Below are 57,671 nucleotides of genomic sequence, written 5' to 3' on the forward strand. Positions count from 1 at the left end.
GATAAACCTCCCCACTGATTTAAGTTTCACTTTATCCCGCATTAAGGGGCAGTATTAAGTATAAATAATTAACTGCCCCTAAATGCCCGGTTTCTAACCTACCGTATTCCCTCTTTCTTGTGGTATGACAAAGGATTTTCCTTCCCCTTTATTAAAATAATTTGAAAGAGCTAATGCAACGACAAATAAGATTGCAACGATAGGTAATATTTTTCTGAACAAAATATACACTTCCTCATTTTCGATTTGAATTATTTTAATAACACTGGATCGAATAACCAATCCTTCGGTCCAAAGTTTTTATCCTTCTCTCCTCTTACCTCACGGGATATATTATTTTTAATAATTAGTTCTCTAAACTTTCTACTGAACAAAGTTTTTCGGTATAAATATCTTCCATCATGGCTCCATTCTGCCGAGAGGAATATATCATTTTTTATATTGGTTAAATCTTCGCGATGATAAATATCAGGACCATTGATTACCCCACTTAATCCACAACGACATGGAGGCTGCTCTGTCGCAAAATACAATTTAACTCTTTCAGTGCTAGATTCAGGCAATACTTGTGTCGGTATAATTTGAAAAGCTTTTCGCTTCCCTTCTTCCGGTCCTTGATGAATAACCTCTAAAAGTTCAAAACCTTTAATATCTTCTTGCTTCATTAATGTCGCTAATTCCTGTGAAGCTACCCAATACCCGCTCACATGAACTAGATGACGATCTTTCATTTCCGTTGTATCTATCACTAATGGTGAAAGTTGTTCTTTTTCCATAAGTCCACAATGCTGGCAATGGGTGCTTATAGAAAATAAAGTTCCTTTATCATCTATAAACATATCTGGGGAGTTACCTGCGGAATTTAAGGTAAACAATGAAGCTTGCTCATATTCGCTATCTGAAAAGTCAAAGTAAAAGCGTTCCCCAATAGAAACAATTCCTAATTCATGTTCCAATGATTTATATAGTGCCGCGACATGTTCGTATGTTACATCATCATTTAATGTAAAAATAGGATTAAATGATGCCTTTAAATTTCTCTTCCTTATTTCAGGCGTACCGACGAAAATACCATAGCGATTATAAACTTTAATGACTTGATCTTGACTAGATTCATCTATAGAAAATAAATTTTCAAGTTCTACTTTCAAAATACACGCCTACCTTTATATAAAGTTTTATGGTGAAGTATGTTGACTGGCTAGTAACTTTAAAAAAATCTACAATCTCTACTTTATTCTTAGATAACTAGGCTTTTATCGAAATCTTATATTATCGTATTACTTACTATAACAAATCTACTTAACCACGATTAACTTAAGCGTACCAGTACTTAGACCGATATTTCAATGTTGGGTTTACGCCAATTTTTTGGCGGTCTTTGTCCCGATTTTTGGCGTGATTTGGCGGACATACAAAAAATACCGCCAAAAATTGGCGGTATCATACAAAAACATTAGATATTTAGACTTATAATTTAGGTATAATTAACCATGTTAAAATATGGTATTTTAAAACCACCTAAACTCTCCCTTTTTATAGAAAAATCTACCAGAGAGGATGATTATAACATACAGACAATCTATAGTAAATTCATTCTTTCTGCAAGATTCACAGCGTCTGTCCGTGAATCTACATTTAATAAAGAAAATAGCTGCGTTAAATATCTTTCAGTTGTTCGCTGAGGGATATTTAATTCTATAGCAATCGCTTTATTCGTATGTCCTTCTGCAATCAATCTTAAAATTTTCTTTTCTTTTTCATTTAAGTGTATATCAAGTTTTGCATCCTGCAATTTAAATTTATTATCGAGAAAATCCAAGAAATTTTGAGGTAACACAATCTCACCATTTGCAATGGCTCGAACAGTTCGTAAAATTTGCTCCTTAGACGCTGTTTTAGCTAAAATCCCTTCTATTTTTCGCTCTAAAATAAGTGGATAATAATCAGTAATATCATCACCAGTATAAAGGATAATTGAAGCATTTGACTGGATAGCTTTAATGTTGCGTGCTAAATGTATGCCATTCTCTAATGGCATATTTATATCAATTAAGTAGATATCATACGGTTTGTTTTTAATTCTCTGTATGACATGAGTCGCATCACTTTCTGTATCAACTATAATATCTTCATTTTCTTGAAATAAATTTTTCGTTCCCTCTAACACAATAGGGTGATCATCCACTATAAGCATCGTAATCAAGTGTATCACTTCCTTCTTTTACTGTAATTCTAATAAACATCCCTTCATTAACCTGTGAATCGATGTAAAACTGCCCGTTAAAAGCCTTTACACGCTCTTGCATACCTTGAATTCCCATTGACTCTCCGACAATAATATCATCAACACTACAGCCTACCCCATCATCCTTATAGATGATTTCAAAACCATCGTCCATTTCCTGTAAACGCATTTCAACTGTCGTTGCATAGGAATGTTTTAAAGCATTGTTGAGTAATTCTTGAAATAGTCGATAAATCATTAAATTCATACGCTCATCCTCTAAATAAAGGCGATCTATCGTATAAATTAATTCAAAACTAGCTCTTTCTATTACTTTACGAATTAACTTTTCTAACGCAGCGTTTAGCCCTAATGTATCTAATAATGGAGGCTTTAAATTTTCGCAATAAGCTCTTAAGTCATGTAAAGACGTAATCATCTGCTGATGAATTTTATCAAGTTTTTGCTGGATATCAGTTGTATCTTTCGCATTGACTAGGACATCTACCTCTCGAGCAATATGGAGCTGCTCTTGCAAATTGGTATCATGTAATTCTTGAGCTAATTGATATTTTTCCTCTTCAAATCTTAACCATAATAATTTGCTTAACCAAGGTAATTGACTATCATCTGCTTGCCTCATATGCCTTAGTTCCTCTAACAGCTCTTCTACCATCTTTGTATTTTCAATAAAATTGTTTACATATAATAAAAGCAATTCAAGCCATAGCAGCTCTTCATCTTTTAAATGAATCGAATTTTTATGTTCCAATACTAAGGCTCTTTTATAATGAGCATCTTGATGGAGGAAGGCTAAGTAGACTTTGTCGATTCTCCGTATTTCTCCTAATTTTATATCCTCTATTTGCGCTGGATTAATTGAAAGCATACCCTCAACCGTTGAAGTAAATTGATTTGTGTCATAGTTATAAGTTAATACAAATACATTCTCTAGCTCAAGATGTAATGAAACCTCTTGTGCAAACTTCTCTAGAAGCTCATCTATTTTAATCGTTTTACCAATCCTATCGACAGCCGTGTACAGCTGGTGTATATAATCCCCTTTTGTCGAAAATAAAATTTTCCTCTTTCGATAATCTACCTTCTCTTTTATGTAAAAAAGGACAACTAACGATGTAAAAGTAAAGAGAGAAACACCTGATATTACGGGTATAGTTAAATATTTTCCTGCAATGCAATACAAACCAACTATAAACCATACAGTATATATTAATGAAAAGATTCCATAATAACGAAGTCTTGTAATATGGTATTCAATATCAAATAATCGTTCTGCTACCTGTGTAAAGATAAAGCTAAATGGAATAAGCAATAAAAATAAAGAGCTGACTTCACCTGAAAGAATATACGTATCAAAAAAAATGTTAGGGAGTGCATATAAAAAAAGAAATGGCAAAAACGGTATCATTATACTACTTAACAATACTTTCAACTGAGGTGATTTGTATTTGAAATAGCTTAGCAATAAGATACTAAGTATAGTAATAAGGAGAATGAAGAAAATGACTAATACTATATCAGCCAAAAAATAATACGAAGCAGGATAGAAAAAACTAATACAGCCCAATAAAAAAGAAATTACAGGTAATATATAAAAGAAATTGATATTGTTTGTAAACACCCAATTTGTTTTTATAAATGAATGATAATCTCTTAGAAAATGTAATAATATGACTAAAACTAATACCATACTACTGCGATTTACTATTATCCCAATTCCATTTAATCTAGCAGATACTCCACTGCTTACATAAGCTAATGAAACGGTTAACATGAAAAGAATAAGTAAGTTTGTAAGCTTTGTATTTTTTTGATTAAAATGTAGATAAATAGTAATGAATAGAGTTAATAAATAATAACAAGCTGGTAATAGTAATATAAAGTAAAGTTGGTTCGGGATATCCAAATGATTAATATGTATGTCTTTTATTTCACCATTAGGCTTCATTATCGTTATTTTATTAGCAGCTACTATTTTAGATTTATATTTCACCTGATTTAGATGATCCATTGGCACATCATCTACTCTTAAAATAACATCAGATGATGAAATGTTCTTCCATCCTGTCCATTCTTTATAATAAGGTTGCGTTACTCCCCACTTGCCATCCTCTTTTTCTACTCCAATTTCTAATAACGGCCCACTATAATTCATATAATTCAGATAAATACCAAACACTAAATAGAGCATTATAGCGGGCCAAAACATCTTACTCCTCAACAATTTTACACCCAAGCTTCACTTTTCCACTCTATATCACAACTAAACGCATCTAAAATTGCTTTTTGTTCTACAGACGAAATTCCAACCAATGATGCTTTTTGTGCTTTTAATAGAGAAACTAGTTCTGGGTTATTTTCTAGATATTGAATTACATATATCATGCATATAACTCCTCATTTCAATAGTTTTTTTAAGTAGTCTTTACCTAAATCGTTTATTGCCATATTTTCAAGATTATCTAATGCTTTAAGCTTGTAAACATTTTTTACAGTAATTGTATAACGTATCGCACCACCATTTGTCAACTCGTTTTCTGTAGCATTATTATCTAAAAATGCATCTATATTGTCATTATAATAGCTTATCACAGACTTTGAAACATCATTTCTCTGTGATAAAAGATAAATAATAGGTAATGAGTATCTTTTATTTAGCAAATCATTTTTAGATCCCCAAGTTTTTAAACTTTGAATATCATTTTTAATTTGTTGGATAATACCTATGTATTTCCCATACTCGTTAACATCAGAAGATGTCTCACCTTTTGCAAGTACTTCACCAATTAAGCAACTCATTGCTGTTAAAGAACCTGACTTTTGTTCAATCATTTGTAAATATGATTGCTCATCCCTACAACTATTAAGTAAATCTAGTTGCTGACCATTTATACTTCGTAATGCATAATCATCAAGTATTTGAATAGCTGCACTTTTGTGTTCAAAGGAAGTCTCACGTATAGTTCTAGAAGCCATCACTAGCATAGCTAACGCAACATTTAATGATAATTCAGGTGTTTTAGTCCAACTATAGTCTGAATCCTTGTCCTGCAAGTCATCGATGATATCAAATGATAAAATTAAAAGTTCGATAGCTGCGGCAACTTTATAGATGTCCTCGTTCAAACATTCTACAAATGCTTCGTAATGCAAATAGCATAGCTTACCAAATGAATAGCCAACTGCTTTTTTTTCTTCCTTAAAAATCTTTAGCATCGACCGTAATTCATGACCTATCATTAACTCGTTTTCAATTAGAATATCCAATGCTTCATTAATTTTTCCGTCAAGCTCCTGCAATAGTCCTCTCCTCCCACAAGTATGTTATTAAATAGTATACAGATTAATGGGAAATAATACTAGGCGTTTAAATTACGAGGGAATATTTTACATAAATTTTGACGGAAATACCGCCAAAAAGTGGCGGTATTATATTCTTGACCGCCATTTTTTGGCGTAAACCCACCATTGAAATGGCGTCCTTATCGATGATACGCTTAAATAGGGTAAGATCATTTCATTCTGTTCGTACAAAATTTTTTGATTTAATAAGTTAAAAGTTTCATCGCTAAATATTAGAAAGAGAATTGAGACCATTTGCCATGTACTGAAGAGAAGGCTAGGCAACTTCATCACGATAGACTGCTAGGAATCCTTTAAATCTATTAACAGGGAAATACTCGAAACACAGGGAGTGATTGAAATGAAAAATGACGTAAATGAAAATGTTTTAATACTTACAGCTAATTTCTCCTGTACAATTTCTGTTTCTGAAGAGGAAATCACGATAAAAAAACCTTCGAAAGAACAGCAATGTATAGAGCAAATAATTGTTGAAGCCGAGCAACAGGCTTATAAAGAAACATTGGCAGAGTATAAAAGCAAATCTACATTTTCAAATTTTATTTGCAATATTCCTGGATTTGAGGATACTTTTCAGCAAAAGCTAGACGCTTTTATTGAACAATATGGAATTAAAAGAGTATCAGAAGAAAATCAGTCTATACCGCCTTTAGTAAGTCCATTTACCTCTGGATTAAACATACATACACCTATAATCTATGCGTTTTCAAGCTTTTGTATTATAAATGCTAGAGGCAATTGCTCTAGCACTTCTATTAGAAATGCTGCTGTCGGCTTACCTGTTTATCCCTATAATTCAGAAATAGAAATGTCCTCTTTAGAGAAATATAATACTGCTATAAAGGAAGCTAATTGTGCACCCAAACATTTTACCGAGGTCTCCATTAGTGATAATGGTATTTCTTTTAATATTACGACAACATTTAATGCATGGAATAAAGCATCCATTAAGCATTAAGAATTAAAACTACATTGGGTATGGCACGGTTATAAATTTGTGCCTCCCTTCTTCCTTAATAACGTTTTATGTGTCATTTCAATGCTTCTATTCATCGCTTAATTTTTCTATCCACCACCCCGACCTCCGACTTCTTTCAGTCTCATTAGCCATTCTTTCCTTCGCTCTCTGTCACTTTGCCTATCTATTGTTTTTTCTACGATACATTACGTATTCGTATAAAAAAAGGTGCCTCAAATGACTATGAGACACCTCTAAAATATTAACCTTTTACATAATAAACTTCTTGTCCGCTTTCGATGATGTGATCAGGCTTCGGTTTACCAGCATTTGCTTTATGACCAGCAATATGCTCCGGGCTCTTCTCCCAATTTTTCCATGCTTCTTCTGATTCCCAACGAACCACAATTAACACTTCTTCATCACCACGTCGTACTTTTTTCAAAAGTACTTGCTTATCAATAAAGCCTGGCTGTTGTTCAAGTAATGTTGGACCATCTTTTTTAGCACCGAAACGTTCAACTACTTTATCGGAATTCCCTTCCGTAACGACAATACGTTTAATTTGTACAAACATATTATTTAAACGCCTTTAAAATGTCATCAGCTTTTTGAGTTTCAGAAGTTAAACCGCCACCAGATAAATACCAAACTTGTGGATCTAAATAAACGATTTTACCGTTTTTCGCAGCGTTAGTAGCACCAACGATTTCGTTTTCAATTGCAGCTTTTGTACCAGACGCACCTTCTGGAGTTACAGCAGCATCACGGTCAACTACGAATAAAACATCTGGGTTTGTATCACGTACATATTCAAATGATGCGTTTGAACCGTGTGTAGAAGCTTCAATTTTTTCATCAGCAGCTTTTACACCATAAACATCATGAATTACACCGAAACGTGAACCAGGACCATATGCAGATAATGCACCTTCAGAACCTAGTACGATTAAAGCTTTTTCTTTAGCTGAAGCTGTTTTCGCTTTAACTTCCTCTACTTTTGCTTCGTAAGCAGCAAATGCATCAGCAGCTTCTTTCTCTTTACCAAAGATCTTACCAGCTAATTCAACATTAGCTTTGAATGATGGCATGAAATCTTTTGCATCCACTCCTACGAATACTGTTGGTGCAATTTTAGATAACTCATCGTAAGCTGCTGCTTGACGACCAGAGATGAAAATAATATCTGGGTTCATTTCAGAGATTGCTTCAAAATCTGGTTCTTTTAAAGCACCAATATTTACGTAAGATTTATCAGCATATTTGCTTAAATACTTTGGAACTGATTTTTGTGGAACTCCTGCAACTTTAACATCTAAAGCATCTAAAGTATCAAGGAAACCATAGTCAAATACAACAACTTTTTCTGGCATTTTATCAAGAGTTACTTCTTTAAATGTATTTTCATCTTGTGTGCTACCTGGAATTGTAATTGGATAAGCTGTAGCTTCTTCCTTTTGCGTCTCAGAAGGTTTGTTATCAGTAGAAGAATCTTTCTCTTCTTTTTTTGCTTCGTCCTTAGTACCGCAAGCAGCTAATACTAATAGCATCATAGCCATTAATACAGTTAGTAATTTCCAATTTTTCATTGTAAAATTGCTCCTTTAAATTTAATTTATAGTTAATAGATGGTTATCCTATCTTTACTATTTCTAAGAGTTGAAATACACACAAATGCGACATCCATTCTGTTCTTGAACAGGAATATCCATATCGTAGATTTCTTTAAGTGCTTCAGGGTTGATAATGTCATTTGTTGGACCATCTTTGACAACACGACCATTTTTTAATGCAACAATATGATCAGAGTAGACGGAAGCAAAGTTAATATCGTGTAATACGATGACAACCGTTTTCCCTAACTCATCCACGAGCTTACGCAAAATTTTCATGATTTGCACAGAATGCTTCATGTCTAAATTGTTGAGCGGCTCATCAAGCAAAATATAGTCTGTATCCTGTGCAATAACCATTGCGATAAATGCACGTTGACGTTGACCACCGGATAATTCATCCAAATAATTGTGTTGAATATCCTCTAAATTCATATATTGAATTGCTTCATCTACTTTTAGTTCATCATCAGGCTTTAAATTACCTTTTGAATAAGGGAATCGCCCGAATGAAACAAGCTCACGAATTGTTAAGCGTACATTCATATAGTTTGACTGCTTTAAAATAGATACTCGCTTTGCAAAATCATCTGATTTCCAACGACGTACATCAGACTTGTCGAGTAATACTTCTCCAGTATCTGCATTAAGTAAACGGCTTACCATTGAAAGCAATGTTGATTTACCTGCACCATTTGGTCCAATAAAAGATGTTATTTTCCCTGGCACAACGTCGACACTGACATCTTGAATGACCGGTTTTTTCCCAAAGTACTTGGATAGTTCTTTTACTTGGATCATCCTGCTGACCTACTTTCCTTCAATAATAAGTAGATGAAGTATACGCCACCTACGAAGTTTATAATAACGCTCAGGGTTGTATCGAAGTTAAATATACGTTCGACCATCCACTGTCCACCGACTAAAGCTACAATACTCATTACACAAGAACCTATGATGATTACAGAGTGCTTGTACGTCTTAAAATATTGATACGATAAATTTGCTACGATTAAGCCAAAGAACGTAATAGGCCCAACTAGAGCTGTAGACACGGCTATTAACACCGAAGATAATATAAGCATACGCTGTACAAGCTTATCATATGGTACCCCTAGGTTAATGGCTGTATCCCGACCAAGAGACATTACATCTAGTTGGTTCATATGACGCCAGCCATAAATAAAGGTGATGATAATGACAACAGCTGCAAGCCATACTAAATCCGAATTGACATTGTTGAAGCTTGCAAACATTTTACTTTGTAAGCTTAAAAACTCATTCGGATCTATTAAAACTTGGAAGAACGTAGTTACGCTTCCTAAAAACGTTCCGACAATCATACCGACAAGCAGTAAGAAATAAATCGGACGCTTTCCTTCCTTGAACAATACACGATAAAAAATTAATGCAAAGATAACCATAGCTAAAACAGCTAGTAAGAAATTATATTTAGCATTAATGACGAATATCGACATAGAGCCAAAGAAGTAAAAAATGAACGTTTGAACCAGCATATATAATGCATCAAGTCCCATTACACTTGGCGTTAAAATACGGTTATGCGTAATCGTTTGGAAGACTACTGTTGAATAAGCAATCGCAATTCCCGTTAACGACATCGCAAACACTTTAACGAGACGGCGTGGGAGCGCATAATGAAAATTACCATTAAGTCCGTAAAATACATATAGTAAAATAGATGCTACGGCCAAACCTAATAAGATCAACATTTTTGTACGGTTACGCATATGCTTTCCCCCTAAATAACATAATTAGGAAGATTGCACTTCCGATGACACCGACAGTCATACTAATCGGAATTTCATAAGGGAAAATCAGTACACGCCCTATAATGTCGCAGAATAACAAGAACGACATTCCTAGTAGTGCTGTATGAGGCAATGTCTTAGCGAGATTATCCCCTTTGAACAGCGAAATTATATTTGGAATGATTAAACCGAGAAACGGTATCACACCAACTGTCAGTACTACTGTTGTCGAAATAAGTGCTACTAACACTAAACCTAGATTCACAATGAATTTATAAGAAAGACCAAGATTTTTTGCAAAATCCTCACCCATTCCTGCCACTGTAAAGCGGTTCGCATAAATGTAAGCTAATATAAGCACGGGTACACTTATGTATAAAAGCTCATAACGACCTTTCATCATTAATGAGAAATCTCCTTGTAACCACGCAGAAATGTTTTGGATAATATCCGCCTTATACGCAAAGAAAGTTGTAATTGAAGAAAGGATATTCCCAAACATTAAGCCAATAAGCGGTATAAAGATCGCATCTTTAAACTTGATTCGATTTAATATTTGCATAAACAATAATGTGCCGGCTAAAGCAAATAGGAAAGCGAAGGAAATTTTTTGAAAATACGTGACGTTTGTGAAAAACATCATCGAAATTAGAACTCCCAACTTCGTAGCATCTAATGTACCTGCTGTCGTTGGTGACACGAACTTATTCCTACTTAAGCTTTGCATAATTAAACCAGCAATACTCATACCTGCACCTGCTAACAAAATTGCTACAAGTCTCGGTATACGACTAATAATAAATAGCCTAGTTTCTTCTGATTCGAAGTCTAATAGATCACTCGGTTTAATATCAACTACTCCGATAAATAGTGAAACTATAGACAACACAACAGTTGCTGTTAAAAGATATCTTTTTTTCATTGTAATCCCCGGTAGATTCATTTTTGCTCGTAATATTCATTGAAAATGATTATCATTACTCACGATTCCCATTATAAGCTCGTTTCCATTCTCAGTCAACCTTCCATTGAGAATTATTCTCGTTTTATTTGAGAATCTTTAATAACATGAGCATTCTTAACGGAATTCCTATTTATTTGGTTCCCCAAACTTAAATATCTCTACTTTTTCGTCACAATAAAAAGGTAATTGAGAATAAAATACTAATTTATTCTCAATTACCTTTTAAATCAATTGATAATTACGTCCGGAGGCTTCGGGCCAACAATGTCTTTTGTGCGAAAGACGTTATGCTATTCGTCGAACACCTTTGAGCCACGCAAAAACAATTAAAATGATTAATATAAAACCGACATACCCCATCACTGCATAAAGTTTGGCAACAAGCGTCGTAAAGCCAGCTAGGCTTGCTAAAAAGCCCAATCCGCCAATAAAAAAGGCAGTAACCTTAAAGCTAGCCTTATTAGGTTTGAAAAACCTTACCATAAATGAATAGAACATCCCTACCGCTGTATTATAAATCATCCCTAATAAGGAAAAGGACATCAACAAACCGACTAAAGGATGAATTTCATTTGCTAAAGCTAGCATCGGTATATCTATACCAACGATTACATTCATTTTGGCAAGAAGGGATAGATTAATAAGAAGAATTAAAGCTCCAAGCAAAACCCCACCAATAATGCCTCCCATCCCCGCCACCTTCTCATTGCGAATAGATCCACACATAACAGTTAAAAGAGAAAAACACACACCAATATTAAAAGACGTATACAGTAAAGCTGTAGTCCACCAGCTTTTAGTACTCACTTGTGCTTGTTGTGCGATAACAGCTTGTTCGACAAAGGTCAAATCCATCGTAGCTATTGAATAGACAGCTATGATCGAGACAATGGCTAGCAGATAGGGTGTAGCAATAGCAATAATGTTTATAATACTCTTCACATTCATCATAACCGTCGCTATAGTCAGTACAATCATACAAATGCTCCCTAGCCAAACCGGCAATCCAAACATTTGATGAAACGTGGCACCTGCTCCTGCAAACATGATTACTGCTACACCAAATAAGAAAAGGGACAGTAAATAATCCATTACAAAGCCTACAGTATTACCTGATATTTGATAAATTAAATCCTTGTGCGATGTCGTACGTAATCTTGAGCTAATTTGTGCAATGCACATTCCTACTAAAGCAAATCCAAATGTTGCAATAAGTGCACCATATATCCCACGAAAGCCATAGCTCGTAAAATAAAGTACAATTTCCTGTCCTGATGCAAATCCCGCACCGACGATAATTCCTACATAGGCACCACCGATTTGCAAACTTTTTTTCAATTAGTTCTCTCCCTGTTTATCCTATTATCGGAATCATCACCAAAGCGTGTGGTGATAAACCTATTATTGATAGACCTTTCTGCTGATTGTTAGCTTATCGATTACCTTCATATTAGGTGTATATCCAATACCAATTGTTTGTGGCACACGAATATAACCATCCTCTACAATTACTTCAGGTGTAATGATATCCTCATACCAATAATGACTAGAGCCCGCAGTATCCCCTGGTAGCACAAAATTAGTGAGCGATGTTAATGCAATATTATGCGCTCGTCCGATCCCTGCCTCTAACATGCCACCACACCAAACAGGAAATTTATTTTCCTTACATAAATCATGAATTCTTCTTGCTTCTGTTAAACCGCCTACACGGCCTATTTTAATATTGATAACACCACAACTACCTAGCTCTATCGCTTTTCGAGCATCTTCATAGGAAGTGATGCTTTCATCTAAACAAATAGGCGTTTTTATCTTTCGCTGTAATTTAGCATGATCGACAATATCATCTACAGCTAAAGGTTGCTCAATCATTAATAAATTAAATGCATCGAGTTGCTGCAATACATCCATATCGTTCAATGTATAGGCTGAATTAGCATCTACCATTAATGGAAGATCCGGCATTTCAGCTCGTATAGCACGAATAACTTCTACATCGTGACCAGGCTTAATTTTCACTTTCACTCGTTTATAACCTTTATTTACATGGCTTTTCAATATATTTATTAATACTTCGGTGGAAGGTTGAATACCTACGCTAACACCTACCTCTATTTGTTCCTTATGTCCACCTAACGCTTTTGCAAGTGATTGTTTCGTTTGTTGAGCATAAATGTCCCATATAGCCCCTTCAATAGAGGACTTCGCCATGCAGTTACGACGAATAGAGGAAAACAAAGCATTAACTTCATCTGGATGCCCAACCTCTTTATGTAACAAGATAGGTATCAAGAAGTCTTCAAGCATATGCCATGTTGTTTTTAATGTCTCCTCTGTATACCAAGGCGCTACAAAGGCAACAGCTTCTCCCCATCCTACAGTTCCTGATTGATCTATCGCTTCTATAAGTAAGAATTCCTTTTCATCAATTGTGCCAAAACTCGTTGTAAACGGTGATTTCATTGGCATTTTTATATGTCTAACTGTAATCTGTTCTAGTTTCACAAGATTTCACTCCTTATCCTTATTATAAAGCTAATAAGGAGCGTCTGACTAATAGATAGCTATGGACATATTCCTTGTGCTTTTTCATTCGAACGATTGCATAATTTTGTTCAAATAATGTCGTTAAAATAGTACGAACTTTATAACGCCAGTCTTCTGCAAGCTTAGGACTTTCCACTTTCATCTTTTGTAAATATTGAGGTATGGACAATAAATAAGCGTCTTTATAAAATAGTTGCTCTCGCTGAAATTCCCCTTCAATATCAAGCACCGGTAAGCCATCTACCGTTAAAGACCACGGTACAATTTCTTCGGCTCCCTCTTCCAGTTCATCCAAGGAATCATCCACTCGATCGTGTTCAATCCACCATTCTACGACAATTCGATCTGAAGGTAACCCATCGTTAAAATCATCCTTGAGCGGACCATAATAATCATTTTCATACTGAAGACTAAAGGAATTGAGCTTCAAAAACGATAAATTAGCCATACATGCTTCTAGCGGATCAAATAGCCAAATCACAAGTTGAAACCCATGTTCTTTAGCATACTCCTGTTGGGCATGCTTTAATAATTCACCTACACCTTGTTCACGATATGTTTTCTCCACACCAATCATGTGTGAGTGTAAATACATTTTTCCATGTCCATAACCAACAAAGCAGTAGTTAAAGCCGATCAGCTTTTCATCTAAATACGCCCCAAGTACTAATCCACCATTTTGAACAGCCGCTAACAATTGATGAGAGGGAATAGCCTGACTCCCCCAAATACTTTCGTTTAAAATTTGCACTTCTGCTACCTCTTTAGGTGTCATTACTTTTTGAATACGCACTCTCTCTAACATTATGCTGACCCCTCCTTTGTATTCCCTGACTCCAGTGCTAACAATACCGCTTTTGTAAGAATTTCAACTCCAGTTACTAACCTTGCCTGCTTAAATTTCATCTTCGGATGATGTAGTCCTGGTGCTAGTCCACAGCCTAATCCTAACATCGTTGATTTTAATTTTGGACGTTGCACAGCATAATGATGAAAATCTTCTCCTCCAGGTGTATGAATAGGCTTTCTTAAATTCGACAAGCCTGTTGCTTGCACAATTGCTTGCTCCATAAAATATTGAGCAGTTGGATCTACCTCAGCAGCTACTACATCTGCTACTGTACGTAATTCTATCTGCACTTTATGCAAGATCTTGGAAGAATCAATAACCCTCTTTACTCCCTGTGCAAGTGCATCCATTACATCATTTTGTTGAGCTCGTATATCAATGGTGAACGATGCGTTCCCAGGAATAATATTGCCGGATTCTCCTCCTGCATGGAATTTAGTCATCTTAATTGATACAGGAATCATCGGATCTGTATGAATCGTTCGTAAATCTTCGATAATAGTTGCTCCTACTTCAATGGCATTCACGCCGAGGTGAGGTCTTGCAGCGTGGGCATCCTCTCCAATGATTTCCCCCTCTATCAATCGAGAGGCTCCATGATGCAACGCGGCACAATATGTACCGTCTTCAAGCTCGTGGACAGGTCTTACATGGACACCAAATAAAAAGTCTAAATCATCAATGACTCCTTCTTTTAAAACGGAGAAAGCACCTGTTCCTTTCTCTTCTGCTGGTTGAAAAATCACCCGGATTGTACCGTTGAATGATGGAGCAAGCTCTTTCAAAAGTAAGAGCGCACCGATTGCCATCGTCATATGTCCGTCATGGCCACAGGAGTGATTCGCTCGAAATTCACCATCTACTTCCTGCCATAACGCATCCATGTCCGTACGTAAACCAACTTTAGGTTGACCATTCCCTACATCAACATAAAGCCCTGTACTGTTTTTAAAGCGTATTGGTGAAAAACCTTCACGAGTTAGTAAGTCGAAAATATAATTTGTTGTTTCTACCTCATACCAGCTTATTTCTGGATTCGCATGCAAGTACGTGAAAATCTCCATTAATCTTGGCCTCAAACGATTCAAAGCTTCCTTCATAGCATCCAACCCCTTAAATTATCATACTATTAAGATTATTATAAATGAAAATAAAAACTTTTCTACACAGAAACGTCCCGCATTCAGCAAAATAACCACATGCTACAACGTAGATAAATTTTCATCACATAACGTGTGGTTGATTTCCGTTCCAGCTGGCCGCTTTCCTGGGGGCGTCCGATGAGCCGCTTCGCTTCGCTGCAGGCTCGGGCCAACACGATGTTGGTCACGAAGGCATTATCACAGGATTTGATGCATATAGCCTTCGTTCCTCTATTACTGATCCCCAAGGAGTCGCCCAGTCTCCACTCCAATCAATTCATAGTAAATGTTTTATCAAATGTTGTCTTCAACTTTAGATGATGAACAATAATAAAATAATACTTAGAATCCCTTAGCATCATAAAGTGGACCTTCATTAATATTTGAATGCTTTATGACGTTCTATTCGTTACTTTGTTTCTAAGAGACAACGTGAAGCTTCCACGAACGTTCCGATGAATATTGCAAAACTCCTCCGTTTATTAATTCAATTACTAATATCAAAACACCTTAATACAAAAAAAAATGCAAGTACAGTTATTTGATAACTGTACTTGCATCTTTTGATTAATTAATACCTCGCATAGCTTTTGAAATAATTGGCGAAAGCACTAATATTATGATCCCGAAAACAATTGCTAATGAGCCTAAGAAACCGAAGTATGTGAATTCACTTACCACTTCATAGACTTTTACAAGTTGTGCGTTGATTGCTTGCGCTGCTGCGCTTGTTAAAAACCAAAGTGACATCGTTTGTGCAGCGAAAGCCTTTGGAGCCAACTTTGTAGTAACTGACAACCCTACTGGCGATAATAATAACTCCCCAACTACAACTAAAAAGAATGATAATACTAACCACCATGGACTTACTAAATCTGTACCACCAGATAAATACGCTGGAAGCATCATCACTAAGAATGACAATCCTGCAAAGAATAATGCATAAGCGAATTTACGCGGTGTAGATGGTTGTTTATCTCCCCACTTCATCCATAACATGGCAAATAACGGAGCCATTGTAACGACGAATAAAGGGTTTAACGATTGGAACCAAGAAGATGGAATATGAAAACTACCAATATCCAATCGTGTACGACTATCTGCATACGTTGCTAAAATAGTCGCCCCTTGTTCTTGGATTGCCCAAAACATTACAGCCGATAAAAACAAAGGAATATAAGCGAGCACGCGAGACTTCTCGTCCTTCGTTGTTTTCTCACTGCGATACATATAAATAAAGTACACCGTTGGAATTACAATACCTAGCGCCGTAATAATTAAACCAAAAACATTCACTGTTAGTACGCCAGTTCTGATACCAATTGCCCCAGCAATAATAATAAGTAGCGCTAAAATCGCAAATCGTGTAAAGACTTTTTTCCGTTCTTCAGGCAGTAACGGGTTATTTACCTGTAACCCTGCTAACCCTAAATATTTTTTTCCTGTTAATTTAAAAATAATTAAACCAATAAGCATCCCTAACCCTGCTATACCAAAGCCTAGGTGGAAATTATACTGTTGTCCAATTGTTCCGACAATTAATGGTGCAAGGAATGATCCCATATTAATACTCATATAGAAAATTGAAAAACCTGCATCACGACGACTATCTGTATCAGCATACATATCTCCGACAATGCTTGAAACGTTCGGTTTTAATAAGCCTGTCCCAATGACAATAAAGAACATTGAAACAAATAAAATACTTGCGCCACCAGGTAACGCTAGCAGGAAATGTCCAAGCATAATGAACACGCCACCATAAAAAATGGTTCTACGTGTACCCAGTATTCGGTCAGCAATCCAACCACCGATAATCCCTGACATGTAAACCAATGATCCGTAGATAGCCATAATTGAGTTCGCTAGTCCACGATCTAGGCCTAAGCCACCTTCATGCAATTCATAATACATAAAGAAAATCAGAATTGCTCGCATACCGTAGTATGAGAATCGTTCCCAAAATTCAGTGAAAAATAATGTAAAGAGCCCTTTAGGGTGTCCGACAAAGCCATTTTGAGGGACGGATTTTACAATTTCATCTTTAGTAGACATAAAAATATCCTCTCCCGATTTCATTATTCAATAATAATATTATTACCCAATTTTAAGGATAAAAACTTTATTTCATCATACTAAAGTGTTTTAAAAACTTTTTCAAGAGTTTTAAAAAATGTTGGAATTTTACACCTTTTCTTTAAATTCAGACTCGTTTCACTATAATTATAGCAAACCTGTTGCTATTCCTGAGTTTTTCTACTCTATAATATCTACTAATTTATAAACCTCTACAAAATTATTCTAAAATATTTTATAATCTGATTATTTACTTTATTAACAAATAAGCTAGTATTATCTAAAATTTAATCCACAATGATATAAATTCCTTTTTCTTTTGCAACAAAAAAACACGTTAGAAACACGAAGTGCTTCTAACATGTTTTTAAAACATGTCTGTGATTAATTAATTACATATTGTTGGAATTTTGCATAATCCGCTTCTTTTGCCTCTATTGTTAACAGTGTGCCATTTTCTTCATACGCTGTTTCATAGACAGAGGCATGTTCATTTAAATAAGAGACAATATTCCCCTGCTCATACGGAATAAGCATTTTACATGTTATATAATCAGAGAAAATATGCTGACGTATCATTTGCAGTAATTCCTCTAATCCAGTCCCTTCCTTCGCTGAAATCCAAATATTATCACCGCTGATCACAGGATATGGAACGTTGGCTATATCAGCTTTATTATACACATAAATAGTAGGTATCCCTTCAACGCCAACTGCTTTAAGCGTTTCATTTGTTACATCCATCATAAAGCCGTGCTCAGAATTGGAAACATCCACAACATGTAGTAATAAGTCGGCATCACGAGCCTCTTCTAGAGTTGAGCGGAATGCCTTCACTAGATGATGCGGTAATTTGCTAACGAAACCAACTGTATCTGTTAATAAAAATGTCTTTTTATCAGGTAATTCTATTTGACGGACAGATGTTTCAAGTGTGGCAAAAAGCATATCCTTCTCAAACACTTGTTTATGATCTTCCTGCCCTATTTTCGTAAGTAGCTGATTCATAATGGTTGACTTACCAGCGTTCGTATAGCCAACAATGGAAACGACAGGAACAGCATTTTTACGTCGTTGTTTACGCTGCGTCTCTCGTTGCTCCTTCACATGCTCTAGGTCCTTCTTAATTTTCGCAATTTGATCCTCAATTTTACGACGATCTAGCTCGAGCTTTGTCTCACCGGCACCACGGTTTTTAAAACCACCACCAGTGCCGCCACCTTGACGACTGAGAGAAGCATGCAATCCAACCAATCGAGGTAGCATATATTGCAATTGCGCTAACTCAACTTGCAGCTGGGCTTCACTTGTTTTAGCACGACGTCCAAAAATATCTAAAATCAACATCGTTCTATCAATAACCTTTGTTTCTAAATCGCGCTCTAAATTACGAATTTGCGAAGGTGATAATTCATCATTAAAAATTACTAAATTCGCTTGTACTTCATCATAAAAGTTTTTTATTTCTTCAATTTTACCTGTTCCAACATAATGAGATGGCGTAACTCGCTCTAAATTTTGTGTGACAATGCCAGCTACTTCAACATTTAAAGCTTCAGCTAAATTTTTTAGCTCCTCCATTGAATAATCAAAATGGTCATCATTCCTTAAATTTACACCAACTAAAATAGCTTTTTCTACCAATACATCAACTTCTTTAATTCTATCCATCCACAAACCTCCCACCAATACCTTGATGCTACTACGACAAATTTTCTTCATCTTACCATATAATGTCCAAATTCGTGTTGTTTAGTAGTTATCTTACCTTTATAACATGTATATCTAAAAAAATGCGCCTTCTATACAAAAGGCGCACTACATTTATTTACTTACGTTCTTCTTTTAACAATACTTCAGTACGATCGAACTCTTCTTCAATATCTTTATTCGGCTTATATGTCACGATGCTGACAATAACCGCTACAATTAAGCATACGAAGAAGCCTGGAACAATCTCATATAACGATTCAGATAAGACCTTTATTTTCCCCCAAACGAAGGCGGTTGCAGCACCTGCTATCATCCCACTGAGAGCTCCGTAATTTGTTAATTTTCTCCAATACAGAGACAGCAATATTACTGGACCGAATGCTGCACCAAAGCCAGCCCAAGCAAAGCCCACTAGGCCTAAAATAGAACTATCTGGATTCCATGCTAAAATCGCTGCGATAATAGCTACAACTAAAACAGCAACACGGCCAATAAAAACATAATGCTTATCATCTGCTGTTTTATTAAATATAGCTTTGTAAATATCTTCGACAAGCGCTGACGAAGTAACAATTAATTGTGATGAAATAGTACTCATAACCGCGGCTAAAATGGCAGCTAGCATTATCCCTGCAATGAATGGGTGGAATAGGATTTGGCCAAGTACAATAAATACTGTCTCAGCGTCCTTTAACTCACCCGCATTTTGTTCATAATATGCCACACCTACCAAAGCTGTTGCAATCGCGCCGAACAAACTTAACATCATCCAGCCAATACCGATACGACGTGCCTGCTTTGTTTCTTTTACTGAACTTATTGCCATAAAGCGTACGATAATATGTGGTTGTCCGAAATACCCTAGTCCCCATGCAAGTGATGAAATAATTGCCGCAGCAGTTGCAGTTGCTGGTAATAAACTTAGATGTTCAGGATTTACAGCTTTAATAGATGCTATTGTGTCTCCAATTCCACCTGTTAAAAACAATCCAAATAACGGTACAGAAATAAGTGCAACAAACATAATTAGACCCTGTAAAAAGTCTGTATAACTAACAGCTAAAAATCCTCCAAACAATGTGTATGCTACAACAACAGCAGATACAATCAATAAACCAGTATGGTATTCATAGCCAAATGAACTATCAAAAAACTTACCTCCTGCAACCATTCCCGAAGAAACATAAAATGTAAAAAAGATTAAAATAATAATACCTGACGCAATTCTTATTAGCTTTGTGTTGTCACGTAAACGATTATCTAAATAACTCGGAATAGTAATTGAGTCATTGGCAACTTGTGTATATACACGTAGTCTCGGTGCTACTAGTAACCAATTCAAATAGGCACCAATCGTTAAACCAATAGCAATCCAGGCCTCAACAATTCCAGATAAATAGATCGCACCCGGTAATCCCATTAACAGCCATCCAGACATATCTGCTGCACCTGCACTTAGCGCTGTGACAGCAGGACCTAGCGAACGCCCTCCGAGCATGTAATCGGTTAAATTAGATGTTTTAACAAATGCATACCAACCTATTCCTAGCATAGCTATCATATAGATGATAATCGAAAGTAATTGATACATGTTTGCAGACATATTTTTCCCCCTTATTCCCCATGAATCTTTTTATTAAAAATTCTCTATATTTAAAATACCACAAACATACAAGATAACCTATAATTATTCAACGAGCAAACTCTCAAATTTATAATAGCTATGCACATCATAAAGTATGTTAAACTAGTGCCATCTAAAACACGATAAAGAAGGCGAAATGTATGACATTTGAAGAAATGAAAGCTCAGCTTATAGAGGGGATTTTACAACAGCAACTTGTTACTGCGACAATCAGTCAACCACGTATGAAATCAAACGAAGTAAAACGTATAAAGCTAAAACCTATAATATTGAAGGACGCTTACCATATACAAGTTGAATATCAATTTGAACGTATTTTAAAGCATGAAAATGTTTTATTAGAAGATTTCCCTGAGAAACTAGAAGCATTTTTTACCGATTACCGCCAAGCACATATTGATTTTATTGATGAAAAAGTACAAGTGCAGCTATCAAAAAAGAACAAAGTACTATGGAAATCTGATAAGTCCTCGAAGCCAAAGCAAGTTAATTTAGCGCATAATCGCAAGAAAAACTATTTGCTGGCAGAGGATAAGCCATACCCATTTTTAATTCGCCTTGGCGTACAAACGGAAGAAGGAAAAATAAAAAAACAAAAATACGATAAGTTTAAACAAATCAACCGTTTTATCGAATTTATTGATGATGCATTAACACATTTACCAAAAGATCGTCAGGTTCGTATTTTAGATTTCGGTTCAGGCAAATCCTATTTAACATTCGCCTTATACCATTATTTAAAAATTGAAAAAGGCTTAGACATTCGTGTCACTGGTTTGGATTTAAAGAAGGAAGTCATCGAAGAATGCTCACAAATCGCACAAGATTTAGGCTATGAACAACTCGAATTTCTAGTAGGAGATATTAATGATTATAATGATGAGTCTGCTGTGGACATGGTAGTAACTCTACACGCTTGTGATGTTGCCACTGATATGGCATTGGCACGCGCTGTGAAATGGGGAGCAAGCGTTATTTTAAGCGTCCCTTGTTGCCAGCATGAGCTAAATCGCCAGCTTAATACACCAGCTCTTGATATCATGCTTCAGCACGGTCTCGTACGCGAGCGTTTTTCAGCGCTTGCAACGGACGCAATCCGAGCAGAAATACTATCACTTGTGGGCTATGAGGCACAACTTCTGGAGTTTATCGATATGGAAAACACACCAAAAAACATTTTAATACGAGCTTATCATACTGGTAAAAAGCCAAGCTCTGAACAGCGCGCTAGCTACGATGCGTTTTTAAAGTTACTAAATGCCAAGCCGTTTTTAGCGAATGAGTTACAGGCTTACCTATAAAATACCGCGTTATTTGTGAGTGAAGTGCAAGGATTCATGCTGCTTCCTACGGATATTTCATTGTGGAGCGCGGGTATTCACTCTCCTTCCGCGGGTATTTCATTGCGAAGCGCGGGTATTCACCTTCCTTCCGCGGGTACTTCATCGCGGAGTGCGGGTATTCACTCTCCTTCCGCGGGTACTTCATCGCGGAACGCGCGTATTCGTCTTCCTTCCGCGGGTATTTCTGAATTTACTTAAGCAAATTAACAGGGCGGTCCAATAACTTTTGGACCGCCCTTTCTATTATAGCTCTTGTCGTAAAGCTTGAATAACGTCAATTTTCGTGGCCTTTCGTGCCGGACGATAGCCTGAAATCATCGCTACACCAACACTAATCGCTGCTGCAATAATAACGAGCTGCCAAGGAATAAGTGAAAATGTAATGTCATTTTTACTAAATGCCTCTTCCCCAGTTGCTGCCTCTAGAATTACAGGCAGCGCAGCATTCGCTACGAAGCTAATAATATATGAAATAACTACAGCTATTAAAGTCCCAATAATACCAATGAACGTACTTTCCATTAAGAACAATCGTTGAATAAGCTTTGGACTTGCTCCAATCGCCTTTAAAACACCGATTTCACGAGTACGCTCTGTAACTGCCATTGTCATTGTATTGAAAATACCAATCGAGGCGATCAAGACAGCAATTGTTCCTACAAAAATTAAGCCAATCTTTAAAACTAGGAAAAATACATTCATTTTATCCAACTGCTCAGTCACCGAATAAACGTTATAGCCATCGTCTTTTAGTTTGTCTAAAATTGATTTTACATTTTCCATACTATCAGCGAAAATATTGAATTCTGAAAGAAACATGTCATCTTCTTTAACCTTACCCGTTGCTGCTAAATTAGTTGCTAGCATAGGCTTTTGCTCTTTATCCATATAAATAGAGTTATTGACCATCCAATCATAAGAAGGCTTCTTCATAACACCGACAATCGTATACTTTATTTTCTCGCCCTCTTCTGCACCATCAGTACGCGGCATTAATGCTAATTCGATTTCTTTACCAATTAATGAGTCCTTATACCCTTCCTCACTACCATTATAAAACGTGCCTTCCGCTTCAGCTTTTTTACTTTTCTCTTCAATAATTTTGCGCTCAGCATCATTTATTAATGTTTGAGCAAAATGATAACCTACAACGATTTCGTTTGGCTTTGTTGGATACTTCCCTTTTGCAAGCTCGCCACTTACTTGCTCAAAATCTTGCATATTCGCAACGTATACATCAGATAGTGTATCGCGGTCTTCAAAAAATGAATGTCCAGATGCATTGACAGTAATCGTTTCAAGTACGGTTTTCACATGTTCTATACTTTTTATTTCATGGATTTGTTCCTCTGTAAATTGATCATTACCAAACACTTGAATTTTCGTAATATTTTCATCCGATAATATTTCATTACGTATGGAATCCTGCAGCCCAAACCCAACTGATGCGAGGACAATCAAAAATGCACACCCCATCGTTGCCGCTAGTACTGTCATAAACACACGTAATTTATTTTTCTTTATATGCTGTGTAACAAAATCTAATTGATCTTTAAATAACATGTTATGCTTCCTCCTTTACAAGTTCCCCATCGTACATGCAGAAACGTCGATGTGCTATCGTTGCTACTTCCTCGTCATGAGTAATGATGACGAATGTTAAACCAAGCTCACGGTTTAGACTTTGAATGAGCAGCAATATATCTTGCTCTGTTTCTGAGTCAAGGCTTCCTGTCGGCTCATCTGCCAGCAAAATAGGTGGATTTGTAATTAAGGCTCTCGCAATACTAACACGCTGTTGCTGACCGCCCGATAATTCATTTGGGTAATGGTCTGCTACCTCCGTTAAACCAACCTTGTCCATTAATTTCTTCACCTTTTCAGTACGCATTGCTTTATTGATACCTTGTAACTTCAATGGTAGTTCAATGTTTTCAGACGCCGTTAAGCCTGGCATCAGTTGAAAGTTTTGAAAGATAAATCCGAAATGTTGCAAGCGAAAGGCTGCACTCTCTACTTCAGTAAAATTAGCTGCTTCTTTACCATTTACTTTAATAGATCCTTGTTCAGATTTCATAAATCCAGCTAGTATTTGTAATAAGGTAGATTTACCGGAGCCACTTTTACCAACAATTGCGACAATCTCTCCTTTTTTCACCTCAAAGTTGACACCTTTTAATACCGGAACCTGTTTTTCCTTGCCTTTCTTTCCAATTAAAAATGTATGTTGTAAGTTTTCGACTTGAATCATTTTCAAATAAACACCCTTTCACATTCTTTAAATCCAACACCATAACGTGTGGTTGATTTCCATTCCGACTGGGCGCTTTATCGCTGATGCCCAAGGAGTCGCCAGCCATAACGAAGATCAACATGGATATGTTTTTAACAAATATCATCCTAAATATATGGTGATGAGTCATTCTTTCTCCATTGTAGACAAGAATTCTTAATAAAGTGGAAGGATAAAAATGAAGATATTCTTAAGAAAAGGGAAAACTGTGCCAAAACAATCCCTTTACATTCCCTTTACAATTCTGACATATAAGTTATTCAAAATTTTATGTATCCATCGTATTCTTTTGTATTAAACAGAAAGTATAAATCCTTATAAAACCTATTTTTAAAGCGTTTTTCTGTATTAATAAAAACAAATACAGAGGTTCCATTATTATTTTGTGAGCAAATTGTATATTACAGGATTGTAAAGTTTTATGGGGAATAGAAAAATTTTATGTAGATAAATTAAAGATTTTGTTATGATAGTAAAGTTTAGAGGCCAATTTATTTATATCCAGGAGGATTCGATTTACATGCTTAACTCAAAAAAACAAGACCCTTTCTTTATAGCTTTGCATAAAATTGCTGAGAATATGAGAGAGGCCGTACATTACGCAAATGATTTTCGTATTAACAGTGTAGCTGACTTAAAAGAGATTAGCATTACTATGAAAAATTACGAAACAGCTGGTGATAAGCTCATTCACGAACTAATCGTGATGCTAAACAAATCATTTATGACACCTATCGAGCGCGAAGACATTCTAGAATTTGCAATTCGTATGGACGACGTATTAGATGGTACGGAGCATTGTATCGCTCATTTTGAAATGTTCTCTCTAACAGAAGTTGACGAATCAATGCGTACTTTCTTAGGCTATATTTCAAAAGGTGCTGATGAAATTGTGAAAGCAACAGAAGAGTTAAAGAAAAAGAATCTTATTGGCATGCGCCCACACGCAATTCTTATTAAGGACTATGAACGTGAATGTGATGAAGTACAACGTTCGTCTATTAAACAACTATTTTTAAATGAAAAAGATCCGATTCGACTTATTAAATATAAAGATATATATGAACAACTTGAAGATATCGCTGATCATTGCCAAAACGTTGCAAATACTATGGAAACAATTATCATGCGTAACGCGTAATTAGGAGATGGGCACTTACAATGAACACAATCATTATTCTAACCGTACTGGTCGTTATCTTTGCCCTAACATTTGACTTTATCAATGGCTTCCATGATACAGCAAATGCTATTGCAACTTCGGTTTCCACTAGAGCGTTAAAACCTCGCGTAGCTATCATGATGGCTGCAGTGATGAACTTTATCGGAGCTATTACTTTCGTCGGTGTTGCAAAGGCTTTAACAAAAGATATTGTAGATCCATTCGCTTTAAATGCCTTTGATGGAGATACAACTGGTTCAGTCGTTATTTTAGCAGCATTAATCTCCGCTATTATTTGGAACTTACTAACGTGGTATTTCGGTATTCCATCGAGTTCTTCACACACTCTGATTGGCTCCATTGCTGGTGCAGCAGTTGCATCTGCTGGCTTTGACGTTCTAAACTATGGCGGTTTCACTAAAATCATTATGGCCTTAGTGCTATCACCAATCCTTGCGATTTGCGCTGGATTTATTATGATGACACTGTTTAAATTATTGTTTAAAAACTTAAATTTATATCGTACGAATAAAGGTTTCCGTACGATGCAAATTTTCACTGCCGCCATTCAATCTTTTACACATGGTACAAACGATGCACAAAAGGCAATGGGGATTATGACGATGGCGTTAATCGCTGGTGGTTTGTATACAGGAGATGAAATTCCTTTCTGGGTACGAGCTGCAGCAGCAACTGCAATGGGACTTGGTACTTCTATCGGTGGCTATAAAATTATTAAAACAGTCGGCGGTAAAATTATGAAAATCCGTCCAGTAAACGGAGTTGCAGCAGATTTAGCATCTGCGTCTGTTATCTTCGGTGCTACATTAATTCATTTACCAGTTTCTACAACACACGTTATTTCTTCCTCTATCATGGGTGTCGGCTCTGCACAACGTGTGCGTGGCGTAAACTGGGGGATGGCGCGTAAAATCGTCACTACTTGGATTATTACAATGCCAATTTCTGCAGTTATGGCTGCTACGATTTACTTTTTATTATCGTTATTCTTTTAACTTCCTCCCACCTCTATAAATGGTGAGATAAATGCGAATTTCACGCAATTATGCCAAGGCATAATTGATTTTGATTGCATACTAAGACTCCTGTTCCTTATTAGGAACAGGAGTCTTTACATTATTACACGACAAAATGTGACACATCCTTTACACTATTTTAAAAGGGGGACAGTACCTATTATGAAAACTTTTTCAGCTTTTATAACAGCCCACGCTAAAGCTATCGTAGCCCTATGGTTCGTCATTTTCATTTCCATGGCTATGTTTGCTATACAACTTCCAAGTAAACTTCATGGCGACGGTTTCTTCGTGAAAGGAGATCATACCTACGTAACCAATGAGCTTGCCAAAACATTTGATTTACCTTCCGAGACAATTTTAGTCGTCTTCAATCCAGCTGATGATAAGAAGATTCAAGATACATTAAAAAAGTTGGAAAAAATTAAGGAGATTCATTCAATCCAGTCACCTCTCGATGATGCTTCTTTACAAAAGAACGGTATTGCTTATGCCATGATTCATCTTAAAAATAATGTTGATCAGCTACCTGATGTAGTGAAAGACATTCGTTCATTAATAGAGGATGACGGTGTGAGCATTACTGGCGGGCCTGTTATTTCAGCGGACATCAATACAGCCAGTCAAAAGGATTTAGCGTCAGCAGAGGCAATAGGCTTACCAATCGCTATCATAGTGCTATTACTAGCTTTCGGTACTGTCGTAGCCTCCATCTTACCTATCGTTATTGGCGTAGTTACTGTTGTCACTGCGTTTGGAATATTGACTTTGTTTAGCGGTAATGTCAATTTATCGATTTTTGTATTAAATATAGTACCCATGCTTGGACTTGCATTAAGTATTGATTTTGCCTTGTTATTTATTAACCGGTATCGCGAAGAACGTGCTCACACATCCATTGTACAAGCTATCCAAACGTCTATACAGACAGCTGGCCGTTCAATCATCTTTTCTGCTGCTTGTGTCATGATCGGCTTAGGTGCCATGATTGTCATTGACGTCGAGATTTTTCATAATATCGCTTTAGGAGGCGCAATTGTTGTATTTCTTGCAGTACTTTCCGGCTTAACCTTGCTACCTGCTACGGTGATGTTATTAGGAGATCGCCTTAATAAATGGCGCCTTTTACGTGTAAAATCTGATGGTACAAATCGTTGGCGTGGTTTTGCCGGTTTTGTCATGAAACATCCTGTTGCCATCGTTATTGCGGCTTTATTATTACTAGGCATAGGCATGGTTCCATTGAAGGATATTAATCTTACAATTCCTCAGGTGGATTCGTTACCGGCTAAATATGAGGCACGTGCTGCTTATGATCAGCTAGATGAGACGTTTGGACTTGGCGATACCTCAACATTATATTTATTAGCCGAACGTAAAGATGGCTGGAAAGATAATGAGGCAAGAAAGCTTATTTACACTATTCAAGAAAAGTTGCTTGATGACCCATTAGTAAATCATGTTTCAACCATTTATACTACAGCTAACATTAAGTCACCCGAGGAACTGACTGCTTCTTTGAAAACTCCACAAGTGGCAGAACAAATAAAACCAATTCTAAACACGTTTGCTAAAGATAAACAACTTTTCATCCCAATTACATTGGATGCAGCCGGTTCATCCACTACCGCTCAAGAATTTGCTCGAACATGGAAAGATAAAGATTTAGGTGTGGATTTTACGCTCGGGGGTCATGCGAAATTCAATCAAGAGATTTTCGATGAAATTGCTAGTAAAATTTTCTTGGCTGTATCTATTATTATCGTTTCAACGTTCTTTATTTTAATGGTCGCTTTCCGCTCTATTTTAATCCCACTGAAAGCAATTATTATGAATATCATTGGACTTTCATCAGCCTTCGGTATTCTCGTCTATATTTTCCAATATGGACATTTGGGCATTGAAGCCGGTACGATTGTCCTTATTATCCCAGTAATTGTATTTTGTCTTGTATTCGGCTTAAGTATGGACTATGAAGTCTTTTTAATATCTCGTATTCAAGAGGAATATCAAAAAGGGGCGGATAATACACGTGCCACGATTGACGGTCTAACTTCTACAAGTCGTATCATTACGTCAGCAGCGCTTATTATGATTGTTATAACAGGGGCATTTGCTTTTACAGATGTGATGCCCGTGAAGCAAATTGGGGTTGGTATAGCAATTGCGGTCGCCATCGATGCAACTATTATTCGCCTCATGCTTGTTCCTAGTCTTATGAAGCTCTTTGGGGACTGGAATTGGTGGCTGCCCTTTGCGAAGAAACAGAAATAAACGGACATCAATTATGCCTCGGCATCCGGAATCGGCTTTGTGTTCGGACACCATCTGAAAGAAATAAAAAAAATCCGCTCCCTCACTCAAAGGTTGCGGATTTTTCCTTATTTTGAATAAATACGGTCGTACCATTCTTTTGCAGCTTCTACCTCAGGCATTGTTAGCTGATGACCATAATTAAACCATACAGTTGTCACATCGGCCCCAGCTGACGTTAAAAGCGCCTCTAAATCTTCAGATTCCTGAGCAGTACACATTGGATCATTCGTTCCAGCACCGATAAAGACAGGAGTTGAAGAAAGTGTAGGCAATTTAATATCGCGTCTAGGCACCATTGGATGGTGCAGTATTGCACCTGCTAGAGCATTCTCATAATGAAATAATAGGCTAGCAGCAATATTCGCGCCATTAGAATAGCCGATAGCAACAACTCGATTACGATCAAAAACATACTGCTCCGCTGCTTCTAATAAAAAGTCATTTAATTCCTTCGTACGGAAAATTAAATCCTCTATATCAAAAACACCTTCCGCTAATCTTCGGAAAAAGCGTGGCATACCATTTTCAAGGACATTTCCACGGACACTTAAAATACTTGCTGTTTCATCAATTTCCTTCGCAAGGCCAATTAAGCTTTGTTCGTTTCCACCTGTACCGTGTAACAGTAAAAAAATTGGTTTTGTTTCATCTGTTCCTTTATAAAAAACGTGCTGCATTTACAGTCCACCTCTCGATTATCTTGAATTCGAGATAATTGTAGCTTGTGGCAAAATTAAATTCAAGCTCTTTGACTTATTAATTTCACGATTTTCACTATTTGGCTGTTCCTTATGATCTTTATAAAATTTTGTGATCGTAAATACTGAAAATAAACAAGCAGCTAGAACAACAACAATAACTATTCCCACTAATTTTTTCCCATTCATTCGTTCGAATCCCCCGAATTACTTATTTCTTTTTACGAAAACCTTCTTCAAGTAAGTATTCTTTCGCAGCATCGTGTGTACCAAAGGCTTCCTCTAAATTTTCACCATGATAAACATTCCACGAACGTTGCTCACAGGCTAGCATTAATTGAGCACCTTCACGATTTTGCCATAGCTCTTCGATCGGCTCTTGCTCCTCTGCTTCTTCCGATAAATATTGAATGGCATCTTCAATAATTTCACGAAGTTGTTGTTCATCGTAGTCACGAATATTTACTAAGCCTTTATCGCTTGCTTCTTCCTCGTAGCGCAATAAATCACCGACAAATACGAAGCCGTTGCCATTTGGGTGTAGTTTTTCCACAACAATTGTTTTTTCATAAAGGCTTTCCATAAAGTGATAATTTACGCGTTTCAATGAAATTTCCTTCTTTGTTAATTCAGGAAATGAGTCAATGATGGCTTGCTTTTGTTCAAATGTTAGCATATAAAAATGCTCCTTTTCTATTCAATATCTCTTTTAGTATAACTTATTCTTCCTGTTATAATGAAGTAAAATGGGCAGTACTAAAAGTAAAGTTTCATGTCCATAACGTGTGGATTGATTGTGTGGGTTGATTTTCCGTTCCGATTGAGCGCTTTCCTGGGGGCGTCAGGGCAACAGATGTCTTTTGCGCGAAAGCGTGAGTGCAACGTAGCGGCAGCAGCAGGATGTTGGTCACGAAGGCGTTATCACAGGACGTGATGCTTTTAGCCTTCGTTCCTCTACCCGCTTCGCTTCGCTGCAGGTCTCGGGCCAACACGATGTTGGTCACGGAGGCGTTATCACAGGATGTGATGCTTTTAGCCTCCGTTCCTCTATTGCTAATCCCCGAGGAGTCGCCCAATCTCCACTCCAATCAACTTATTCGCATAGCATACGTTTTAACAAAATGTCATTCCTAAATTACGATGGAAGACCCATATTAGAAAATCACATCACTATAATGTAGAGTCGATTTCCGTTCCGACTGGGCGCTTTCCTGGGGGCGTCGGGCCAACAGATGTTTTTTTGCGCGAAAGCATAGCGACAGCGGCACCGAGGCAGGTCACGAAGATCAACTTATATACATGACATACTCTTTAGCAAAATTGATGATGAAACAAGAAACTAGAGCCTAATCATTTTCTACTATAAAAGTAAAAATCCACTTAGACTCCCTATGGAAAAAGTAAGAGCACAATGATGTTGCTCATATCTTATCCACGGAAAGCGAAGCGGATTTACCTTTTACAATTATGCTAGAATTCCTATGAAGGTTTTTCAGACACCCTACAAATTCATAACATTTTATCTTTTACAAACTGAATAACATGTGCAACGTATAGTTCCCGGTAAGGGACAAATTGTGCAGTACTTACAGGGCGCATAATTTTCGCTCGTTGACCATCAGGGAAATATTCATAGCCTTCTATATTTAAAGTAGCTGTTTCTCCTAAAAAGAATGCCTCTGCCTCGTCAAGCTTAGCTCGAACGACCCCTGACACTTCCTCATACTGCAAGTTAAATGATTCCCAATCATGTTTGAATGGATATAAAAAAACATGACAAAATTCATTGTCAATCATGTTTTCTGAAACGATACTGCAAGATGTCATGCCCATTTTAACTACTTCGTGTACGTCAACATCGAGTCCTAGCTCTTCCTTTACTTCGCGAATTCCTGACTCCACTGTCTCTACGGCTAATAAATGCCCCGCTGCTGTAATATCAAGCAAACCAGGATAGTCCTTTTTTTGTGCACTACGGATTTGGAAATAGATATAGTCCTCATTGACAAGCCAACAGTGGAATGTTTCATGCCACAGCCCTTTTTCATGTACCTCTGCTCTCGTTGCTGTCCCTATCTGTTCATGCTGTTCATTAAAAACTTTTACAATTTCTTGTTCCATTTTTTCCGACTCCTATACCGACTTCGTAGCCTTTTTCTTAATCACGTTCCGTTCATCATAAATATTGGATGCGATTACTTTTAATACTGCATAAAACGGTACAGCAATGATAATACCGATAAAGCCTGCAATATTACCTGCTGCTAAAATAACTGTAATAACGGTTAACGGATGGATGTCGAGTGTTTTCCCCATTACATTAGGCGTTATAAAGTTACTATCAATTTGCTGCGCCACGAGCGTGACAACAGACACCCATATGACTAACACTGGATCCTGAACAACAGCCACGATCAACGCTGGTGTAAAGGCAATCCATGGTCCTATAAACGGAATCATATTCATAAAGAAAGCAAATATAACAAGAAGCAATGAATATTCTAAACCTATAATTAAATACCCAACATACATAATGAGTGCAAGTAAAAAACTAATTTGTAGCTGTCCTTGTATGTAGCTACGTAAAACACCATCAATTTCACTTAACGTTTTCTTCACCCATTCACGGCGTTCACCACTAAAATATTTATAAATTGATGGTGCAAATTTTTCATGATCCTTCAACATAAATATAAAGAAAAACGGAATTAAAATTGCTAATAAAGAAACGGAAACAACTGATTGTAAAAACGAGACTAGTCCCTTACTTGCCGCAAAAGCAATATCCTGCACAGAATTCGCCATATTGTCGATAAAATCTTTTAACTGTGGCGGGAAGTTATTCTTGTTTTTCAATACATAATCAGCTGCATCTTGAATACTAGCACTAATCTGCGGTACATTTTTCGCTAAGTTATTTACCTGTACGGCAATCGGATTACCAACGATCCACCCAAAGCTACCAACAAGCGCTATTAATCCAACGACTATCGTTAATATGCTCGCCCATCTCGGCCATTTACGCTTCTCTAAAAATCTCTGAATCGGTTCTGTAACATAATACAAAACACCGCCAAGCAATAATGGTACAAAAATAGCCTTTAAGATAATAACAAGCGGCGAAAAAATCCAATGAATCTCTATAAAATATTTAATGACTAGTAGGGCAAGTAAAATCCCTACGCCTACTTGAAACCAAACTTTCCTCGTCACTTTAATTCACTTCCTTTTATCTCAGTTACTGAAAATACTACTTATATATTAACCATTTCGCAAGTATCCTATTAATTATTGTCTAAATATGAGAGTTTATCAATTATGTCTCGGCATAATTGTAGCTGCCGCTTTGCTTTCGCTACAAAAGACACTTGCTGAAAGAAGTTAAAACAAAAAAATTGCAACCCTCCAATGGGCAATCTCGCAAGCCCCTCAAATGCCAAAGCATCCGAGGAGGCTCATACGGTTTGCCTTCCACAGGAGTGTCGCAAATTTCCACAATGTAGTAGTTTATAATTTTGTATCGTCTACTGAATTTAAGTAATCTTCAATATCTCCAATAACCGATTCAACACAGCCGTCCTCAAATGGTGAAATTAAGCCTGCTTCTTTTACAAGCTTCGTAAAGGACATAGAACCACCTAAACCACATAAATGAGTATAGTCCTTCCAAGCAGCTTCAAATTCTTCACGTGAACGTTTCCAGAACTGGAATGCACAAATTTGCGCTAACGTGTAATCAATGTAATAGAACGGACTTGCATAAATATGTGCCTGACGTTGCCATATACCACCTGCTTCTAGATAACTATTATGATCATAGTCACGGTGTGGTAAATAGGTCTCTTCAATTTTTTTCCACGCAGCTTTACGTTCAGCTGGTGTCATATTCGGATTTTCATAAATCACATGCTGGAACTCATCAACTGCAACACCGTAAGGAAGGAATAATAAGCCACTACTTAAATGTGTGAACTTATATTTTTCTGTGTCCTCCTTAAAGAATAGCTCCATCCATGGCCATGTGAAAAATTCCATACTCATCGAGTGAATTTCACAAGATTCATATGTTGGCCATAAATACTCTGGGATTCCGATGTCACGACTTGAATAAACTTGGAAAGCATGTCCAGCTTCATGTGTTAACACATCGATATCACCTGAAGTACCATTAAAGTTCGAGAAGATAAATGGTGAGTGATAATTTTCGATAAATGTGCAATAACCGCCACTCTCTTTACCTTTCTTCGCTACTAAGTCCATTAAATCATGGTCAATCATAAAGTTGAAGAATTCACCCGTCTCAGGTGATAGCTCCTCATACATTTTTTTACCGTTCGCAACAATCCATTGCGGATCGCCTTTTGGTGTTGCATTTCCTGATACAAAGTTGAACGCTTCATCGTAGAACTTAAATTCAGAAATACCAATACGTTTAGCCTGACGTTCATATAACTTAGTTGCAATAGGTACGATTAAATCACGAACTTGGTCACGGAATTTCTTCACCATATCTGCATTGTAATCAATGCGATTCATTCGAACATACCCTAGCTCGACATAGTTTTTATAGCCTAATTTAACAGCGATTTCATGGCGCACTTTAACAAGTTCATCATATAGTCGATCAAATTCCTCTTCATGCTCAGCAAAGAAGCCAAAGCGTGCATCCGTTGCCGCCTTACGCATTTCACGATCAGTAGACTCTGCATACGGTCCAAGCTGGGCAAGCGTTAATGTTTCACCATTAAAGTCAATTTGCGCAGAGGCAACAAGCTTATTATATTCTGAAACGAGCTTGTTCTCCTTTTGCATTAGATCAATGACTGCTGGTGAAAATCCTTTAATTTGATAAGTTGCTAAATCAAATAATTGCTGGCCCCATTTTTCTTCTAACTGCTCACGGAATGGTGAAGCGATTAGTGCTTTATAATATTCTGTTGTTACCTCTTCTAGCTCAGGTCCAACCTCATCAAAATAATCGCGTTCTGCATGATAGAATTCATCATTTGTATCAATCGAAGCACGAATGTACACTAGGTTCGCCATCGTGGCATAGTCATTACTCAATCCGTTTAATTGCTCAATTATTTCACTTTGCTCGTCCATCGTTTGCGCATTTTTAAATTGGTCAATGAAAGATAATTGTTGCTCTTTCATTGTCTCAACTTTTGGACGGCTGTATTCATAGTCTTTAAATGTTTTCATAAAGTTTCCCCTCTTTCTGTCATATACCCCGTTATATTTCTATTATATGCCAAATCTATGATATTAAGAAATAAAATCAGAACACCCTCTGAAAATAACTTAAATTCGCATTCATCTCACCACCTATAGAAATGGGAGACTTCTGTACCCGACGCTACGCTTTCGGTACAAAAGTAATTTGCTGAAAGAAGTTAATAGCCAAATACATATGTTTTTAATAGTGCGGCCTTTTCACGTAGCGTTAACTTCAATTCCACCGATTTTGGTGTTTTTGCCGCAACGACATCTACTTCAAAGCCTAAAGACTCCGCTAAATATTTTGCACGCTTTAAATGAAAATCATTAGAGACAATTGTGATTTTCTTAGTTTCTTTAGGCAAAAGTTCTTTACTAAATAATAAGTTCTCATAAGTTGAAGTAGATTGGTCTTCCACTATTATTCTATTCGTATCAATACCATTGTCCTGTAAGTATTTAAGCATGACTGAAGCCTCTGTCCGATCTTCATCTTCCCCTTTCCCACCTGACACAATCACTTTTACAAGAGGATACTTTTTCAAATACTTTACTGCCTCTTCTAATCTATTTTTCAAAGAAAGCGATGGAATTCCTCCCGGTTTTACCTTTGCTCCCAGGACAATCATGTATGTAGCTGTTCCGTTTGCAGCTGGCTGGACACCCTGTTTCATCTCCTCGCCGAGCCATATATAAACAACACTACCCATAGCAAGTAATATAACCCCTAATCTTATTACCCATTTCTTCACAATTGATTCCCCCTTGCCTTTTATTAACGTTTAGGCAAAAAAAAGGATGCTTGTACTGAATTTGCTGTACAAACATCCTAATTGATTATCTTAATATAAAGCGCTTAATAGAATCCTGTAACGCTGTTATTTCATCTGTTAAATCATTGGAAGATTCACTAACAACCTGAATGGCACGCTGTTGCTCATCAACGGATGCCGTTACTTCCTCTGATGCAGCAGCATTTTTCTCACTAATCATCGCAATACTTTCGATAGATTGCATAATGTTATTTTTTGAGCCATTCAAATATTCTACTCCAGTAGTCATTTCTTTAATAATAGAAATGATTTCTTCTACGGCCAATTCTATTTCCTTAAAGGATGACTCTGTTATGGCCACCGAATCATTTTGCTGACGAACAATGACGTTTGTTTTCTTCATCTCATCGTTCACTAAATTAGTTTCACTTTCAATCCCTTTTAGGGTTGTACGCACTCGCTCTGTTGCTACAGATGTTTGATCCGCTAACTTACGTACCTCCTCAGCAACAACCGCAAAGCCTTTGCCATGCTCCCCAGCTCTAGCGGCCTCTATCGATGCATTCAATGCAAGTAGATTTGTCTGATCAGAAATCTCCGTAATCGTACCGACAATACCTTCAATTTCCCTAACTTTCACAATTAAGCTATTAAATACAGCACGAACATTATTAATTACTTCTGAAGACTCATGTGATGTCTCTTTTAAGCTCTTTAAATTTAAAAGCCCGTCTTGATTTGATTGCTTCATATTTTGAGATGCATCAAGCATTACTTCATTTTTGTCATGCAATAATTCAATCTGTCGCGCAAAATCAATAGCTGTCCTATTCGTATCCTCTGCATCTGAAGCTTGCATTAATGCGCCGTTTGAAACCTCATTTATCGCTTTTACTATTTCATCTCCATAAGCATTTGTTTCCTCTGCCACAGATGTTAAATTTGACGATGTCGATTGAATTTCTACAATAGCTTCCTCTACATCTGTAATTAATGTTTTCAGTTGATCAACCATTTCATTAAAGCCTTCATTTAACTGACCAATCTCATCCGAGCGTTGTAGATTTTCAATTTCTACAGTTAAATTCCCTTTGGCTACCTCACGTACACGTTTCGATAATTTTCGCACCGGTAAAGCTAAATGTCTTGAAACCATTATGACAACTACAGTACCTATAATGATGGCACCTAATAATGTAATACCAATAACGAATAATAATGAATTAGCCCCTTCATTAAAATCTTGCATATATGTACCCGATACAATGATCCATCCCCAATTTGGATCCTTTGCAGAATAAATTATTTTATCAGCTACTACATCTTGCCCTGGTAGCTCAAACTCATATTTGGTATATCCCCCACCGGCAAGTGCTTTTTCGGTTACTTCCCGAATAAAGTAATTTCCGCTACTATCTTGATCGTTCCATAGGTTATCCCCTTCTCGAGTCGGATGGGTTGTTAATGTCCCTTTATCATCTAAAACATATAGATAACCATACTCCCCCAAGTCTCCAGGATAATTAATTGGCCTCTTTCCTTCACTATCCTTCGGTCCTAGAAATGCCTCCCGCACTTTCTCCTGTGCAACTTCTAAAGGAACGTCGCCCCTTTTAACACTCTCATTTGCAAGCTCGATTAATTGCAAAGAAGATTCAACACTATTTTTAATAACTTGTTCACCAATATCATCCAGACCTTTTTTCGCTTTACTATAGCTAGCTAAGCCTATCACTAAGCTAGGTATAATTAATAATGCTAGTGAAATAATAATTAGTTTCCCCTGTATCGAACGTGAAAACTTCATGCTTTAGCCCCCCTTTTTTTCCTCTTTCACTATGACTATCAATCTATATTATGTTATTATTCGGAATATTTCACAATGGGTAAAACGTAATTTATGTTTGAATTCTTCGCCTTTTTACGCAAATATGCTTGATAACTTAACACGGGGGATTTTCATTCCTACTAGGTCCTTTCCAGGGGGGCGTTTTGTGCACAAAGGACTCCTTTCCGATTCCGTGACATCTGCCGGAGGCTTTAGGCCAACGGATGTTTTTTGTACCAAAAGCGTAACGACAAGTACAGATATTTGGACACTCACTGAAAGAAGTTAAAAACCAGTAGCTTAAATCGCTACTGGTTTCAAATGTTTATATTATTCGCCTAAATCAGCATTATGGTAAACGTTTTGGACATCCTCTAAATCTTCTAATGCATCAATTAATTTTTCAAATTTCGCAATGTCGTCTCCAGTTAATGCTACCTCTGTTTGCGGAAGCATTGAAAGCTCTGCTACTGTAAATTCTTGAATGCCTGCCGCTTTTAGTGCTTCTTGTGCAGCAAAGAATTGATCCGGCTCTGCATAAATGATGACAGCCTCGTCTTCTTCAAGAATATCACGAGCATCAACATCTGCTTCCATTAAAATTTCAAGAACTTCATCTGCTGATTTACCTTCTAAACCAATAACCGCTGTTGCATCAAACATATAGGCAACAGAACCACTGACACCCATATTCCCATTGTTTTTACCAAATGCTGCACGTACATCAGAAGCTGTACGATTAACATTATTCGTTAAAGCATCAACGATTAACATAGTGCCTGCTGGTCCGAAACCTTCATAACGTAATTCGTCGAAGTTTTCATCGCCGCCACCCTTCGCTTTATCAATTGCTTTTTCAATAATATGTTTAGGAACACTGTATGTTTTTGCACGCTCAAGAACAACTTTAAGGGCACGGTTTGATTCAGGATCTGGCTCGCCTGATTTAGCTGCCACATAAATTTCACGCCCAAATTTCGCATTGATACGGCTTGTGCTTTGGTCTTTAGACGCTTTCTTTTCTTTAATATTGTTCCACTTACGACCCATTGTTTCCACTCTCTTTCAAATTATAAGTTGTTTATCAATTACGCCTTTGCGTAATTGCGTCCGGATTTTGAATTGTGCTAGCACAATTCACTCCTTTCAAAATCCGTGACATCCGCTGGAGGCTTTATCTTCATTTAAACACCTTTGAATAGGAGTGACAATTGCGCTCATCTTATATAGAGGAAGATCTCCCGCTGAATGAAGATAATCATAGATGCACAGTAGTACATCTGTAAATGGTGATTAAATACTCTTCGTATCTTTACTCTGAAAATAATAACACAAATGATGCTTACAAAGCTAGATATGCCAATGTTTAAGATCATTTTCTGAAGTCATATAACGCATGGTTGATTTCCGTTCCGACTGGGCGCTTACAGCTTGTGTTATCCTTTGATTTTTTCTAATAATGCCTGACAGCCTTCTAAAACTAAATCATAGGTTTCTTGGAAATCTCCTGTATAGTACGGATCAGGTACGTCTTTTCGATGGTCAGTTAAATCTAAAAAGCGAAAGATCTTTGTGGAATCCGGATTCCCTAACATCGTTCGGATATTACGTATATTGCTTTCATCCATGCCAATAATGTAATCAAAATTTTCAAAGTCAGCCTTTTGTAATTGTCGGCCTTGCATCCCTTTCGTTGAGATACCATATTCTTTTAGCTTTCCTTTTGTTCCTTTGTGTGGAGGATCTCCAATATGCCAAGAGCTTGTTGCAGCCGAATCTACCTCGACTTTATGACTCAAATGCTCTTTCTCTACCAAATCACGCATGACCGCTTCAGCCATTGGTGATCGACATATATTCCCCAAACATACAAAAAGTACTCGAATCATTATTAAGTCCTCCTTCGATCAATCTTACCTTGGCGTATCGTAGCTGTCGCCACAGTAAACATTTGTAGCTGCTGCTTTGCTTTCGCTACAGTAAACATTTGCTAAATGTAGATAAAGCGCTCAAAATCAATCGATTCTGAGCGCCTTCTAAGTTATCCCATATTACTAGCAGTAAGCTACTACTTCAATATGAAGATAATAGTTTGGGTTCTTCACACAGAGGGTTCTCCTCTGAATGACATTTCACTTTATTTCTTTTCTGCTGCAACTCGCTTCTCTAATTCTTCGGTTAACGCTACTAATTCATGCTCAAGTCGATGTGTAAATTCCTCGCGCCCTTCTTTACCTTTACCCGTTACATAAAACGGCTCACCATAAATCAGATAACCTTTTCCACGCTTAAAGACATCACCAGCATTACGCGCACCGATGTAAGCGGCTGGTACAATCTGTGCTTTGGCTAACTGAGCTATTGTAATCGCACCTTGCTTTAAATCCGATCCTTCCGCATTTCGCGTACCAGATGGGAATATCCCAACAATTTTTCCCTCTTTCAATAGCTGCGATGGAATTTTAATAACACTTGGACCTGGATTGTCACGGTCGACTGGAAAGGCATTTAAACGCTCTATAAGCCAGCCAATACCCTTTATATCAAACAATTGCTTTTTAGCCATAAAGTTAATTTCTCGAGGGTATACAGCAACACCAAGATTTAAAATATCAACATAGCCCGTGTGTGTACATGCAATAATAAACCCACCTTCCTTCGGTAAGTTTTGCTCTTCATATACACGCGCTTTTGAGCCTGTTAATTTTAAGATCACTTTTACAACATTTGCTATAAATTTATACACTGTTTCATTCCTACCTTATTCAATAGTTATCCCCATTGTAATCGAAAAGACCAGTATACTGCAATTGCAGGTGAAAATATCTAGACTCTTCCCACTAATACATCAACATCAATCGTAATTTCATGTAACAGGATAGCGGATCCTTCCTTTTTATGCCAGCCCATTGGTGTCATTTCAAGCAGTGCTGGTACAAGCTCTGTAGATAATGGCACCGTATAAGTAATACGTTCTACACTAACATCTGCGAAACTTTCTTTAAATCGAGCAACTATTTGTTCATTCGAATACGACTCTTTCGTGGAATCTGCATATAATTGTGCTCGAAGCTCATGTAGATACCCGCTTTGAGGTACAACCTTAACAACACAACCATTCGGCGTTAATAGACGTTTAAATTCTTCGTAATTGGCAGGTGATAAAATATTTAAAATGGCATCGAAGCTTGATCTTGCAAATGGACTTTTCGCTAAATCACCAACACACCACATTTGCTCTGGATAATGTCGAGATGCAGCAAGGATGCCTTCCTTCGCTATATCAATACCAATCCCTATCCCATGTTTCTTTGCCATAATACGAGCTAAATGCGAACCTTCACCACATCCCGTATCAAGTACGGTTTCTGCATTAGCAATTAGCTCTCCGATTTTATCTTCTACTACATCATAAATCCCACTATCAATAACCGCTTTTCGTGATTCAAACAGCTCTTTACTGTACTTAGAAACGGCACCATGTGTCAGCATATTAATGTAGCCCTGTTTGGCAATATCGAAAGAATGATTTGAAGAACATACTAATCTACCTTGTTCAAAAACATCCATTGACTCCTGACAAATTGGACAAGCAAAAAGCTTTATATTTTTATCCATTAACGCTGCCCCTGCAGCTCTTTTAGAAAGTGCCCCCATTAATTTTCCTCCTTCGGTTCTGTAGGTGAAACAAGTGCAAAACGCTCCCACTTACGACTTCTCCATCTAAAGTATACGATAATAGCTCGCATCCATTCATCTGCCGCAATCGCTAGCCAAATACCTACTAACCCCCAATTTAAAACGAATACGAACAAGTATCCGAGCGGGAGACTCATACATACCATTGATAAGAAACCAATTTTCACTGGAAATCTTGCATCCCCTGAAGCACGCAGCGAGTTAATAACTACAATATTCATTGTTCGCCCTGTTTCAAGGAGAATACTTAATGCTAGGACAGATGCTCCGATGGCAATTACCTCTGGATTATCTGTAAAAACGTGCATAAATTGCTTACGGAATATCGTTACAACCGCAACCATAGCGATCGTAAAAGCAAAAGCTGCGCGTACACTTGTCCAAAGCTGAAGATAAGCTTGATCCTTTTTACCAGCACCGACACTTCGGCCAATAATTATAGCCGTACCTGTCCCAATGGCAATCGCAAATAAATACGTAAACATCGAAATATTCATGGCATATTGTCTCGCTGCAAGTGTCTCTGCGCCTAAGTAAGTCGCATAATAAAGGAAGACAATTTGACAGAACTGATAAAGCACCTGCTCAAATGCTGACGGTAAGCCTATATTTAATATTTTTTGAACATATTCCTTTGAATACTCAAAATAATATTCTAGCTTCACTCTTACTTCCATGACTTGATACAACAGCCAGAAAAACACAAGAACTGCCAAACCACGACTTACTACTGAGGAAATAGCTGCACCTTTTACACCTAACTCCGGTAATCCTAAGTTACCAAAGATTAAACCGTAGTTTAAGACAACGTGTATCACATTCATACCTAGTGATACATACATCGTTTGCTTTGTCCATCCATGCACACGGATAATTGCTGCTAAAGCATTTATAATTGCCTGTAAAAAAATAAAGCTTCCGATGATCACTAAGTAGCTTTGAGCGTATTTAAGCACTTCCCCTTGCAAGTTCATCATGGTCATTAAATGACTTGAAAAGAAGAAAAATAAGATACTCATCATTAGTCCAACAGCCAAATTCATCGTAACTGCTAAAGCGGAAATCTTCGCAGCCTCAAAAAATCGCCTTGAACCTAAATATTGAGATACAACGATAGAAGCACCATTACCAACTACTTCAAGTATTAAAATTGCAATATGAATATATTGATTGGCTGCACCAACTCCTGATACAGCATTATCTGATAAAGCACTAAGCATAAAAGTATCGGCTAGTCCCATTAACATAAATAAAAATACTTCTAAAAATATCGGCCATGTTAAATGGAATAAACTTAACTTATTTGACTCTTTTATATCACTTTCCCTTAATGTATCTGACAACTTTCACTTCTCCTATACGCTTCATAAAGATTTTACGCGCAGTATTTTATCTACCCGTTAACACGAGATAAAAATATATAGTATCGTATCATAGATTTTAAAGCTATAAAGAGTTTTTATAATGAAACTTAAAAGATTGATAATACAATACGCAAAAAATCCCTCTCACAATTTTATGTGAAAGGGTTTCTTATCATAATAAACAATAATCCTGCAATTGCTTACGTTTTTCAGTTGTTAACCCAAATTCTTGCTCTAAAAAAGCTACCTTAGAGCCGTATCGGGTATCCATTGCATCAAATGCTGCCTGTAAATAGTCTTCACGGGCAGACATTAAAGCATAAAATTGCTGTAATTCTTGATCGCTATAATCTGGCTGAATTGTTAGAGCCATTCGTTCGACTAAAGGACGTAAATGTACATTTGTATCTAAATAGTCCTCCATGATTGTTTCCTCAGGGACATCTAAAGCAAGTAAAATAAGCGCACTGCCAATACCTGTTCGATCCTTCCCGACTGCGCAATGATGAACAAGCCCTAAATTTTCAGGTTTTTGAATCGTTGCTAGTAACTCTTTGAACGATGCATTATTAAAAGGCATTTGTGCATAAAATTCTCGGAACATTTCCGGGCTTACAACCTTATAAAAATCTTGTCCACCAGCGTTTGTGGGCATCTCAAACGCGTGATTTCCTTTAGCTGGTATTTGAATATACTTGGCATATGAGAATATCGGATTAGGATTATTTTGAGCCTCATGATTGTCTCGATAATCAAAAATTGTTTTCACACCTAGCGTTTCAAAGCGCTCTTTATCTGATTTCGTCATTTTACCAAGTGCTGCTGAGCGATAAATCAAACCATTCTTAACAGCACGCCCATCTCTCGACTTATAACCCCCCATATCCCGAAAATTATAAACTGCCTCAAACGGAATAATATTCATATCAAACGGTTTCACTGACTGCACCCCTCCCTGTTAGCAAGCATACTTATCTCTATTTTATAGAACAATTCGATATAATACCAATTTTCGCACTAGGGAATGTCATACCTACTTAGAGCGGTGAGGGGATTTATTTGACTTATTTGTCGGAGCAGAGCTGGTAGCCGTATTACCTGATCACTTTTCTATCCAAGCGGATCAGTTTTCCTCTTTACCCGATCACTTTTTCATCCAAGCGGAGCAGTTATCCACCATACCTGATCACTTTCACACCTAAGCAGAGCAGTTATCCACCATACCTGATCACTTTCACACCCAACCGGAGCACTTATCCACTCCACCTGATCACTTTCACACCTAAGCAGAGCAGTTATCCACCATACCTGATCACTTTCACACCCAACCGGAGCACTTATCCACTCCACCTGATCACTTTCACACCCAAGCGGAGCACTTATCCACTCTACCTGATCACTTTCACACCCAAGCGGAGCACTTATCCACCTTTCCCGATTACTTTTTCATTCAAGCGGAGGAAATCTCCTTCTTTTTCACACACAAAAAAAGCTGCCCTTAATAAAGGGCAGCTCCAAAATACTCTTTTTCACTATAAATTATTTAAATAACTCAGGATACACTGCTTTTGCTACTAACTCAACAGCTTCGCCAATACGCGGACCTGGGCGATTTGAAATATCAGTATCTATATAATAAACCGCTTTATTTTGAATGGCCGTGATTGAATTCCATCCGTCACGAGAAAGAATTTCTTCCGGTGAGTTTTTCACATAGCCTACTGTTGTTAAAATAACTTCTGGATTTTTCACAATGATATCTTCCTCAGATACCTTTGGCCAGCTTTTAAGATCACCAAAAACGTTGTTAACGTTTGCAGCATTTAAAATTTCTTGTTGGAATGTATCAGAACCAGCTGTATAGATGTTTGGCTTTGGACTAATTTCTAAGTAGATATTTTTTGGTTTTTTCACATCTTTAACTTTCGCTTGGACATCTGCAATTTTAGCTTTAATATCTTTATTTAATTTATCGCCTTTATCTTTGATGCCCATAACCGTTGCGACTTGCTCGATATCCCCATAAACATCATCAAATGATTTAGCTGATTGAATGGCAAACACTTTAATACCCGCATCTTCGAGACCTTTTAAGGCATTTAAATTTTCTTCATCGCCTCCAGTTGTATAGGCAATAACGACGTCTGGTTTTAACGCTAAAATACGCTCACTATTGAATTTTGTAGAATCAGAAACACGCTCAATTTTTTGTGCTTCTTCTGGATACGAATCATACTCTGTTGCACCTACGATTTTATCGCCAACGCCTAGCGCAAATAAAATCTCTGTATTACTCGGTTGTAATGAAACAATAGTTTTAGGTACCGCATTAAACTCTACTTCTACACCACGGTCATCCTTAACTTTATAGCTAGTTTTCTCAACTTGTTGATCTTCTTTAGAAACAGCATCTTTTTTTGTATCCTCTTTCGTGCCACAGCCAACTAATACAAGTACCAACATCAACACAGAAAGCCATTGTAGCTTAAACATTTTCTTCATTTCATTGATTCTCCTTTTTCTTTTTCATCGGGTACGACTTACTAATAAACGGTATTTCAGCAATACCAGCATGCTGATTCATATAGACAGCCATTACAAAAAATACATTGGCTAGCAATCCTAAATAATCAAAGAGAATAGCTGGTACTTCGCGTTCTTCAGATACTTTGTGCAAAACACGGTATGACTTTTTCGCCTCACTACGACATAAATGTAATGCAGAAGCTGCCTCTGTTCCTTGAGGTAATACAAAGTTTTGTATCTCTTCTTTAACATGACTAACATAGAAATCATAGCGATCACTAAGCCAAGTCAAATCATCTTCGGTTACAGCTAATTTGCCTCGAACTGAGCCATTTACATGGTAAGCCATTGGTAAAATGGCTAGTAAATCATCTGCTACTACCTCTACCGTTTCTTTTTTAACCGCCGCCAATGCTACACCAATATGTGTTGTTAGGCTATCCGTTCGAATTTCAAAATCTACTGTAGATGCCTTTTCACGCATAAATGGATAACAAGAATAACGTGCATCTTTTTTCAAATATAAATCCCCGCTTTCCTTCGTGAAAAATTCTTACCTTATTAACACCTCGGCGTACATCAAGTGAATTATAAGCGCATAAAAAAAAACGTTGTTCCCACTCCTAAGGAAACAACGAAAAATAGCATAAATAGTGTCGCATAAATACGACATAGCCTATGTATTTGCCGCATATTCTCCTAGCTTCCGAAGAGTTATCTATACGTTCAAACAAAGGTCGGTCTCCTGGCTTGTACAGCTCACTACGTTCATAAAAAACCTTCCCATCGGTTAATTCGACAGTGGTATATCTTTACGACTTCTGTACTTACAGTTGCGGAAACAGCTCCGGTTTTTCACCGAATTCCCGATTATGCTATAGTTTAGCACCTTTATTCTGCAAGAATTATTCACTTGTTATGCAGTTTATCATAGATTGATAGGAAAAAATAGCTGTGGAATTTTAGAATAAACAACGATGGATAAAAATTATGCAGGTATTACCGTATGCACGCGGATATATTCACTGCCCCATTGGGTATTCATCCTGCTCGTGCAAATATTTGTTATGCCTCATAAATTAAAGCATATTATTTTTTCATACGTTATAAAAACTATTTCTCATAATGAAAGAATTTGCAAAAAATAGTCATTAACTTTTATCGAATTGCATTTTTATATTTCTTTTTGGATTTAACATCTTTCTCTTCCTCAATTAAACGCTTTGCAATTTCTAGTAGTTTTGGGTCATTTGTTGCATCGAATAGCTTTTTAAAGGATACAATAATATCATAGCGTATTAATGTCGGGTGCTTTTCGTCTAAGCATGTTTGATATCTTTTAGCCAAATATGATACGACTAAATCTCTTTGTACCTGCCCCGCTAAGCCTATTTTCCAAATTGCCTGTAAAGTATGCCTCACAGTGACTGTTTCTTCATCATACGTTACTGCCCAAATCTTTAAGAAGTCCTCTAATACCCTTTCTTCAGGATCGCTTTTTGCTGCCAGTGCGCATAAAAATTGTGCAGCACTTGCACGTATATGTCCATTTTTGTATGTAAGAGTTTGAACTAGTTGTTCCCAAACTGAATAGGTCCAATCAACTGGTTCCTGCATAATTTTCATTAATTCTTCGTATGATTTGTATTGAATATCTCGGTCACGCTCTGTTAAATTACTAAAAAGTTGCAAAATCTCTTTTTCCATGATTCATCCCTACCTTTATTGTTTCAGAACGTAAAAAATAGTGTACTTGTAAGTGTTACCTCATTTACCATCATGCGTTACTTTGCTACTACAAAATAAAAGTCTCATATAAATGTAATTTCAGAGCAAGATCCCCAATCGTATATTTCAAAATTATCAGAAACGACGTTCAATATGCAAGAATCTTTTCTTTTAGCTATAGACAGAGGAATACTCGTTAGGATTATTATTGGAGTTATCTCACGATTGAGTCAAAGCAAAATACGCAATAACGAAAAATTGATGCTAATTCTTTTTTCGGCTGTATTATCATTTTTATAACTGGGGCTATAGTTGTAAATATATCTACTTATGTAAATTTATTCATTACAAAAGTTATTTTACTCATTATCGACCGAGTAGTCGAGCCTAAATTATTGAATAACATTATATGTTTGCTTAATAAGTTTAATCGTAGAATCTTAACTATAGTTTAAACGTAAATAATTTCCAGTACTATCAAATAGTAAAAAAAGGTTATCCTTGTAATTTCTTTTACAAAGATAACCTTTTCACTATTTAAATCGTCTATATAATAGTACGGCTTATTAAATACGACCGAAGCCTACTAAATATTGATTCCACCAATCAAGTGATTCAATGACAACACCTTTATTTTGAGCATCAATCATTGTGTTGTTTCCTAAGTAAATACCTACATGCGCTATACCTGAACCATAGCTGAAGAATACTAGGTCACCTACACGTGCTTCACTTGCTGAAATACGTTGTGTTGCTAAATATTGTTGTGATGCTGTACGTGGTAAATTTACGCCCGCTTGTTTGTAAGACCATTGTACAAGACCTGAACAGTCAAATCCTGTTGAAGGGTTACTACCGCCCCAAACATAGCTACGACCTAGGAATTGTTTCGCAACTGAAATAGCATCACCTGAAGATGCAGTGCCTGCTCCTGAACCAACAACCACTTTTTGTGATGATTTTTCATTGTTAGCTTTATCACTATTATTAGCATTGCTATTGCCATTATCGTTAGTGTTAGCATTGTTGTTTGTTGCTTGTACAACTGGAGTAGCTGCTTGAAGTGCACGTAAACGAGCTGCCTCTTCCTCTGCTGCTTTACGTTCTGCTTCTAAACGCTCTTCTTCTTGTTTCGTTGCAATTTGTGCTTTTAATGCAAGAGATTTCGCTTCATTTTCAGCTTTTTTTACTTCCATTTCGCTTTCCTTCTCTTGAAGCTCTTGGAATTGCTTTTGAAGCTCTTTTTGTTTTTCATCTAATGTTGTTTTTTGTTTCTCTAAGCTAGCCTTATCTGCTTCTTGTTGATCTACTAATTCTTGGTCAGCATCCATTAATGTTTTTACCGCTACAACACGATCCATTAAATCTGCAAAACTTTTTGATTCAAGAACAGCGTTTAAATAAATACCTACAGTATTATCTTGAGCTTGGTATGCAGCCATACGGTCACTTAAAATTGCTGAACGTTGCTCAATACGTTTTTTAGTATCTACAATATTTGCATCAACTTCTTTAATGTCTGCCTGTACTTTGTTAAATACTTTTACTTTTTCATCGATCTCTTTTTGTAGGTTTTTTAGCTCTTCTTGTAGCTTTTTAACCTCTGTATCTATTTTAGCTTTCTTATCAATCATTTGTTGAGATGTTTCTTCTGCGTGCACTTGAGTTGGTTGAACTGTATTAAATAATAAGCCGCCCGCTAGTGCAAATGCTAGCACCATCGACTTACGCCATTTATTGCGCTTACCCACGTTATTCTTTCCCTTCACTAGTCAATTTCGTTCGTAGAATTTTAATGTAATCATTGGAACGATTTCTTTTATTTATTCTTATATTTTATTAGCCTTTTAAAGTTTAGCACTATTAGCATAACTTTTATACTATTTCGCGCCTTTTTAATGGTTTAGTAAAACTCGCAACATTCTTGTAATATTTACGTAATTCCTGATAAATTCTACAAAATTACGTTTTATTCTACAAATCAACGTTTTTAACTACTTTACCCTTAGTCCTACTCTCTGTTTTGTAATGGTTTTGTAATATTTCTAGAAATCATTTTTAACATAAAAAAGGTAAGGGAACATTTTCCCCTACCTACAAATAATGTGTAACTATAAACAAAGACTGTTTTCTCTCCGAGTTGCCCTTCTATTGCTTCATGGAACGCAGCGCTTGGATAGAAAGCCGCACTAACAGAATGGCACATAAAAATAATCCTAAGTATGCTGCTGTATTTAAATAGATCGCATACGTGGCATGTATAAATTGTGAAATGGCTAAAAGTGCTACAGAAATAATACCAAAGGTAATACCGACGAGAAGTAAGACGAAACGGGAAAACAGATTGGTAATAAAACGAGCATTATCCTCATCTGAAAAAACATCGTGATGTAAGATGATTTTCCCACTTTCTACCCGTTGAATAAGTTGGTCGACTCGTCTTGGCATTTTGCGCAATGTCGGAATAAGCATGGATAATTCTTCTTGTAAACGTTCCTTTGTTGCCATCGGTTCTTTAAATGGCTTCAAGAAGGATGCCCGCATATATACGGACGAAAAATCTTTCGCTTCCGTAAAAATATCAAAACTTGGGTCAATTACCCGTAGTGTGCCATCCAATGTTACTAAGGAACGCAGTGCTAAACCTACTGCAGGATAGAAAGCAAGACCAAAATCACGAACAACTGTAAATAACGCATGTATCAATTCCTCTGTTGGAATCCGATCCACGTAAGAGATTTTCAAGAGAATTTGATCTATAGCTTGCTCCATCTTTGCTCGGTCTGCCTGGCCCGAATTTTCAACCAATAGTGTTAAGCCATCGTATAAAACACTTGCATCATTTAGCTGAATCCCCATTAAAAATAGCTTTAAGCCCTCTTGTTGTGTAGCTCCCAAACGGCCAACCGCTCCAAAATCAAGTAGTATCGGTGTGCCATCCGTCTCATCAATATGAATATTTCCCGGATGTGGATCTGCATGGAATATACCTGAAAGAAGCATCTGCTCAAAGAAGGAATATAAAACAGTCCGTGCAAACTGCTTACAATCACTTTCAAATCGGTTAAATTCAGCTGCAACATTTGCAACACTTTTTCCTCGTACGTATTCCATGACAATAATATTTTCATTACAATATTCTGTATAGATTTTAGGGATCCGCACCTTATAATCACTTTTGGCAAGTGCCTTCGTCACCTGCAATGTATTACGAGCCTCAATATCTAAATGGATTTCCTCGCGTAAGCCATCTGCAAATCCTTTTGCAAGCTCTCGAAAACCAAGTGACTCAGCCCATGTAGACTTGTTCGAAAGCCAATTAGCAAATTCCTCTAAAATGTCGAGGTCGTCTCGCATAATCCCCTTCACTTCTGGACGCAGTAGCTTTACCACGACTTCGTCAAAATTTTTCAATCGTGCCTTATGTACTTGTCCAATGGATGCTGCCGCAATAGGCTCCATTTGAAAGTTTGCAAATATTTCATTCATAGGCTTCGGAAGTGAATCTTCTAAAATTTGAGTTACCTGTTCTGATGGTAAAGGCTTCACGCTATCTTGTAGCCTCTCTAACTCAGCAATAAAGATAGGCGAAAATAGTTCCTTACGAGTAGAAAGTACCTGACCAAATTTAATAAATATCCCACCACATTGCTCCAAAGTTACTCTTAAAGCAATGGCAAGCTCTTTTTCATTTTCACGTTGTCTTGCGTATTTAATCGTTTGAACAACGCCATTTGTCACTGCTATTTTCAATACATGACGCAAGCGCTTTTGTTGTCGCCAGTAGCTTCGAAGGCGCGTGAATAAATTTTTTTGCACATTATGATGATCTGTAGCCCTCATACCGCTTGGATCGAAAAGCTCAAAAACGAGATAGAGCAGCATCGAAATTAGTAGCATGCTACCAATCCAAATAAGAGTGCTGACCTCTGTCACTGTTTGCATCATCGGTTCGTATAAAAAATCTGTATGACGTAAATAGGTATACCAATAAACAAAGGACGTTAGCGTCACACTAATGACTACAGAAAGAACCCTACGTATGAAATTAATGTTTGAACCAATTAATCGGCCACTGACAAAATAAATAAGTCCTGATACAACAATGATTTGGATTAAAAATTTCAAAAAAATCAATAGCGTCACCTCCGATACGACTTCCTAATACTGCTAGTATAACAAATGTAAGGCTCATCATCATAACGCAGGAGCACTTCCTTCTCGACTGTTATCCACAACTTTTAGTGATAACCAAATCCATTTACTTATTTCTTTTACTAAGTTTATCCCCAAAATTTTGTCTATTTATTTACTTCTTTAGTATTTATCCACTTACAATGATTTTTACTCAGTAATATTTGTTGATAAAATACCTAAATGGGTATATAATCCACTTAAAGCAATATTTATCCACAGTTTTATTCATTATCAACACAAGAAAAATCTTGGTTTATCCACAACATACCCCTATATGTATATTACAAGAAAAGGATGTGCTTACAATGAGTAAAAAATTTTTAGTTGTCGGTGGTGTCGCAGGCGGTGCCTCGACCGCTGCCCGTATTCGCCGCCTCGATGAACAGGCCGAGATTATAATGTTTGAAAAAGGACCGAACGTTTCATTTTCAAATTGCTCTTTACCATTTCACCTTAGTGGAATCGTTGATAACAGCGACAAATTAGTCTTAATGACACCACAAGCCTTTCAAACAAAATACAAGATTGAAGCACGAGTTAATCAAGAAGTTTTACATATTAATCGAAAAGACAAAAACATTATTGTAAAGGATTTAACTACTGACACTAAGTATGAAGAAAGCTACGATACATTAGTGTTATCTCCTGGCGCGAGTCCAATTGTTCCAAACTTAGACGGCGTTCATTCTCCACACGTTTTTACCGTTCGTAATGTCGTGGATATTGACCGTTTAAACCGTTATATCCAAAGCGATGACATACAGGATATCGCTGTTATCGGTGGCGGATTTATAGGCGTGGAGGTTGCAGAAAATTTACGACTTGCCGGTTTTAATGTCTCACTCGTTGAGTTTAGTCAACAAATCATGACGCCATTCGACTATGATATGGCACAAATATTACAAAAAGAAATGATGGATAAAGGAATTAATGTCATCGTCAATGACGGCCTAGCTAAGGTTACGGCAGATTATGTAGAATTGAATTCCGGTAAACAATTGAAAGCACAGGCTGTTGTATTAGCTATCGGCGTTCGTCCTGAAACCTCTTTAGCGAAAGAAGCCGGACTGGCAATAGGTGAACTCGGTGGCATTCAAGTTGATGCTAATTACGCAACATCAGATCCTTCTATATACGCCGTGGGCGATGCTATAGAAGTATTCCATCAGCAAACTCATAAACAAACTCGCTTGGCACTGGCAGGTCCAGCGCAACGACAAGCACGAGCAGCAGCTAATCATATGTACAATATACCTCAACAAAACAAAGGAGTTATCGGCTCTTCAAGCGTGCAAATTTTCGATTACACATGTGCCACAACGGGCTTAAATGAAAAAACAGCGCTCGCACATGGCTTCCAAGCCAAAAGCGTGTACTTGATTGCACCAGACAAAGTTGGTTTAATGCCGAATAGTAATCCACTTCATTTTAAACTTGTTTACGAAGTGCCAACCGGGAAGATTCTCGGTGCGCAAGCGATTGGCAAAGGCAATGCCGACAAACGCATCGACGTTATTGCAACTATGATAACAATGAAAGGCACATTAGAAGACTTAAAAGAGTTAGAGCTATCATATTCTCCAATGTTTAGCACCGCACGCGACGTTGTTAATTTAGCTGCACTCGTTGCACAAAACCAGTTATACGGTCATTATAAACAAGTAAAAGTTGACGAAGTTAGGGGTCTCGTCGAAAATAACGCCTATTTCTTAGATGTCCGTGAAAGAAATGAATTTGAGGCTGGTCATCTCATTCAAGCACATAATATTCCGTTAAGTGAGCTCCGCGAACGTTTGGATGAGATCCCGCAAGATAGACCCGTTTACGTACATTGCCGATCTGGACAGCGAAGTTACAATGCTGTAATGACCCTCCAGAACAACGGTTTCTCTAATGTCTTTAATGTCGCTGGCTCCTTCCTCGGTATTTGCTTGTATGAATATTTCTCAGATGCAACAACTAACCGAGATAAAATTGTCACGGCCTACAATTTTAAATAACACGAAAGGGATGCCGCTAATTAGCAGCATCCCTATTCATTTTAATTAGTAGAAAGTACTTTCTCCCAATTTATTGTGCCATTTTTAACTTGTTCCCGTTTTTCTTTATTCATAATATCATTTGGACGTCCGCCTTTTGGCCAATCTTTATTATGATTTCCCCATTCAGGTCGATCCTGCGATAAAATAAAGGCTGCTAAATCAGCGGCATCTTGATCTGTCAAAGTACCAGCTGCTCCGACTGGCATATTATTTTGGATGTAGCCAGCCATTTTTGACATTCTCGCCATACCCGCTCCGTCATTGAATGATTTTTCCCCCCATAATGCCGGACCTGTATTAGCACCATTACCTGAGCCATCTGCTGCATGACACGCGATACAAGACTGAGCATACACTTCCTCACCATTCTTAACATCCGGTATAGGAACGTCCTTCATATTACTTGTGCCTACCCATTCACGCTCTGCCCCGATAGGTACACCTTCTGAAATATAAGAGAAGTACGAGACCATCGCTTCCAACTCTTTACTATTCATGTCAAATTTCTTACCGTTCATACTGCGAACCATGCAACCATTAATACGCTCCTCAATCGTTACAACATCACCAGCGCGCGCAATATATTGGGGATAATCCGCCATAACACCTACTAGTGACGAAACTTGCTCATCGTAACCTGCCCCCGCATGACAGCTTGTGCAAGACAATTGATTCCCAACATATTCTTCCGCAGCAACATGTGTATTATTGACAAGCTCATAACCATATAATATTGCTTCCTTCATAGGTCCATCCGGTACTTCTTCAATACTTGGTGGCGCATAGACAACTGACTGAGCAGCTGCTGTTGTTGCTACTTTTGTTTGTACAGCGGCTTCTTTGCTTTCTGCATCCCCTAAAATTTTGTCGCTAATGGCTGCTCCTACAAAAAGTGTACCTGCTAACAGCACTGTCCCCGCCACTCCCGCTACTATTGGTTTCATCTATAATACCCCCCTTTGTATAATCACCTATATTTTAGCAAAACAACATCTTTTTCGATGTGACTTTTCTCACACCTCACACAAATAGAATCATTTAGAGGATAAAAGTATGAAATTCGTTGTTCTACAACACATCAAACGAGACTTAATACCTCTTGTAGTATGTACTATTCCCTAAATTTGTAGCTGACGCTTCGCTTTCGAGCAGCTCAACACTTCCGAATGAATATAAAAATGCCGAGCACAGCATTGTACCCGACATTTTAGCGTTCCACTATAATTTACATTCACCATCAGCACAAACAGCTTCACCATCACCTACCATCTTTAACACCGGCCGAATACCTGCAATCTCCGCCGCTTGATGCAATGTTCGTACGAAAACTTCATTTGGCTCTGCACCTTTAATACCGTAACGATTTTCAAAAACAAAGAACGGAACACTTTGTACACCTAGCTGTTGAGCATCATATCGATCTCTGTCTAAAGCTTCACTGAAGTCAGTCGATGCCAAAATACCCTTTGCTATTTCAACATCTAAGTTTATATTTTCTATGACTTTTAACAAGAACATATCATCGTTTAAGTCTTTTCCCTCCGCAAAATAACCATTCATAAGCTCTTCCGTGTAGACCGACTCTTTACCAAATTGTCGTGTCCATTTTGCTAATCGATGAGCTTTTTCAGTATGCGCTGTTTTCATATCTTCAAAATTGTAATGCAATCCAACCTCTTCGGCCCGCTTTGCTATACCCTTAGTCATTTCCTTCACTTCTTCTATCGAGGAGTCAAATTTTTCAGCCATACCCTCATATAAAGTTGGTGCATCTTTCTTAGGTGTATCTGGTCCAATTTGATATGCTTTGTATTCAATTTCTACCTGCCCCAAATAACCTGCTGAGTCAATGGCGCGTTCCAATTCCTTTTTGCCAGTGTAGCAGAACGGACATGTGAAATCCGAGAAAATCTCAATTTTCATTTACTACAGCCTCCTACAATATATCTATCCAAATTTTAATGGCAGTTGCTAAAATGAGCACCGCTAAAATAGATTGTAAAACTTTTGTGTTTAATTTTTTCCCTGCTTTCGCACCTAGTGGAGCCGCTATTAAACTAGCTACAATCATAATGAATGCAGGATAATAATCAACTTGTCCCGTCATTAATTTCCCAATTGTACCGCCTATTGAGGATATAAAAGTAATAGCAAGGCTTGTAGCGATTGTCATACGTGTTGGTATTCCTAGCACTACTAGCATTATAGGTACTAACAAGAAGCCACCAGCTGCCCCAACAATTCCCGATCCAATACCGACAACGAATGCTAATATGGCCGCTATCGGTTTATTGAACGTTACCTCATCCAACGGCTTATCGTCAATTTGTTTCTTAGGAATAAACATCATCACTGCAGCAATCAACGCCAATACACCATAAACGACGTTAACCCCTGCTTCAGATAAAAATTGGGAGCCATAACTACCAACGAAGCTTCCTGCTAATATGGCACCACCCATATAAATAATGAGTGATTTATTTAAATAACCACCTTTACGATATGCCCATACCCCAGCAATAGAGGCAAAAAACACTTGTACCGCACTAATCCCTGATACCTCATGTGCTGAAAATGCCGCAAAACCAAGTAAAGGCGGGATATATAATAACATTGGATATTTTATAATCGATCCGCCAATTCCTAGCATTCCCGATACATATGAACCTACAAAGCCAATCAAAAATATTGTAATAATCCATGCTAAATCCATCTTTTTTCCTTCTTTCTGGTCACTAGCGCCTTAATGGCGTTGTCATATCCATTGAAAGGAGGGTTGTTCTAAACTTCTAATAGAAGAGACAACCCTCACCAGTTTTAAGCTTTTTGAATATAGAATGTAATGACACTAGCGTCTTCAGATTTGTCTAAAATTGTATGACCGCCAGCTTTGGCCCAAGCAGGGATATCCGCAAGAGCCCCCTTATCTGTTACTTGAACCTCTAAAATTTCACCCGAAGTCAATGTATCTATAGCTTTTTTTGTTTTCACTATAGGCATTGGGCAAGATAAGCCCTTTGCATCTAGTTGTAAATTTGATTTCATATTTTTCTCCTTTGAATCAGCAAAGCTTGTAAGCGATTTTGCCGGTTCTTTTTGTTTTTTCATGACTTTACGAAGGATGAGCGCCTTCGCTTCACGGTATTTACACGCTATAACCATGCATGCGTACTCATTACATTTAACCATCTTTTATAAACAGACTATCGAACTGCGCAACGATTCGGACCGATTTCCATCTCTGTCTGCTCATCCTGCGTCGGCGTAATCTTACCCATATTTACTTGACGAATTTCTTGATATGCATTTGGCTGTGGCGGCAAATGCTCTGTTACAACACTTCGGAATTCCGCTTCATCTTTAATATTTAAGCCGTGATTTTCAGCAAATAATTGTCCAAGATGTTTTGCCACAGTTCCGTCTTCATTTAGTTCATCAATCATCATAAAATGAGCTGGTAAAACAATTAGATCATCCGATAATTCTCTGTATCGCTTGTAAAGTGTTTCACGCAAATCACCAACCCAATCGTCTGCAAGACCCGCTAAATCAGGGCGTCCAATTGAATCAATGAATAAAATATCACCAGTTAATAAATACTTGTTGTCCACAACAAATGACGTCGAACCAATTGTATGGCCAGGTGAATAAATCGCTCCTACATCAATACGAGAGGCGCCTACTTGGACAGCAGTGCCATCAAGTAAAGGTGTATAGTCAAATACAACTTCTTCAGCATCTTTCGGTGGTAAATAATACGTAGCACCAGTAGTTGCAGCTATATGACGTCCACCAGAAATATGATCAGCATGCAAATGTGTATCGAACACATATTTAATGTTTACGTTTTTCTCTTCTGCAAAGCTTGTGAATGCTTCAGTAAAACGCACAGCGTCAATAATCGCTGCTTCACCTTCCGAGATGACCATATAAGAAAGGCAGCCCTTCCCTAAACGTACAAATTGATAAAGCTCACCACCACCCGTTAAATCTCCAACTTTAATCGGTTCTAAATATTCACTCCACGTTTTCATTCCACCAGCTAAATAAGCAACCGTACGACCTGCTACCGATAACATCTCAGCTATCATCAGTGATGAGCCTTCTTTCGCACAAACGACTAACACATCTTTATTAGCTGGAATCTTCGGTAAAATATCCTCTACACCATCTAGTAGCTCAAAATACGGAATATTAAGGTATTCAAATTTACGGCCATCAATTTTCCAATCTTCGAATGCATCCGCATTTCGAACATCTAAAATAAATAATTCTTCATTATTAATTACTTTTTTTGCTACTTCTGCTGCACTCCATTTTAAAACTGACACTCCAATTACCCCCCAAGGTATTATTTTGTTGGTTTTTTTAGCGGAAAGGATTATCCTCTCCGCCTATATAGTGAATCATTTATATTAATTAGAATGTTAATGACGGTGCTGCATCTTTTGCAAACTCTAAGAACGTCACAGCTCCCCCAACTTCAATGCCTTCAATAAAGTCCTCTGTCGTTAAACCCATTACATCCATAGTCATTTGACACGCGATCAA

The 57,671-nt window shown here is 37.3% G+C and carries 51 protein-coding genes and 1 riboswitch (1 of these 52 running past the window's edge); of the genes, 6 read left to right on the forward strand and 45 right to left on the reverse strand.

The annotated features are described in order from the left end of the window. Nucleotides 1-93: 93 nt before the first annotated feature. The 6 genes from ABE34_RS25530 to ABE34_RS17765 form a co-directional block, all read right to left on the reverse strand. The gene (locus ABE34_RS25530; protein WP_276569518.1) at nt 94-222 is read right to left on the reverse strand and encodes a hypothetical protein; all 129 of its coding nucleotides are present in this window, start codon (nt 220-222) and stop codon (nt 94-96) included. Nucleotides 223-251: 29 nt separating this feature from the next. After that, a complete protein-coding gene (locus ABE34_RS17745; protein WP_197143789.1) occupies nt 252-1,151 on the reverse strand; it encodes a hypothetical protein in 900 nt (299 codons plus the stop codon). A 431-nt stretch (nt 1,152-1,582) separates the two neighbouring features. Then, on the reverse strand, nt 1,583-2,197 hold the full coding sequence (locus tag ABE34_RS17750) for a response regulator transcription factor (protein WP_240518319.1): 615 nt from the start codon (nt 2,195-2,197) through the stop codon (nt 1,583-1,585). Then, nucleotides 2,181-4,457, reverse strand: a complete 2,277-nt coding sequence (locus ABE34_RS17755; protein WP_197143790.1) for a sensor histidine kinase — start codon at nt 4,455-4,457, stop codon at nt 2,181-2,183. The genes ABE34_RS17750 and ABE34_RS17755 overlap by 17 nt, the downstream gene beginning before the upstream one ends. A 17-nt stretch (nt 4,458-4,474) precedes the next feature. Beyond that, nucleotides 4,475-4,633, reverse strand: a complete 159-nt coding sequence (comX, locus tag ABE34_RS17760) for a competence pheromone ComX (protein WP_197143791.1) — start codon at nt 4,631-4,633, stop codon at nt 4,475-4,477. Between the two features lie 12 nt (nt 4,634-4,645). Further along, nucleotides 4,646-5,548, reverse strand: a complete 903-nt coding sequence (locus ABE34_RS17765; protein WP_241747116.1) for a polyprenyl synthetase family protein — start codon at nt 5,546-5,548, stop codon at nt 4,646-4,648. A gap of 403 nt (nt 5,549-5,951) precedes the next feature. Here ABE34_RS17765 and ABE34_RS17770 point away from each other — a divergent pair, with 403 nt between their 5' ends. Further along, entirely contained in the window at nt 5,952-6,569 is a 618-nt protein-coding gene (locus tag ABE34_RS17770) for a hypothetical protein (RefSeq protein WP_197143792.1), read from the forward strand. Between the two features lie 262 nt (nt 6,570-6,831). On the opposite strand, the gene ABE34_RS17775 is transcribed toward ABE34_RS17770, so the two are convergent. The 12 genes from ABE34_RS17775 to putP all read right to left on the reverse strand — a co-directional run bounded on the left by ABE34_RS17775 (nt 6,832) and on the right by putP (nt 20,852). Next, nucleotides 6,832-7,146, reverse strand: coding sequence for an antibiotic biosynthesis monooxygenase family protein (locus ABE34_RS17775; RefSeq protein ID WP_079562489.1), 315 nt, complete (start codon nt 7,144-7,146; stop codon nt 6,832-6,834). A 1-nt stretch (nt 7,147) separates the two neighbouring features. Beyond that, nucleotides 7,148-8,158, reverse strand: coding sequence for a siderophore ABC transporter substrate-binding protein (locus ABE34_RS17780; protein WP_197143793.1), 1,011 nt, complete (start codon nt 8,156-8,158; stop codon nt 7,148-7,150). A gap of 63 nt (nt 8,159-8,221) precedes the next feature. Then, on the reverse strand, nt 8,222-8,983 hold the full coding sequence (locus ABE34_RS17785) for an iron ABC transporter ATP-binding protein (protein ID WP_197143794.1): 762 nt from the start codon (nt 8,981-8,983) through the stop codon (nt 8,222-8,224). Then, on the reverse strand, nt 8,980-9,933 hold the full coding sequence (locus ABE34_RS17790) for an iron chelate uptake ABC transporter family permease subunit (RefSeq protein WP_197143795.1): 954 nt from the start codon (nt 9,931-9,933) through the stop codon (nt 8,980-8,982). The genes ABE34_RS17785 and ABE34_RS17790 overlap by 4 nt, the downstream gene beginning before the upstream one ends. Beyond that, nucleotides 9,926-10,876: an ABC transporter permease gene (locus tag ABE34_RS17795; protein WP_197143796.1), complete on the reverse strand. Its 951-nt coding sequence runs from the start codon at nt 10,874-10,876 to the stop codon at nt 9,926-9,928. Before ABE34_RS17795 ends, ABE34_RS17790 begins: the two co-directional genes overlap by 8 nt. A 327-nt stretch (nt 10,877-11,203) precedes the next feature. Further along, nucleotides 11,204-12,256: a YkvI family membrane protein gene (locus ABE34_RS17800; RefSeq protein WP_197143797.1), complete on the reverse strand. Its 1,053-nt coding sequence runs from the start codon at nt 12,254-12,256 to the stop codon at nt 11,204-11,206. A gap of 63 nt (nt 12,257-12,319) precedes the next feature. Then, a complete protein-coding gene (gene menC, locus ABE34_RS17805) occupies nt 12,320-13,426 on the reverse strand; it encodes an o-succinylbenzoate synthase (RefSeq protein ID WP_197143798.1) in 1,107 nt (368 codons plus the stop codon). A 22-nt stretch (nt 13,427-13,448) separates the two neighbouring features. Beyond that, complete coding sequence (locus ABE34_RS17810; RefSeq protein ID WP_197143799.1) at nt 13,449-14,273, reverse strand: GNAT family N-acetyltransferase; 825 nt, start codon at nt 14,271-14,273, stop codon at nt 13,449-13,451. Continuing rightward, the gene (locus ABE34_RS17815) at nt 14,273-15,418 is read right to left on the reverse strand and encodes a M20 peptidase aminoacylase family protein (protein WP_197143800.1); all 1,146 of its coding nucleotides are present in this window, start codon (nt 15,416-15,418) and stop codon (nt 14,273-14,275) included. Before ABE34_RS17815 ends, ABE34_RS17810 begins: the two co-directional genes overlap by 1 nt. Before the next feature lie 609 nt (nt 15,419-16,027). After that, on the reverse strand, nt 16,028-17,515 hold the full coding sequence (locus ABE34_RS17820) for a peptide MFS transporter (RefSeq protein ID WP_197143801.1): 1,488 nt from the start codon (nt 17,513-17,515) through the stop codon (nt 16,028-16,030). A gap of 405 nt (nt 17,516-17,920) precedes the next feature. Then, nucleotides 17,921-19,207, reverse strand: a complete 1,287-nt coding sequence (gene hflX / locus ABE34_RS17825) for a GTPase HflX (protein ID WP_197143802.1) — start codon at nt 19,205-19,207, stop codon at nt 17,921-17,923. Between the two features lie 157 nt (nt 19,208-19,364). Next, nucleotides 19,365-20,852 carry a sodium/proline symporter PutP gene (gene putP, locus ABE34_RS17830; RefSeq protein ID WP_197143803.1) on the reverse strand — a complete coding sequence of 496 codons (1,488 nt, stop codon included), beginning with the start codon at nt 20,850-20,852 and terminating at the stop codon, nt 19,365-19,367. A 182-nt stretch (nt 20,853-21,034) separates the two neighbouring features. Between putP and ABE34_RS17835 the strand changes: the two genes are divergently transcribed. Then, on the forward strand, nt 21,035-22,195 hold the full coding sequence (locus ABE34_RS17835; protein ID WP_197143804.1) for a class I SAM-dependent methyltransferase: 1,161 nt from the start codon (nt 21,035-21,037) through the stop codon (nt 22,193-22,195). Between the two features lie 285 nt (nt 22,196-22,480). On the opposite strand, the gene ABE34_RS17840 is transcribed toward ABE34_RS17835, so the two are convergent. Together ABE34_RS17840 and ABE34_RS17845 are read right to left on the reverse strand one after the other, a co-directional pair. Continuing rightward, nucleotides 22,481-23,800, reverse strand: a complete 1,320-nt coding sequence (locus ABE34_RS17840; RefSeq protein WP_197143805.1) for an ABC transporter permease — start codon at nt 23,798-23,800, stop codon at nt 22,481-22,483. Nucleotide 23,801: 1 nt separating this feature from the next. Then, on the reverse strand, nt 23,802-24,488 hold the full coding sequence (locus ABE34_RS17845; protein WP_197143806.1) for an ABC transporter ATP-binding protein: 687 nt from the start codon (nt 24,486-24,488) through the stop codon (nt 23,802-23,804). Nucleotides 24,489-25,050: 562 nt separating this feature from the next. Here ABE34_RS17845 and ABE34_RS17850 point away from each other — a divergent pair. The 3 genes from ABE34_RS17850 (at nt 25,051) to ABE34_RS17860 (ending at nt 29,003) form a co-directional block, all read left to right on the forward strand. Beyond that, on the forward strand, nt 25,051-25,671 hold the full coding sequence (locus ABE34_RS17850; RefSeq protein WP_197143807.1) for a DUF47 domain-containing protein: 621 nt from the start codon (nt 25,051-25,053) through the stop codon (nt 25,669-25,671). 20 nt (nt 25,672-25,691) lie between these two features. Then, nucleotides 25,692-26,708: an inorganic phosphate transporter gene (locus tag ABE34_RS17855; protein ID WP_197143808.1), complete on the forward strand. Its 1,017-nt coding sequence runs from the start codon at nt 25,692-25,694 to the stop codon at nt 26,706-26,708. A gap of 183 nt (nt 26,709-26,891) precedes the next feature. Further along, complete coding sequence (locus ABE34_RS17860) at nt 26,892-29,003, forward strand: MMPL family transporter (RefSeq protein ID WP_197143809.1); 2,112 nt, start codon at nt 26,892-26,894, stop codon at nt 29,001-29,003. 107 nt (nt 29,004-29,110) lie between these two features. Here the strand turns inward: ABE34_RS17860 and ABE34_RS17865 are convergent, their stop codons facing one another. From ABE34_RS17865 to ABE34_RS17955, 19 genes are all read right to left on the reverse strand, one after another. Next, nucleotides 29,111-29,722: an alpha/beta hydrolase gene (locus ABE34_RS17865; RefSeq protein WP_197143810.1), complete on the reverse strand. Its 612-nt coding sequence runs from the start codon at nt 29,720-29,722 to the stop codon at nt 29,111-29,113. A gap of 18 nt (nt 29,723-29,740) precedes the next feature. Then, a complete protein-coding gene (locus ABE34_RS17870) occupies nt 29,741-29,932 on the reverse strand; it encodes a hypothetical protein (RefSeq protein WP_197143811.1) in 192 nt (63 codons plus the stop codon). 22 nt (nt 29,933-29,954) lie between these two features. Next, on the reverse strand, nt 29,955-30,419 hold the full coding sequence (locus ABE34_RS17875; protein WP_197143812.1) for a hypothetical protein: 465 nt from the start codon (nt 30,417-30,419) through the stop codon (nt 29,955-29,957). Between the two features lie 833 nt (nt 30,420-31,252). After that, entirely contained in the window at nt 31,253-31,864 is a 612-nt protein-coding gene (locus ABE34_RS17880) for an NUDIX hydrolase (protein WP_197143813.1), read from the reverse strand. Nucleotides 31,865-31,876: 12 nt separating this feature from the next. Then, on the reverse strand, nt 31,877-32,956 hold the full coding sequence (locus ABE34_RS17885; protein ID WP_197143814.1) for an AI-2E family transporter: 1,080 nt from the start codon (nt 32,954-32,956) through the stop codon (nt 31,877-31,879). Nucleotides 32,957-33,250: 294 nt separating this feature from the next. Beyond that, nucleotides 33,251-34,948 carry a M3 family oligoendopeptidase gene (locus ABE34_RS17890; protein WP_197143815.1) on the reverse strand — a complete coding sequence of 566 codons (1,698 nt, stop codon included), beginning with the start codon at nt 34,946-34,948 and terminating at the stop codon, nt 33,251-33,253. A 191-nt stretch (nt 34,949-35,139) separates the two neighbouring features. Then, the gene (locus tag ABE34_RS17895; protein WP_346655582.1) at nt 35,140-35,715 is read right to left on the reverse strand and encodes a YdcF family protein; all 576 of its coding nucleotides are present in this window, start codon (nt 35,713-35,715) and stop codon (nt 35,140-35,142) included. Between the two features lie 85 nt (nt 35,716-35,800). Then, a complete protein-coding gene (locus tag ABE34_RS17900) occupies nt 35,801-37,543 on the reverse strand; it encodes a methyl-accepting chemotaxis protein (RefSeq protein WP_197143816.1) in 1,743 nt (580 codons plus the stop codon). A 351-nt stretch (nt 37,544-37,894) separates the two neighbouring features. Beyond that, nucleotides 37,895-38,614 carry a YebC/PmpR family DNA-binding transcriptional regulator gene (locus ABE34_RS17905; RefSeq protein ID WP_197143817.1) on the reverse strand — a complete coding sequence of 240 codons (720 nt, stop codon included), beginning with the start codon at nt 38,612-38,614 and terminating at the stop codon, nt 37,895-37,897. A gap of 386 nt (nt 38,615-39,000) precedes the next feature. Beyond that, nucleotides 39,001-39,453: a low molecular weight protein-tyrosine-phosphatase gene (locus ABE34_RS17910; protein ID WP_197143818.1), complete on the reverse strand. Its 453-nt coding sequence runs from the start codon at nt 39,451-39,453 to the stop codon at nt 39,001-39,003. A gap of 248 nt (nt 39,454-39,701) precedes the next feature. Next, nucleotides 39,702-40,310, reverse strand: coding sequence for a 1-acylglycerol-3-phosphate O-acyltransferase (locus tag ABE34_RS17915; protein ID WP_197143819.1), 609 nt, complete (start codon nt 40,308-40,310; stop codon nt 39,702-39,704). Between the two features lie 80 nt (nt 40,311-40,390). After that, nucleotides 40,391-41,221 carry a putative RNA methyltransferase gene (locus tag ABE34_RS17920; protein ID WP_197143820.1) on the reverse strand — a complete coding sequence of 277 codons (831 nt, stop codon included), beginning with the start codon at nt 41,219-41,221 and terminating at the stop codon, nt 40,391-40,393. After that, entirely contained in the window at nt 41,221-42,606 is a 1,386-nt protein-coding gene (locus tag ABE34_RS17925) for an MATE family efflux transporter (RefSeq protein ID WP_206700677.1), read from the reverse strand. The genes ABE34_RS17920 and ABE34_RS17925 overlap by 1 nt, the downstream gene beginning before the upstream one ends. Before the next feature lie 193 nt (nt 42,607-42,799). Beyond that, nucleotides 42,800-43,567: a tyrosine-protein phosphatase gene (locus ABE34_RS17930; protein WP_346655583.1), complete on the reverse strand. Its 768-nt coding sequence runs from the start codon at nt 43,565-43,567 to the stop codon at nt 42,800-42,802. A gap of 599 nt (nt 43,568-44,166) precedes the next feature. Next, nucleotides 44,167-45,129, reverse strand: coding sequence for an ABC transporter substrate-binding protein (locus ABE34_RS17935; protein WP_197143821.1), 963 nt, complete (start codon nt 45,127-45,129; stop codon nt 44,167-44,169). Nucleotide 45,130: 1 nt separating this feature from the next. Continuing rightward, nucleotides 45,131-45,673, reverse strand: a complete 543-nt coding sequence (locus ABE34_RS17940) for an ATP:cob(I)alamin adenosyltransferase (protein ID WP_197143822.1) — start codon at nt 45,671-45,673, stop codon at nt 45,131-45,133. A 198-nt stretch (nt 45,674-45,871) separates the two neighbouring features. Continuing rightward, a riboswitch (cobalamin riboswitch) is annotated at nt 45,872-46,061 on the reverse strand. Between the two features lie 250 nt (nt 46,062-46,311). Continuing rightward, nucleotides 46,312-46,860, reverse strand: coding sequence for a hypothetical protein (locus ABE34_RS17945; RefSeq protein ID WP_197143823.1), 549 nt, complete (start codon nt 46,858-46,860; stop codon nt 46,312-46,314). Nucleotides 46,861-47,447: 587 nt separating this feature from the next. After that, nucleotides 47,448-48,650 carry an NlpC/P60 family protein gene (locus ABE34_RS17950; protein ID WP_197143824.1) on the reverse strand — a complete coding sequence of 401 codons (1,203 nt, stop codon included), beginning with the start codon at nt 48,648-48,650 and terminating at the stop codon, nt 47,448-47,450. Between the two features lie 379 nt (nt 48,651-49,029). Beyond that, nucleotides 49,030-51,018, reverse strand: a complete 1,989-nt coding sequence (locus tag ABE34_RS17955) for an ABC1 kinase family protein (protein WP_197143825.1) — start codon at nt 51,016-51,018, stop codon at nt 49,030-49,032. Between the two features lie 365 nt (nt 51,019-51,383). Between ABE34_RS17955 and ABE34_RS17960 the strand changes: the two genes are divergently transcribed. Next, a complete protein-coding gene (locus ABE34_RS17960; RefSeq protein ID WP_197143951.1) occupies nt 51,384-53,078 on the forward strand; it encodes an FAD-dependent oxidoreductase in 1,695 nt (564 codons plus the stop codon). 41 nt (nt 53,079-53,119) lie between these two features. Here the strand turns inward: ABE34_RS17960 and ABE34_RS17965 are convergent, their stop codons facing one another. From ABE34_RS17965 to ABE34_RS17990, 6 genes are all read right to left on the reverse strand, one after another. Continuing rightward, nucleotides 53,120-54,064 (reverse strand): c-type cytochrome, encoded by a 945-nt coding sequence (locus ABE34_RS17965; RefSeq protein WP_197143826.1) that lies wholly within the window; start codon nt 54,062-54,064, stop codon nt 53,120-53,122. 274 nt (nt 54,065-54,338) lie between these two features. Beyond that, on the reverse strand, nt 54,339-55,043 hold the full coding sequence (locus ABE34_RS17970) for a DsbA family oxidoreductase (protein ID WP_197143827.1): 705 nt from the start codon (nt 55,041-55,043) through the stop codon (nt 54,339-54,341). Nucleotides 55,044-55,056: 13 nt separating this feature from the next. Beyond that, nucleotides 55,057-55,833, reverse strand: a complete 777-nt coding sequence (locus tag ABE34_RS17975; protein WP_197143828.1) for a sulfite exporter TauE/SafE family protein — start codon at nt 55,831-55,833, stop codon at nt 55,057-55,059. Nucleotides 55,834-55,937: 104 nt separating this feature from the next. Beyond that, on the reverse strand, nt 55,938-56,165 hold the full coding sequence (locus ABE34_RS17980) for a sulfurtransferase TusA family protein (RefSeq protein ID WP_197143952.1): 228 nt from the start codon (nt 56,163-56,165) through the stop codon (nt 55,938-55,940). 158 nt (nt 56,166-56,323) lie between these two features. Continuing rightward, nucleotides 56,324-57,451, reverse strand: a complete 1,128-nt coding sequence (locus ABE34_RS17985; RefSeq protein WP_197143829.1) for an MBL fold metallo-hydrolase — start codon at nt 57,449-57,451, stop codon at nt 56,324-56,326. 88 nt (nt 57,452-57,539) lie between these two features. Further along, nucleotides 57,540-57,671: the final stretch of a DsrE/DsrF/DrsH-like family protein gene (locus ABE34_RS17990; protein ID WP_197143830.1), read on the reverse strand. It continues 264 nt past the right edge of the window; only the last 132 of its 396 coding nucleotides appear in the window; the start codon falls outside the window, past its right edge; the stop codon is at nt 57,540-57,542.

The organism is Lysinibacillus sphaericus (assembly GCF_015844675.1).
Classification (GTDB): Bacteria; Bacillota; Bacilli; order Bacillales_A; family Planococcaceae; genus Lysinibacillus; species Lysinibacillus sphaericus_E.

Coding starts and splice junctions, on each gene's coding strand:
- ABE34_RS17880 (WP_197143813.1), bottom strand. CDS start 31,864: ATGGAACAAGAAATTGTAAAAGTTTTTAATGAACAGCATGAACAGATA.
- ABE34_RS17750 (WP_240518319.1), bottom strand. CDS start 2,197: ATGCTTATAGTGGATGATCACCCTATTGTGTTAGAGGGAACGAAAAAT.
- ABE34_RS17855 (WP_197143808.1), top strand. CDS start 25,692: ATGAACACAATCATTATTCTAACCGTACTGGTCGTTATCTTTGCCCTA.
- ABE34_RS17970 (WP_197143827.1), bottom strand. CDS start 55,043: ATGAAAATTGAGATTTTCTCGGATTTCACATGTCCGTTCTGCTACACT.
- ABE34_RS17865 (WP_197143810.1), bottom strand. CDS start 29,722: ATGCAGCACGTTTTTTATAAAGGAACAGATGAAACAAAACCAATTTTT.
- ABE34_RS17920 (WP_197143820.1), bottom strand. CDS start 41,221: ATGGGGGCACTTTCTAAAAGAGCTGCAGGGGCAGCGTTAATGGATAAA.
- ABE34_RS17965 (WP_197143826.1), bottom strand. CDS start 54,064: ATGAAACCAATAGTAGCGGGAGTGGCGGGGACAGTGCTGTTAGCAGGT.
- ABE34_RS17840 (WP_197143805.1), bottom strand. CDS start 23,800: ATGTTATTTAAAGATCAATTAGATTTTGTTACACAGCATATAAAGAAA.
- comX (WP_197143791.1), bottom strand. CDS start 4,633: ATGATATATGTAATTCAATATCTAGAAAATAACCCAGAACTAGTTTCT.
- ABE34_RS17790 (WP_197143795.1), bottom strand. CDS start 9,933: ATGCGTAACCGTACAAAAATGTTGATCTTATTAGGTTTGGCCGTAGCA.
- ABE34_RS17780 (WP_197143793.1), bottom strand. CDS start 8,158: ATGAAAAATTGGAAATTACTAACTGTATTAATGGCTATGATGCTATTA.
- ABE34_RS17905 (WP_197143817.1), bottom strand. CDS start 38,614: ATGGGTCGTAAGTGGAACAATATTAAAGAAAAGAAAGCGTCTAAAGAC.
- ABE34_RS17870 (WP_197143811.1), bottom strand. CDS start 29,932: ATGAATGGGAAAAAATTAGTGGGAATAGTTATTGTTGTTGTTCTAGCT.
- ABE34_RS17960 (WP_197143951.1), top strand. CDS start 51,384: ATGAGTAAAAAATTTTTAGTTGTCGGTGGTGTCGCAGGCGGTGCCTCG.
- ABE34_RS17910 (WP_197143818.1), bottom strand. CDS start 39,453: ATGATTCGAGTACTTTTTGTATGTTTGGGGAATATATGTCGATCACCA.
- ABE34_RS17815 (WP_197143800.1), bottom strand. CDS start 15,418: ATGAAGGAAGCTTTGAATCGTTTGAGGCCAAGATTAATGGAGATTTTC.
- ABE34_RS17860 (WP_197143809.1), top strand. CDS start 26,892: ATGAAAACTTTTTCAGCTTTTATAACAGCCCACGCTAAAGCTATCGTA.
- ABE34_RS17875 (WP_197143812.1), bottom strand. CDS start 30,419: ATGCTAACATTTGAACAAAAGCAAGCCATCATTGACTCATTTCCTGAA.
- ABE34_RS17820 (WP_197143801.1), bottom strand. CDS start 17,515: ATGTCTACTAAAGATGAAATTGTAAAATCCGTCCCTCAAAATGGCTTT.
- hflX (WP_197143802.1), bottom strand. CDS start 19,207: ATGGATAGAATTAAAGAAGTTGATGTATTGGTAGAAAAAGCTATTTTA.
- ABE34_RS17890 (WP_197143815.1), bottom strand. CDS start 34,948: ATGAAAACATTTAAAGACTATGAATACAGCCGTCCAAAAGTTGAGACA.
- ABE34_RS17945 (WP_197143823.1), bottom strand. CDS start 46,860: ATGGAAAAAGAGATTTTGCAACTTTTTAGTAATTTAACAGAGCGTGAC.
- putP (WP_197143803.1), bottom strand. CDS start 20,852: ATGTCTGCAAACATGTATCAATTACTTTCGATTATCATCTATATGATA.
- ABE34_RS17935 (WP_197143821.1), bottom strand. CDS start 45,129: ATGAAGAAAATGTTTAAGCTACAATGGCTTTCTGTGTTGATGTTGGTA.
- ABE34_RS17850 (WP_197143807.1), top strand. CDS start 25,051: ATGCTTAACTCAAAAAAACAAGACCCTTTCTTTATAGCTTTGCATAAA.
- ABE34_RS17755 (WP_197143790.1), bottom strand. CDS start 4,457: ATGTTTTGGCCCGCTATAATGCTCTATTTAGTGTTTGGTATTTATCTG.
- ABE34_RS17835 (WP_197143804.1), top strand. CDS start 21,035: ATGACATTTGAAGAAATGAAAGCTCAGCTTATAGAGGGGATTTTACAA.
- ABE34_RS17795 (WP_197143796.1), bottom strand. CDS start 10,876: ATGAAAAAAAGATATCTTTTAACAGCAACTGTTGTGTTGTCTATAGTT.
- ABE34_RS17980 (WP_197143952.1), bottom strand. CDS start 56,165: ATGAAATCAAATTTACAACTAGATGCAAAGGGCTTATCTTGCCCAATG.
- ABE34_RS17810 (WP_197143799.1), bottom strand. CDS start 14,273: ATGTTAGAGAGAGTGCGTATTCAAAAAGTAATGACACCTAAAGAGGTA.
- ABE34_RS17775 (WP_079562489.1), bottom strand. CDS start 7,146: ATGTTTGTACAAATTAAACGTATTGTCGTTACGGAAGGGAATTCCGAT.
- ABE34_RS17845 (WP_197143806.1), bottom strand. CDS start 24,488: ATGATTCAAGTCGAAAACTTACAACATACATTTTTAATTGGAAAGAAA.
- ABE34_RS17975 (WP_197143828.1), bottom strand. CDS start 55,833: ATGGATTTAGCATGGATTATTACAATATTTTTGATTGGCTTTGTAGGT.
- ABE34_RS17785 (WP_197143794.1), bottom strand. CDS start 8,983: ATGATCCAAGTAAAAGAACTATCCAAGTACTTTGGGAAAAAACCGGTC.
- ABE34_RS17770 (WP_197143792.1), top strand. CDS start 5,952: ATGAAAAATGACGTAAATGAAAATGTTTTAATACTTACAGCTAATTTC.
- ABE34_RS17900 (WP_197143816.1), bottom strand. CDS start 37,543: ATGAAGTTTTCACGTTCGATACAGGGGAAACTAATTATTATTTCACTA.